60 protein-coding genes, 1 pseudogene and 1 riboswitch (1 of these 62 running past the window's edge) are annotated in these 53903 nt (G+C 62.6%); of the genes and pseudogenes, 32 read left to right on the plus strand and 29 right to left on the minus strand.

Annotated elements, in window-relative coordinates; all coding sequences use genetic code 11:
• Positions 1-124: pseudogene (locus WBQ96_RS26700) on the plus strand (IS1595 family transposase); the annotation flags it as partial.
• Positions 125-212: 88 nt separating this feature from the next.
• Here WBQ96_RS26700 and WBQ96_RS26705 read toward each other — a convergent pair.
• The 4 genes from WBQ96_RS26705 to ugpB all read right to left on the minus strand — a co-directional run bounded on the left by WBQ96_RS26705 (position 213) and on the right by ugpB (position 4480).
• Positions 213-1277, minus strand: a complete 1065-nt coding sequence (locus tag WBQ96_RS26705) for a sn-glycerol-3-phosphate import ATP-binding protein UgpC (RefSeq protein WP_336555877.1) — start codon at positions 1275-1277, stop codon at positions 213-215.
• Positions 1277-2125: a sn-glycerol-3-phosphate ABC transporter permease UgpE gene (gene ugpE, locus WBQ96_RS26710; protein WP_336555887.1), complete on the minus strand. Its 849-nt coding sequence runs from the start codon at positions 2123-2125 to the stop codon at positions 1277-1279. Before ugpE ends, WBQ96_RS26705 begins: the two co-directional genes overlap by 1 nt.
• A gap of 52 nt (positions 2126-2177) precedes the next feature.
• Positions 2178-3062, minus strand: coding sequence for a sn-glycerol-3-phosphate ABC transporter permease UgpA (gene ugpA, locus WBQ96_RS26715; RefSeq protein ID WP_165118880.1), 885 nt, complete (start codon positions 3060-3062; stop codon positions 2178-2180).
• 107 nt (positions 3063-3169) lie between these two features.
• Entirely contained in the window at positions 3170-4480 is a 1311-nt protein-coding gene (gene ugpB, locus WBQ96_RS26720; protein WP_336555875.1) for a sn-glycerol-3-phosphate ABC transporter substrate-binding protein UgpB, read from the minus strand.
• 319 nt (positions 4481-4799) lie between these two features.
• On the opposite strand from ugpB, the gene WBQ96_RS26725 reads away from it, so the two are divergent.
• Entirely contained in the window at positions 4800-7241 is a 2442-nt protein-coding gene (locus WBQ96_RS26725; RefSeq protein WP_336555873.1) for an EAL domain-containing protein, read from the plus strand.
• On the opposite strand, the gene tlpA is transcribed toward WBQ96_RS26725, so the two are convergent.
• Positions 7233-7946, minus strand: coding sequence for a thiol:disulfide interchange protein TlpA (gene tlpA / locus WBQ96_RS26730; RefSeq protein ID WP_336555871.1), 714 nt, complete (start codon positions 7944-7946; stop codon positions 7233-7235). The two genes, WBQ96_RS26725 and tlpA, sit on opposite strands and share 9 nt — an antisense overlap.
• 31 nt (positions 7947-7977) lie before the next feature.
• On the opposite strand from tlpA, the gene argH reads away from it, so the two are divergent.
• The 5 genes from argH to WBQ96_RS26755 all read left to right on the plus strand — a co-directional run bounded on the left by argH (position 7978) and on the right by WBQ96_RS26755 (position 14666).
• On the plus strand, positions 7978-9378 hold the full coding sequence (gene argH / locus WBQ96_RS26735; RefSeq protein ID WP_336555869.1) for an argininosuccinate lyase: 1401 nt from the start codon (positions 7978-7980) through the stop codon (positions 9376-9378).
• A 130-nt stretch (positions 9379-9508) separates the two neighbouring features.
• Positions 9509-10321, plus strand: coding sequence for a class I SAM-dependent methyltransferase (locus WBQ96_RS26740; protein ID WP_336555867.1), 813 nt, complete (start codon positions 9509-9511; stop codon positions 10319-10321).
• 107 nt (positions 10322-10428) lie between these two features.
• Positions 10429-10638, plus strand: a complete 210-nt coding sequence (locus tag WBQ96_RS26745; protein WP_336555865.1) for a lipoprotein — start codon at positions 10429-10431, stop codon at positions 10636-10638.
• Positions 10639-10651: 13 nt separating this feature from the next.
• Entirely contained in the window at positions 10652-11917 is a 1266-nt protein-coding gene (gene lysA / locus WBQ96_RS26750) for a diaminopimelate decarboxylase (protein WP_336555863.1), read from the plus strand.
• Positions 11918-12050: 133 nt separating this feature from the next.
• The gene (locus WBQ96_RS26755) at positions 12051-14666 is read left to right on the plus strand and encodes a TIGR02302 family protein (RefSeq protein ID WP_336555862.1); all 2616 of its coding nucleotides are present in this window, start codon (positions 12051-12053) and stop codon (positions 14664-14666) included.
• A 24-nt stretch (positions 14667-14690) separates the two neighbouring features.
• On the opposite strand, the gene WBQ96_RS26760 is transcribed toward WBQ96_RS26755, so the two are convergent.
• Positions 14691-15308 (minus strand): glutathione S-transferase family protein, encoded by a 618-nt coding sequence (locus tag WBQ96_RS26760; RefSeq protein WP_336555860.1) that lies wholly within the window; start codon positions 15306-15308, stop codon positions 14691-14693.
• Positions 15309-15402: 94 nt separating this feature from the next.
• Positions 15403-16290 carry a LysR substrate-binding domain-containing protein gene (locus tag WBQ96_RS26765; RefSeq protein WP_165118828.1) on the minus strand — a complete coding sequence of 296 codons (888 nt, stop codon included), beginning with the start codon at positions 16288-16290 and terminating at the stop codon, positions 15403-15405.
• A 233-nt stretch (positions 16291-16523) separates the two neighbouring features.
• Here WBQ96_RS26765 and WBQ96_RS26770 point away from each other — a divergent pair, with 233 nt between their 5' ends.
• Together WBQ96_RS26770 and WBQ96_RS26775 are read left to right on the plus strand one after the other, a co-directional pair.
• Entirely contained in the window at positions 16524-17447 is a 924-nt protein-coding gene (locus WBQ96_RS26770) for a DMT family transporter (RefSeq protein ID WP_336555858.1), read from the plus strand.
• A 100-nt stretch (positions 17448-17547) separates the two neighbouring features.
• Positions 17548-18459 (plus strand): lipid kinase, encoded by a 912-nt coding sequence (locus WBQ96_RS26775; protein ID WP_442920906.1) that lies wholly within the window; start codon positions 17548-17550, stop codon positions 18457-18459.
• Positions 18460-18472: 13 nt separating this feature from the next.
• On the opposite strand, the gene WBQ96_RS26780 is transcribed toward WBQ96_RS26775, so the two are convergent.
• From WBQ96_RS26780 to WBQ96_RS26790, 3 genes are read right to left on the minus strand one after another with little or no spacing between them, the layout of a single operon-like run.
• Positions 18473-19117, minus strand: a complete 645-nt coding sequence (locus WBQ96_RS26780; protein WP_336555855.1) for a glutathione S-transferase family protein — start codon at positions 19115-19117, stop codon at positions 18473-18475.
• A gap of 4 nt (positions 19118-19121) precedes the next feature.
• Entirely contained in the window at positions 19122-19664 is a 543-nt protein-coding gene (gene hpt / locus WBQ96_RS26785; RefSeq protein ID WP_336555853.1) for a hypoxanthine phosphoribosyltransferase, read from the minus strand.
• A 3-nt stretch (positions 19665-19667) separates the two neighbouring features.
• A complete protein-coding gene (locus tag WBQ96_RS26790) occupies positions 19668-20318 on the minus strand; it encodes a hypothetical protein (RefSeq protein WP_336555851.1) in 651 nt (216 codons plus the stop codon).
• A gap of 57 nt (positions 20319-20375) precedes the next feature.
• On the opposite strand from WBQ96_RS26790, the gene WBQ96_RS26795 reads away from it, so the two are divergent.
• From WBQ96_RS26795 to WBQ96_RS26815, 5 genes are all read left to right on the plus strand, one after another.
• Complete coding sequence (locus tag WBQ96_RS26795; RefSeq protein ID WP_280141809.1) at positions 20376-20510, plus strand: hypothetical protein; 135 nt, start codon at positions 20376-20378, stop codon at positions 20508-20510.
• The gene (gene ftsE / locus WBQ96_RS26800) at positions 20507-21166 is read left to right on the plus strand and encodes a cell division ATP-binding protein FtsE (protein ID WP_336555848.1); all 660 of its coding nucleotides are present in this window, start codon (positions 20507-20509) and stop codon (positions 21164-21166) included. The genes WBQ96_RS26795 and ftsE overlap by 4 nt, the downstream gene beginning before the upstream one ends.
• Complete coding sequence (locus WBQ96_RS26805; RefSeq protein ID WP_336555846.1) at positions 21159-22148, plus strand: cell division protein FtsX; 990 nt, start codon at positions 21159-21161, stop codon at positions 22146-22148. Before ftsE ends, WBQ96_RS26805 begins: the two co-directional genes overlap by 8 nt.
• A gap of 121 nt (positions 22149-22269) precedes the next feature.
• Complete coding sequence (locus tag WBQ96_RS26810) at positions 22270-22998, plus strand: YdcF family protein (RefSeq protein ID WP_442920905.1); 729 nt, start codon at positions 22270-22272, stop codon at positions 22996-22998.
• A 79-nt stretch (positions 22999-23077) separates the two neighbouring features.
• Entirely contained in the window at positions 23078-23866 is a 789-nt protein-coding gene (locus WBQ96_RS26815) for a lysophospholipid acyltransferase family protein (RefSeq protein ID WP_336555844.1), read from the plus strand.
• Here the strand turns inward: WBQ96_RS26815 and WBQ96_RS26820 are convergent.
• Positions 23863-24810 (minus strand): aldo/keto reductase, encoded by a 948-nt coding sequence (locus WBQ96_RS26820; protein ID WP_336555842.1) that lies wholly within the window; start codon positions 24808-24810, stop codon positions 23863-23865. The genes WBQ96_RS26815 and WBQ96_RS26820 overlap by 4 nt on opposite strands.
• A 128-nt stretch (positions 24811-24938) precedes the next feature.
• Positions 24939-25457, minus strand: coding sequence for a gamma-glutamylcyclotransferase (locus WBQ96_RS26825; protein WP_336555840.1), 519 nt, complete (start codon positions 25455-25457; stop codon positions 24939-24941).
• A 117-nt stretch (positions 25458-25574) separates the two neighbouring features.
• Here WBQ96_RS26825 and WBQ96_RS26830 point away from each other — a divergent pair, with 117 nt between their 5' ends.
• Positions 25575-26561: a DUF2125 domain-containing protein gene (locus tag WBQ96_RS26830; RefSeq protein WP_336555838.1), complete on the plus strand. Its 987-nt coding sequence runs from the start codon at positions 25575-25577 to the stop codon at positions 26559-26561.
• A gap of 12 nt (positions 26562-26573) precedes the next feature.
• On the opposite strand, the gene WBQ96_RS26835 is transcribed toward WBQ96_RS26830, so the two are convergent.
• Both WBQ96_RS26835 and hisC read right to left on the minus strand, forming a co-directional pair.
• Positions 26574-27509 (minus strand): prephenate/arogenate dehydrogenase family protein, encoded by a 936-nt coding sequence (locus WBQ96_RS26835; protein WP_336555837.1) that lies wholly within the window; start codon positions 27507-27509, stop codon positions 26574-26576.
• A 4-nt stretch (positions 27510-27513) separates the two neighbouring features.
• Complete coding sequence (gene hisC / locus WBQ96_RS26840; RefSeq protein ID WP_336555835.1) at positions 27514-28626, minus strand: histidinol-phosphate transaminase; 1113 nt, start codon at positions 28624-28626, stop codon at positions 27514-27516.
• Between the two features lie 119 nt (positions 28627-28745).
• Positions 28746-28824, plus strand: a riboswitch (SAM riboswitch).
• 55 nt (positions 28825-28879) lie between these two features.
• On the opposite strand from hisC, the gene metA reads away from it, so the two are divergent.
• From metA to WBQ96_RS26860, 4 genes are all read left to right on the plus strand, one after another.
• A complete protein-coding gene (metA, locus tag WBQ96_RS26845; protein ID WP_336555833.1) occupies positions 28880-29818 on the plus strand; it encodes a homoserine O-acetyltransferase MetA in 939 nt (312 codons plus the stop codon).
• 88 nt (positions 29819-29906) lie between these two features.
• Positions 29907-30233, plus strand: coding sequence for a type II toxin-antitoxin system PrlF family antitoxin (locus tag WBQ96_RS26850; RefSeq protein WP_336555831.1), 327 nt, complete (start codon positions 29907-29909; stop codon positions 30231-30233).
• A 3-nt stretch (positions 30234-30236) separates the two neighbouring features.
• Complete coding sequence (locus WBQ96_RS26855; protein ID WP_336555883.1) at positions 30237-30728, plus strand: type II toxin-antitoxin system YhaV family toxin; 492 nt, start codon at positions 30237-30239, stop codon at positions 30726-30728.
• 221 nt (positions 30729-30949) lie between these two features.
• On the plus strand, positions 30950-32155 hold the full coding sequence (locus WBQ96_RS26860) for an AI-2E family transporter (RefSeq protein WP_442920907.1): 1206 nt from the start codon (positions 30950-30952) through the stop codon (positions 32153-32155).
• 10 nt (positions 32156-32165) lie between these two features.
• On the opposite strand, the gene WBQ96_RS26865 is transcribed toward WBQ96_RS26860, so the two are convergent.
• Positions 32166-32792, minus strand: a complete 627-nt coding sequence (locus tag WBQ96_RS26865) for a TetR/AcrR family transcriptional regulator (protein ID WP_336555829.1) — start codon at positions 32790-32792, stop codon at positions 32166-32168.
• Positions 32793-32864: 72 nt separating this feature from the next.
• Here WBQ96_RS26865 and WBQ96_RS26870 point away from each other — a divergent pair, with 72 nt between their 5' ends.
• Entirely contained in the window at positions 32865-34148 is a 1284-nt protein-coding gene (locus tag WBQ96_RS26870) for an MFS transporter (RefSeq protein ID WP_336555827.1), read from the plus strand.
• Here the strand turns inward: WBQ96_RS26870 and WBQ96_RS26875 are convergent.
• Positions 34132-34902: a class I SAM-dependent methyltransferase gene (locus WBQ96_RS26875; RefSeq protein ID WP_336555825.1), complete on the minus strand. Its 771-nt coding sequence runs from the start codon at positions 34900-34902 to the stop codon at positions 34132-34134. The genes WBQ96_RS26870 and WBQ96_RS26875 overlap by 17 nt on opposite strands.
• Before the next feature lie 105 nt (positions 34903-35007).
• Between WBQ96_RS26875 and gloB the strand changes: the two genes are divergently transcribed.
• Positions 35008-35775: a hydroxyacylglutathione hydrolase gene (gloB, locus tag WBQ96_RS26880; protein ID WP_336555823.1), complete on the plus strand. Its 768-nt coding sequence runs from the start codon at positions 35008-35010 to the stop codon at positions 35773-35775.
• 2 nt (positions 35776-35777) lie between these two features.
• Positions 35778-36212: a cupin domain-containing protein gene (locus WBQ96_RS26885; protein WP_165118784.1), complete on the plus strand. Its 435-nt coding sequence runs from the start codon at positions 35778-35780 to the stop codon at positions 36210-36212.
• A 164-nt stretch (positions 36213-36376) separates the two neighbouring features.
• Here the strand turns inward: WBQ96_RS26885 and WBQ96_RS26890 are convergent, their stop codons facing one another.
• The 3 genes from WBQ96_RS26890 to WBQ96_RS26900 are packed head-to-tail and all read right to left on the minus strand — an operon-like array spanning position 36377 to position 38742.
• Positions 36377-37051 (minus strand): lysoplasmalogenase, encoded by a 675-nt coding sequence (locus WBQ96_RS26890; RefSeq protein ID WP_336555819.1) that lies wholly within the window; start codon positions 37049-37051, stop codon positions 36377-36379.
• Positions 37048-37935 carry an aromatic amino acid exporter YddG gene (gene yddG, locus WBQ96_RS26895; RefSeq protein WP_336555817.1) on the minus strand — a complete coding sequence of 296 codons (888 nt, stop codon included), beginning with the start codon at positions 37933-37935 and terminating at the stop codon, positions 37048-37050. Before yddG ends, WBQ96_RS26890 begins: the two co-directional genes overlap by 4 nt.
• 24 nt (positions 37936-37959) lie before the next feature.
• Positions 37960-38742: a DUF3108 domain-containing protein gene (locus WBQ96_RS26900; protein WP_165118778.1), complete on the minus strand. Its 783-nt coding sequence runs from the start codon at positions 38740-38742 to the stop codon at positions 37960-37962.
• 223 nt (positions 38743-38965) lie between these two features.
• On the opposite strand from WBQ96_RS26900, the gene WBQ96_RS26905 reads away from it, so the two are divergent.
• The 5 genes from WBQ96_RS26905 (at position 38966) to WBQ96_RS26925 (ending at position 41861) form a co-directional block, all read left to right on the plus strand.
• Entirely contained in the window at positions 38966-39553 is a 588-nt protein-coding gene (locus WBQ96_RS26905; RefSeq protein ID WP_336555814.1) for a biotin transporter BioY, read from the plus strand.
• A gap of 9 nt (positions 39554-39562) precedes the next feature.
• Positions 39563-40006, plus strand: coding sequence for a DUF1284 domain-containing protein (locus WBQ96_RS26910; protein WP_336555813.1), 444 nt, complete (start codon positions 39563-39565; stop codon positions 40004-40006).
• A 124-nt stretch (positions 40007-40130) separates the two neighbouring features.
• Positions 40131-40424 (plus strand): 50S ribosomal protein L28, encoded by a 294-nt coding sequence (gene rpmB / locus WBQ96_RS26915; RefSeq protein ID WP_091909895.1) that lies wholly within the window; start codon positions 40131-40133, stop codon positions 40422-40424.
• Positions 40425-40508: 84 nt separating this feature from the next.
• Complete coding sequence (locus tag WBQ96_RS26920; protein WP_336555809.1) at positions 40509-41189, plus strand: queuosine precursor transporter; 681 nt, start codon at positions 40509-40511, stop codon at positions 41187-41189.
• Positions 41190-41861 (plus strand): hypothetical protein, encoded by a 672-nt coding sequence (locus WBQ96_RS26925; RefSeq protein ID WP_336555807.1) that lies wholly within the window; start codon positions 41190-41192, stop codon positions 41859-41861.
• A 5-nt stretch (positions 41862-41866) separates the two neighbouring features.
• Here WBQ96_RS26925 and WBQ96_RS26930 read toward each other — a convergent pair whose 3' ends face one another.
• A complete protein-coding gene (locus WBQ96_RS26930) occupies positions 41867-42295 on the minus strand; it encodes an Lrp/AsnC family transcriptional regulator (RefSeq protein WP_336555806.1) in 429 nt (142 codons plus the stop codon).
• A 121-nt stretch (positions 42296-42416) separates the two neighbouring features.
• Here WBQ96_RS26930 and WBQ96_RS26935 point away from each other — a divergent pair, with 121 nt between their 5' ends.
• The gene (locus tag WBQ96_RS26935; protein ID WP_336555804.1) at positions 42417-43517 is read left to right on the plus strand and encodes a saccharopine dehydrogenase family protein; all 1101 of its coding nucleotides are present in this window, start codon (positions 42417-42419) and stop codon (positions 43515-43517) included.
• 173 nt (positions 43518-43690) lie between these two features.
• On the opposite strand, the gene WBQ96_RS26940 is transcribed toward WBQ96_RS26935, so the two are convergent.
• From WBQ96_RS26940 to WBQ96_RS26960, 5 genes are all read right to left on the minus strand, one after another.
• Positions 43691-44713, minus strand: coding sequence for an esterase-like activity of phytase family protein (locus tag WBQ96_RS26940; protein WP_336555803.1), 1023 nt, complete (start codon positions 44711-44713; stop codon positions 43691-43693).
• Positions 44710-46611, minus strand: coding sequence for a cobaltochelatase subunit CobT (cobT, locus tag WBQ96_RS26945; protein WP_336555801.1), 1902 nt, complete (start codon positions 46609-46611; stop codon positions 44710-44712). Before cobT ends, WBQ96_RS26940 begins: the two co-directional genes overlap by 4 nt.
• 2 nt (positions 46612-46613) lie before the next feature.
• Positions 46614-47063 (minus strand): hypothetical protein, encoded by a 450-nt coding sequence (locus WBQ96_RS26950; protein ID WP_336555800.1) that lies wholly within the window; start codon positions 47061-47063, stop codon positions 46614-46616.
• An 8-nt stretch (positions 47064-47071) separates the two neighbouring features.
• On the minus strand, positions 47072-48058 hold the full coding sequence (cobS, locus tag WBQ96_RS26955; protein WP_165118758.1) for a cobaltochelatase subunit CobS: 987 nt from the start codon (positions 48056-48058) through the stop codon (positions 47072-47074).
• A gap of 117 nt (positions 48059-48175) precedes the next feature.
• A complete protein-coding gene (locus WBQ96_RS26960; RefSeq protein WP_336555797.1) occupies positions 48176-48787 on the minus strand; it encodes a J domain-containing protein in 612 nt (203 codons plus the stop codon).
• A 143-nt stretch (positions 48788-48930) separates the two neighbouring features.
• On the opposite strand from WBQ96_RS26960, the gene WBQ96_RS26965 reads away from it, so the two are divergent.
• Complete coding sequence (locus WBQ96_RS26965) at positions 48931-49233, plus strand: BolA family protein (RefSeq protein WP_336555795.1); 303 nt, start codon at positions 48931-48933, stop codon at positions 49231-49233.
• Positions 49234-49321: 88 nt separating this feature from the next.
• Here the strand turns inward: WBQ96_RS26965 and WBQ96_RS26970 are convergent, their stop codons facing one another.
• The 4 genes from WBQ96_RS26970 to WBQ96_RS26985 all read right to left on the minus strand — a co-directional run bounded on the left by WBQ96_RS26970 (position 49322) and on the right by WBQ96_RS26985 (position 52300).
• A complete protein-coding gene (locus tag WBQ96_RS26970) occupies positions 49322-49558 on the minus strand; it encodes a type II toxin-antitoxin system Phd/YefM family antitoxin (RefSeq protein ID WP_336555793.1) in 237 nt (78 codons plus the stop codon).
• A 74-nt stretch (positions 49559-49632) separates the two neighbouring features.
• A complete protein-coding gene (locus tag WBQ96_RS26975) occupies positions 49633-50553 on the minus strand; it encodes an HlyC/CorC family transporter (protein WP_336555792.1) in 921 nt (306 codons plus the stop codon).
• Positions 50550-51680 carry a 3-dehydroquinate synthase gene (aroB, locus tag WBQ96_RS26980; RefSeq protein ID WP_336555790.1) on the minus strand — a complete coding sequence of 377 codons (1131 nt, stop codon included), beginning with the start codon at positions 51678-51680 and terminating at the stop codon, positions 50550-50552. Before aroB ends, WBQ96_RS26975 begins: the two co-directional genes overlap by 4 nt.
• Complete coding sequence (locus tag WBQ96_RS26985; protein WP_336555789.1) at positions 51677-52300, minus strand: shikimate kinase; 624 nt, start codon at positions 52298-52300, stop codon at positions 51677-51679. The genes aroB and WBQ96_RS26985 overlap by 4 nt, the downstream gene beginning before the upstream one ends.
• 95 nt (positions 52301-52395) lie before the next feature.
• Here WBQ96_RS26985 and WBQ96_RS26990 point away from each other — a divergent pair, with 95 nt between their 5' ends.
• The 3 genes from WBQ96_RS26990 to WBQ96_RS27000 form a co-directional block, all read left to right on the plus strand.
• The gene (locus tag WBQ96_RS26990; protein ID WP_336555787.1) at positions 52396-52545 is read left to right on the plus strand and encodes a histidine kinase; all 150 of its coding nucleotides are present in this window, start codon (positions 52396-52398) and stop codon (positions 52543-52545) included.
• A 5-nt stretch (positions 52546-52550) separates the two neighbouring features.
• Positions 52551-53474 (plus strand): site-specific tyrosine recombinase XerD, encoded by a 924-nt coding sequence (locus WBQ96_RS26995; RefSeq protein ID WP_336555785.1) that lies wholly within the window; start codon positions 52551-52553, stop codon positions 53472-53474.
• 89 nt (positions 53475-53563) lie between these two features.
• On the plus strand, positions 53564-53903 hold the 5' portion of the coding sequence (locus WBQ96_RS27000) for an acetyl-CoA carboxylase carboxyltransferase subunit alpha (protein WP_336555784.1). 611 nt of this gene lie beyond the right edge of the window; 340 of the gene's 951 nt are visible here — the first part of the coding sequence; its start codon is at positions 53564-53566; its stop codon lies off the right edge, out of view.

The following is a 53903-nucleotide window of genomic DNA, read 5'->3' on the forward strand; positions in this document are numbered from 1 at the left end:
CAATGGAATTCCACGACACAACTTCCATCTCTTCCTCAAGGAATGCGAATGGCGCTTTAATTACGGACCACCAGCAAACCTCTTGAAGACACTTAAAACTTGGATCAAACAACAAATCTCCTAGGACAGCCCCTTACTTTTTGCCCCTTGATCCAGCTTTTCAGCGGCAGTGTCTTTCCGGGGCAAGAAAGTAAACTGTCCCCGGCGCTCTTTCACTCCACCCGCTTGCCTGCCTGATCGAACCAATGCAGCTTTTCGGCCTTCGCGACGACACGCAATTCGTCGCCGGGTTTGGCTGTGGCGCGGCCCGCGACGCGCACCACGATCTTCTGACCGCCAGCGGCGCAGTATAGAAAACTTTCCGAACCGACCGGCTCGACGGCTTCCACCTGTGCCGACAGCACGACCGCGCCTTTCGGCACATCCGGCCCGAAGGCGACATCGGCATCTTCCGGGCGAACGCCGAGCGTGACGGCTGCCGCCGGGCCGGCGATGCCGACAGGCGAACCGTCGCTGAACGTCGAGCCGTTCGATCCTGCCTGTACCGCAAGAAGGTTCATCGGCGGCGCGCCGATGAAGCTTGCGACGAAGGTCGAGGCAGGCTTTTCGTAGATGTCGAGCGGATTGCCGGACTGTTCGACCAGACCGCCATTCATGACGACCAGCACATCAGCCAGCGTCATCGCCTCGAGCTGGTCATGCGTGACATAGACCGAGGTGACACCGAGCGACCGCTGCAGGTTCTTGATCTCGACCCGCATCTGGCCGCGCAGCTTGGCATCGAGGTTCGACAACGGCTCGTCGAACAGGAACACCTTCGGGCTGCGCACGATGGCGCGGCCCATGGCGACGCGCTGGCGCTGGCCGCCGGAAAGCTCGCGCGGACGGCGGTCGAGAAGATGCGACAGTTCAAGCGTCGTGGCGGCGGCTTTCACGCGCTTGTCGATCTCGTCTTTCGGCATGCCGCGATTTCGCAGGCCGTATGCCATGTTGTCGTAGACCTTCATATGCGGGTAGAGCGCATAGTTCTGGAACACCATGGCGATGTCGCGTTCGGCCGGGCCGACCGTGTTGACGGTTTTCGTATCGATTGCGACGGTGCCCGAGGAGATGGTTTCCAGCCCGGCTATCATGCGCAGCAGCGTGGACTTGCCGCAGCCGGACGGGCCGACCAGCACACACAGCGCCTTGTCGGGAATGGCGATGGAAACGCCCTTAACCGCCTCTATGCCGCCGGCATAGACCTTCTTCACATCGTTCAGATCGACGGTAGCCATTATTTCTCCGTATCGACGAGGCCGCGCACGAACCAGCGCTGCATCAGGACAACGACGAGGATTGGCGGGATGATGGCCAGCATGCAGGTGACCATGACGAGATGCCATTCCGTGTCGGCGTCGGCAAAGGAAATCATCTTGCGAAGCGCGATGACGATGGTGTTCATGTCGTTGCGGTTGGTGACCAGCAGCGGCCAGAGATACTGCGTCCAGCCATAGATGAACTGGATGACGAACAGCGCGGCTATATTCGTCTTCGACAGCGGCAGCAGGATATCCTTGAAGAACCGGAACGGTCCGGCTCCGTCGACGCGCGCCGCCTCGACCAGTTCGCCGGGGATGGTCATGAAGAACTGGCGAAACAGCAGCGTTGCCGTCGCAGACGCCATCAGCGGCAGGGTGAGACCGGCATAGGTGTCGATCAGGCCGAGATCGACCATCACCTTGTAGGTCGGCAGGATGCGGACCTCGACCGGCAGCATCAAGGTGATGAAGATCAGCCAGAAGAAGGTCATGCGGAAGGGAAAGCGGAAAAACACGATCGCATAGGCCGACACGATCGAAATCACGATCTTGCCGATTGCGATCGCCAGCGCCACGACCGTCGTGTTGTAGAGCAGCGTGCCGACCGACACGCCGCCGATACGTCCGATGCCGCCAAACAGCGCCGTCGAATAATTCTCCCAGAAGCGGTCGCCCGGCAGCAGCGGCAGCGGCGGACGCAGGATCGTCTGCAGCGAATGGGTCGACGCCACGAAGGTGTAATAGATCGGGAATGCGACGATCACGATGCCGATGATCAGCACGGCATGGGCGATGTAGCGCGACCAGCGGCTGACGCCGAGCATCGCGCCCTCTTCACGCCGGCCCAAAACGGCAGCGGTGGAAGCGTTGCGTGTCTCAGCCATAGTGCACCTTCTTCTCCACGAAGCGGAACTGGAAGGCGGTTAGCCCTATCACGATGACCATCAGGATCACCGATTGCGCAGCCGAGTCGCCGAGGATCAGGTTGACGAAGCCGTCATTGTAAACCTTGTAGACCAGCGTCTCGGTAGCCTTGCCGGGCCCGCCACCGGTGACGGCGTGGATGATGCCGAAGGTATCGAAGAAGGCGTAGACCGTGTTGACGACGAGGAGAAAAAAGGTCGTCGGCGCCAGCAGCGGAAAGACGATCGTCCAGAAGCGTTTCGTCTCGCCGGCGCCGTCGATTGCCGCCGCCTCGATCAGCGTCTTGGGAATGGCCTGAAGCCCAGCGACGAAGAACAGGAAATTGTAGCTGATCTGCTTCCACGAAGCGGCTGTCACGACCAGAACCATGGCGTCCGTGCCGTCGAGCAGCGGGTTCCAGTCGAAACCCAGCCAGCGCAACCCATAGGCGAGCGTGCCGATCGACGGGTTGAACAGGAACAGCCACAGCATGCCGGCAATGGCCGGGGCCACCGCATAGGGCCATATCATCAGCGTGCGATAGATGCCGCGTCCGCGAATGACCTTGTCGGCCATCACCGCCAGCAGCAGGGCCACCGCCATGGAAACGAAGGCCGTGGCTATGGAGAAGACCACCGTGACCTTGAGCGAATTCACATAGTTTGGATCGGAAAGGACCCGCGCGAAATTGTCGAACCAGACGAATTTCGAATTCAACCCGAACGGGTCTTCGCGCAGCATCGACTGGTAGAGCGCCTGCCCTGCCGGCCAATAGAAGAACACCGCCGTAATGGCGAGTTGTGGCGCGACCAGGAGATAGGGCAGGACCTTGTTGGGGAAAGTAACGCGTGGGGACAGAGCTTCCTCCTTGCCGGAATGCCCCTCATCCGCCTAAGGGGCTCCAGCGTTTATGCCCCCTCCCCCCGTTCTTCACGGGGAGAGGGTAAGGGTGAGGGGCAGACTTCTTAGTTGCCGATGGCCTGCTTGATTGCGGCATTGCCGCGTTCGACGGCCTTGTCGAGCGCCTGCTGGGCGGTCTGGTCGCCGGCCAGCATCTTCTCGAACTCCTCGTTCTCGATGTCGCGAACCTGCGGCAGGTTGGCCAGGCGCACGCCCTTCGAATTCTCGGTCGGCGCCTTGCCCATCATCTGCTTGATCGGGATTTCACGGGCCGGGTTCTTTTCATAGAAACCGTCAGCCTTGGTCTTCTCGTAGGCTTCGAGCGTTACCGGCAGATAGCCGGACACCTGATGCAGGCGGGCCTGGATTTCGGTCGTGGACAGGAAGTTGAAGAAGGCGGCAACCCCCTTGTATTCCTCGTCCGACTTGCCGGCGAAGACCCAGAGGCTGGCGCCGCCGGGAATGGTGTTCTGCGGCGCTCCCTGCGCTTCCGGCTCGTAGGGCAGCGAACCGGTGCCGAAGTTCATGCCCGACTTGACGACGTCGCCGAGACCGCCCGAGGATTCGGTGAAGATGCCGCACTCGCCGGCGAGGAAGATCTGCTTGGCTTCGGAAGTGCGCCCGCCATATTTGAACGTGCCGTCCTTGGCGAGGTCGGCCAGTTCCTGGAAGTGTTTCACGAAGATCGGCGAATTGATCTTGAGCTCGACATCGAGACCGGCGAGGCCGTTCTCGTTGGTGCCGAAGGAAACATTGTTCCAGGCCGCAAAGTTTTCGGTGTGAATCCAGGTCAGCCAGGTCGTGGTGAAGCCGCAAGGTGCCGCACCGCTGGTCTTGATCTTCTTGGCCGCGTCCCACACTTCCGGCCACGTCTTGGGCGGGTTGTCGACGTCGAGACCGGCCTTCTGGAAGATGTCCTTGTTGTAATAGAGGATGGGCGAAGACGAATTATACGGGAAGGACAGCATGGTGCCGTCCGGCTTCGAATAATAAGCGACGATGCCCGGAAGATACTGGCTCTTGTCGAAAGGCTTGCCGCCCATGGAGAGAATGTCGGCTACCGGCTTGATCGCGCCTTCAGCGGCCATCATGACGCCCGTGCCGGCATCGAACACCTGCATGATCGCCGGCGGCTGCTTGGCGCGGTAGGCGGCAATGCCGGCGTTCAGCGTCTCCGGGTAGGTTCCCTTGAAAACGGGAGTGACCTTGTACTCGCTCTGGCTCTCGTTGAATTCCTTGGACAGCGTTTCGACGACCTCATTGTTGGCGCCGGTCATGGCATGCCACCAGGAAATCTCGGTCACGGCGAATGCGGACGATGTCGAAAGCAGGGTGAATGACGCGGCTATACCGGCCGCAACGCCTTGAAATTTCATGTTTCTCTCCCGTTTTTACTTGGCGAAGGTTTAGGTTCGCAACCGGGAGTATCGGTCGATTGTGACAGTGCGACAACCGTTTTGTTACGCTTCGATGAATTTCGTCTCAGTTTCGTGTGGATTTCGTTTCCCTGCGTTGTTCGCTCCGGGCGTTTTCGTAAGCCGGCTTTCGAATGGGCAGCGCCTTGCCGGGAAACGCTCCGCGTTCGGCAAAAGCAACGCCCACAGGTTGAAAGCAAATTTAACCGATCCTTCAATCATATGCAGCTAATATTCAACATTACCTTGTTTATTTCCAATAGATTGGGTTAATTGAGAAATGCTGACAGTCTACAACTGTATCGTGAATGAGCATGATCTGAGGCTTGTCGCGCTCGCCGCGCTTATTTGCGCAATATCGTCGTTTTCAGCAGTCAAGTTGCTCCATCATGTCGGCCAGTCCAGAAATGGAAACCGGCTTGCCTGGCTGATGATTTCAGCAACGGCGACAGGCTTCGGCATCTGGGCCACTCATTTCATCGCAATGCTTGCATTTTCGCCCGGCATCCCGAATGCCTACAATGTCGAGCTTTCCGCCCTTTCGCTCGCTGCCGCCGTGTTTCTGACGGCTGCCGGCATGTGGGTGGCCACGTTGCGCGGCGGCATCGATTACTATCTCGTGGGCGGCGCCTTGCTTGGCGCCGGCATCGCGTCGATGCACTTTGTCGGCATGGCCGCTTTCGAAGTGCAGGGCCGGATCGTCTGGGACCAGCTTCTTGTCGCCATTTCCCTGCTGGCTGGAATAACGCTGGCAGCGCTGTCGCTCCTTGTCGTACTCCGCCGCCCGTCGACGCTGGCGACACTCGGCGGCGCCGTGCTTCTGACGCTCGCCATCTGCACCCTGCATTTCATCGCGATGGCCGCAGTCTCGATCATTCCGGATTCTTCGGTCGAGATTTCCGAATCCACGATCGAGCCCGTGTCGCATGCCTTCGCCGTTGCCGCCGCAAGCCTGGTGATCCTCATTCTGTCTGGCATTGCGCTTTCGATCGATCTGCGTTTCCGCCGCCAGAAGATTGAAGCGGAGCGCATGCACGGCTTGGCCAATGCCGCAGTCGAGGGGTTGATCGTCTGTGACGGCGCGCGCATCGTCAGCGCCAACAACAGCATTGCCACGTTGACCGGTCAGCCGGTCGAGACGCTCAACGCCATGCAACTTGCCAACCTCTTTGGCGAGCGCACCGCCTCCAACCTGCCGGAATTCGGCGAGCAGGCGCAGGAAGCCGAACTGAAGGGCCGCGATGGAGAAAGCATCCCGGTCGAACTCATCGCCCGGCGCATCGACTATTGTGGCAAGCCGCATACCGTGGTCGCCGTTCGCGACATCCGCGAACGCAAGACGGCAGAGCAGGAAATCCTTCGCCTCGCCCATTTCGATCCGCTCACCGGGCTTGCCAACCGCAGGAATTTTTCCGGCCGGCTCGACGCCGAGATCGCCGCCATGAAACTGAGCGGGAAAGGCGACCATCTGGCGCTCTTGCTGCTCGATCTCGACCGGTTCAAGGAAGTGAACGACCTGTTCGGGCATGGCGCGGGTGACGCCATGCTGCAGACCGTCGCGCGCTGTGTCTCAGGCGTTCTGCGCAGCGGGCAGTTGCTCGCGCGCCTCGGCGGCGACGAGTTCGCCATTATCGCCCCTAATCTTTCGGACCCCCTGGCCGCCGGCCGCATTGCCGACGACGTGCTGGCGGCGATGCGCGAGGAAAACCGGCGCTCGATAGGCGGCGGGCTGGTTTCGACCAGCATCGGCATTGCGCTCTATCCTCGGGATGCCGACGACCAGACCGCCCTTATCAGCCATGCCGACACCGCGCTCTATCGCGCCAAGGCGGAAGGCAAGGACACATACCGCTATTTCGAGGCGTCCATGGGCGCCGAAGCGCGCGACAAGCGCGTGATGGAACACGAACTGCGCCAGGCGATCGCGCGCGACGAATTCTATCTGGTCTACCAACCGCAGAAGGAAATCAGCAGCGGAAAGATGCTCGGCTTCGAAGCTCTCATCCGCTGGCAGCACCCAGAACACGGCGAAGTTTCGCCGGCCATGTTCATCCCGGTTGCGGAAGACAGCGGCGTCATCGTCCAGATCGGCGAATGGGTGCTGGCAACGGCTTGCCAGGAGGCTGCCGGCTGGAAAAACCCGCTTTCGGTGGCGGTCAATGTCTCGGCGGTGCAGCTTCACAATCCGCATTTCAGCCGCAAGGTTCACGAAGTCCTCGTTCACACTGGCCTCGCACCCGGCAGGCTCGAACTGGAAATCACCGAAACGGCCCTCGTGAAGGACATGCCGCGCGCGCTCGCAACCCTTAGAAAGATCAAGGCGCTGGGCGTGCGGGTGGCCATGGACGATTTCGGAACCGGCTATTCCTCGCTCTCGAACCTGCGCGCCTTCCCTTTCGACAAGATCAAGATCGATGGTTCCTTCATCAAGTCAGTGGACACCAACGGCCAGGTCGCGGCGATCGTGCGAGCCGTTCTCGGCCTTGGGCGCGGCCTCGGCCTGCCGGTGCTGGCGGAAGGCGTCGAAACGCTCGGCGAACTGAAATTCCTGGATGCCGAAGACTGCCAGATCGGACAGGGCTTCTATCTCGGCAAGCCGGGTCCGATCGAAATGTTCAGGGAACTGACCGGCGTACCGGTCACGGCGCCAGTCCAAACCGCCACGGCCGGACGTAAGGCCCGTGTCGCCGTACTTCAGCCGATCGTGTTGCGGTCAGTCTGACCCGCCTGCGGCCGCTTCGATCAGCGCTGCCGCGTCCGGGCTCGACCATTCGGCCGGGCCGTTCATATTGGCAAGCAGGCAGCCTTCGCCGTCGACCAGCAGCGTCACCGGCAGGCCGAGCGCCAGGCCGCGCTTCTTGAGATCGTTGAACAGGTCGAGCGTGTTGTCACGGTAGAGCGAGAGCGTATCGACGCCGATCTCGGAGAGGAACTTCTTAGGCTTTTCGTCATCGCCGGTATCGACATTGATCGCGACGACCTCGAATTTGTCGCTGCCCTTTTCCTTTTGCAGCGCATTGAGCGCCGGCATTTCGGCTCGGCATGGCGCACACCATGTCGCCCACAGATTGATGAGCAGCGTCTTGCCGGCATGGTCGGCCAGGGTCATCGGCTTGCCGTCGGGAGACTTGAAAGCGAGGCCCTTCAGCGATTGCGGCGGGTCGGCCGGCAGCATGGCTGCGACTTCGCCTTTTGCTGCCGCACCCACCACCTTGGCCTTGTCGGTCTTTGCCGCGCAGACGGCATTGTCGGCAGTGTTTTCGGGAACGGCAGGGGCAACGGTCACCTGCTGCGGCACTGAAGCCGGAGCCTTGTTGCCAGACAAGGTAACGCTGGCATATACCACCACCGCGCCGGCAAATGCGCCTGCAATCGCTGCCATGACTAGCAGGCGCGCGGTCGGTATGAGTTTCTTTCCGTCAGCCATTCACTTTTTTCTCCGGAGCCCGGTTATCACGATGAGCGACAAGAAGGCCAGCAACGCGATGTGGGGCGGACGATTTGCCTCGGGCCCTGCGGCGATCATGGAGGCGATCAACGCCTCGATCGGCTTCGACAAAAAGCTCTACGCGCAGGACATCCGAGGCTCGATCGCTCACTCCGAAATGCTCGCGGAAACGGGCATCATTGAGGAGAAAGATCAAGAAAAAATCGCTCACGGCCTGAACACGATTTTGAAAGAGATCGAGAGCGGCAAGTTCGAGTTCTCGACCCGGCTGGAAGACATCCACATGAATGTCGAAGCGCGTCTTGCCGAACTGATCGGCCCCGCCGCCGGCCGCTTGCACACCGCACGTTCGCGCAACGATCAGGTCGCGGTCGATTTCCGGCTCTGGGTCAAGGACGAGTTCCATCGCGTCGCCGAAGCGCTGAAGGGACTGATCGAAGCGTTCCTCAAGCGCGCCGAGGAACATGCCGCCACCGTAATGCCCGGCTTCACCCATCTGCAGACGGCCCAGCCGGTAACCTTCGGCCACCACTGCATGGCCTATGTCGAGATGTTTGCCCGCGACCTTTCCCGCGTCCGCGACGCCATCGAGCGCATGGACGAGAGCCCGCTGGGTGCTGCGGCCCTTGCCGGCACCGGCTTCCCGATCGACCGCTTCCGCACCGCCAAGGCGCTCGGCTTCCGTGAGCCGACCCGCAATTCGCTCGACAGCGTTTCAGACCGCGACTACGCGCTGGAATTTTTGGCCATCGCCGCGATTTCGGCGACCCATCTGTCGCGGCTGGCCGAAGAGATCGTCATCTGGTCGACGCCGCAGTTCGGCTTCGTGCGGCTGTCCGACAGCTTTTCGACCGGCTCGTCCATCATGCCCCAGAAAAAGAACCCCGATGCCGCCGAACTGGTGCGGGCCAAGACCGGCCGCGTCAACGGCCACCTGATCGGCCTTCTGACGGTGATGAAGGGCCTGCCGCTGACCTATTCCAAGGACATGCAGGAAGACAAGGAAGCCGTGTTCGACGCCGCCGAGACGCTCGACCTGATGCTCGCCGCCATGACCGGCATGGTTGGCGACATGCAGGTGAATGAAGCCGCGATGAAGAAGGCCGCCGGCTCCGGCTATTCGACTGCGACCGACCTTGCCGACTGGCTGGTGCGCACGCTCGGCCTGCCCTTCCGCGAGGCCCATCACGTCACCGGCCGCGCCGTGGCGCTGGCGGAAAGCAAGAAGGTCGGGCTGGAAAAGCTGACGCTGGAAGATTTGCGGTCGATCCACGACGGCATCACCGACGATATCTTCTCGGTGCTTTCGGTGCAGAACTCGGTGAAGAGCCGCACCTCCTTCGGCGGCACTGCGCCCGCCGAGGTGCGCCGCCAGATCCGCTACTGGAAAAAGCGCATCGCCAAGGCTTGAGTGCGTAGCGCGTGGTTCGAGGCTCCCGTTTGGGCGCTTCAATCATGCGCCCGGGCGCTATTATCGACCCGCCGCGACTGGTATGATGGTTTCATATGCTGGTCCATCAAACGGACGGCGGGTGATAGCGATGTTGGAAACCGACAAGGTATTCGCCGGCTCGATCCCGGAAAACTACGACCGCTATATGGTGCCGTTGATTTTCGAGCCATTCGCCGCAGATCTTGCGCTGCGGGCAGCGTCCTTGTCGCCGCGCATGGTTCTGGAAACCGCCGCGGGTACCGGCGTCGTCACCCGCGCACTGGCGCCAAAGCTGCCCCCCGACGCAAGCTATGTCGTTACCGACCTCAACCAGCCGATGCTCGACCATGCCGCGTCGCGACAAGGCCCCGACAGTCGCATCCAATGGCGCCAGGCGGATGCTCTGGCGCTGCCGTTTGAAAACGAGGCCTTCGATCTCGTTTGTTGTCAGTTCGGCGCGATGTTCTTTCCCGACCGCCCATCTGCCTACCGCGAAGCCAGGCGCATCCTGAAGCCCGGAGGACATTTCCTGTTCAACGTATGGGATCGCATCGAGGAGAATGTATTTGCCGATGAGGTGACCAATGCTCTTGCGGAGATTTTTCCGAACGATCCGCCGCGCTTCCTGGCCCGCACGCCGCATGGCTACCACGATATCGCACTGATCCGCAGCGAACTGGAAGGCGCAGGTTTCTCCAACGTGGTAATCGAAACGCGAGCCGAACAAAGCCGTGCATCCTCAGCGCGCATTCCGGCCGTTGCCTATTGCCAGGGAACTGTCCTTCGCAGCGAAATCGAGGCCAGGGACGCGGAAAAACTGGAAGCTGCAACCGACCATGCCGCATCGGCGATTGCGGACAGGCATGGCAGCGGCGCGGTTGCCGCCAAAATTCAGGCTCACGTAATCGTGGCTGCGGTCTAGGTCCCATCCAGCCCTGCTGAACTTTTAGCCGCTTGATTTGCCGGGGTGCAAAGGCCAAAGAATTTCGCTAGAAGCAGGCAACGTATTTCTCACGGACGGATGACAGGATGACCGGCAGCAGACTTATCACCACGCTCGTGCTTCTGGCCGCGATCGGCGCAGTTTCGGCCTGCGGGCGCAAGTCGGGGCTCGACACGCCCTATGAAGCTGCCGTGCAGGCCCGCAAGGACGCGCAGAAGGCCAATGAGCAGCCGCTGCCGCCGGAGCCGAAGAAACCGGTCGCGGACAAGCCCTTCCTCCTCGACAAGCTGCTCTGACCGGACCAAACCAGTGAACCATTTCGATTATCGCGACGGCGTGCTCCACGCCGAGGACGTGCCTCTGCCCGCTATCGCGGCTGCCGTCGGCACGCCGTTCTATTGCTATTCCACCGCGACGCTGACCCGCCACTACCGGGTGTTCAGCGAGGCGTTTTCAAGCCTCGATAGCCTCGTCTGCTACGCCCTGAAGGCCAATTCCAACCAGGCCGTGCTGACGACGCTGGCCAAGCTTGGTGCGGGCGCCGACGTGGTTTCCGAAGGCGAGCTGCGCCGCGCCTTGGCGGCGGGCATTCTCGGCAGGAAGATCCTGTTTTCCGGCGTCGGCAAGACGGCGCGCGAAATGGATTTTGCACTCGCTGCCGATATCCTGTGCTTCAACGTCGAATCCGAGCCGGAGCTTGAACTGCTTTCAGCGCGCGCGGTGGCGGCCGGCAAGGTCGCCTCGATCTCGCTGCGCATCAATCCCGACGTCGATGCCAAGACCCACAAGAAGATCTCGACCGGGCTGGCCGAAAACAAGTTCGGCATACCGCGCCAGCGGGCGCGCGAGGTTTATGCCCGCGCCGCCCAATTGCCCGGCTTGAAGATCACCGGCATCGACATGCATATCGGCAGCCAGATCACCGAGTTGCAGCCTTTCGACGATGCCTTCGCGCTGCTGGTCGAACTGGTAGGCATGCTGCAGGCCGACGGCCACGACATCGAACATGTCGATCTCGGCGGCGGGCTCGGCATTCCCTACAAGACCGACAATTCGCCGCCGCCACTGCCTGACGCCTATGCGGCGATCGTCAAGAAGCACGTCACCAAGCTCGGGCTGAAGGTGATGTTCGAGCCGGGACGGCTGATCGTCGGCAATGCCGGCATTCTGGTGTCGGAAGTGATCTATGTGAAGGAAGGCGACGCCAAGAACTTCCTGATCGTCGATGCGGCGATGAACGACCTGATTCGCCCGACGCTCTACGATGCCTTCCACGACATCCGCCCGGTGGTACAGCCGCCAGCCGACACGCCACGCATGAAGGTCGATATCGTCGGCCCGGTCTGCGAAACCGGCGATTTTCTCGGCCTCGACCGCGATCTGCCGCGCCTGAAGGCCGGCGACCTGATCGCCGTCGGCACGGCCGGCGCCTATGGCGCGGTGCAGGCAGGCACTTACAACACCAGGCTTCTGGTGCCTGAAGTGCTGGTCAATGGCGATGCTTTCCATGTCATCCGCCCGCGCCAGACCTATGACGAGCTGATCGGCTTGGATTCGGTGCCCGACTGGCTCTGATGCGCTCGCGCGGTGATCGGCGCGGAAAAGCCCGCCGATCACGATTTCGTACCATGCCTCGTCTTTGCCGTGTTTGCTGCTATTCTTTTCCCGGAGATCGCGCATGCGGTGCGAGTCTCGTTTGGAAAGGTTGATGGCGGAAACACCGGCAACGAACAGCGCACAGAGTTTCGCCCGGCGCCTTGGCCGCGCCCGGTTCACCACGCTGGCCGCGATGATGGTGGAACGCGGCTGGCCGCTGGCATTGCCGCTGCTTGTCGTCGTCAGCCTGTTCCTCAGCCTTTCCTGGCTTGGCGTCTTCCGCCTCCTGCCCGATTTGCCGCGCTTCGGCCTGCTGGCCTTGTTTGCCATTGCAGGCGTGGCTGCGCTCTATCCGCTGCGCTTCTTCCGCCGCCCTTCCGCCGCCGAGATCGACCGTCGCATCGAGGCGGCGAACGAACTGCCGCATACGCCGGTGCTGGTGCAGACCGACCGGCCGAGCGGCAAGGTCAGCGAGTTTTCGCAGGCGCTCTGGCGCGAGCACCAGAAGCGCATGGCCGAAAGCCTTGGCGATGTCGGCAGCGACCTGCCGCGTACCCGCGTGCCGGAGCGCGACCCGTGGGGCCTGCGCGCGGCAGCCGCGCTGCTGTTCGTCACCGCTTTCGCGTTCTCTTATGGCCCGCTCGGCGGACGCCTAGGCGATGCCTTTCAAGCCGGCGCGATAGCCGAAACAATTCCGCCGCGTGTCGACGCCTGGGTGACACCGCCTGCCTATACCGGCAAGGCACCGGTGTTCCTGACCGCTGACGCAAACCGGCAGAACCCGACATTCACCGTGCCGCAGGGCAGCGAGGTTTCGCTGCGCGTCACCGGTGGCGCCGGCGACGAGGCGCTTTCCTACGCCGATGCCGGCGGCACCACCCGCGACATCGAGCCGAAGGCGGGCGCTGCACCCGCGCCGGCCAAGCCGATTGCCGCCGGCGCCCCGGCAGTGGCGCGTCAATTTGCCGGCAAGCTCGACAAGGACGGCGTGCTCAGCCTGAAATCGGGCGAGAAGGAGCTGCAAAGCTGGACCTTCGCCGTCATCCCCGACAAGCCGCCGGTGATCCGCTTCGTCGGCGAGCCCAAGCGCGCGGTCAATGGCGCACTGGAACTCAATTACGAGATCGTCGACGACTATGGCGCGGCTTCCGCCAAGGCCGAGTTCGCGCTGGCCGACGAACAAGCCAAGGATGCGCATCCGCTCTACAAGGCACCCGAAATGCCGCTGACAGCGCCGCGCCGCGGCAGCGGCACGGCTGCCGCCAAGGTCTCGCGCGACCTGACCGACCATGTCTGGGCCGGCAGCACGGTCAAGCTGACGCTGAAGGCGACGGATGACGCCGGACAGGAAGCCACGAGCGAAACCAAGACGCTGGTGCTGCCGGAGCGGCCCTTCTCCAACCCGCTGGCCAAGGCCGTGGTGGAACAGCGCCGCATCTTCTCGCTCGACACGAACAAAAAATCCTATGTGCTGGAACTGATCGACGCGATCACGCTGCGGCCCGAAGACACGATCCAGAACATGGCCAATTTCCTCGGTCTGATGGTCGGCAGCACGCAGTTGAAGCTGGCCGAGAATGACGACCAGCTGCGTGCGGCCGCCGACTATTTCTGGGAAATGGCGCTGGCGATCGAGGACGGCGCGCTTTCGTCCGCTGAAAAGCGCCTGCGCCAGGCGCAGGAGGCGTTGAAGCAGGCGCTTCAGAACGGCGCCAGCGACGAGGAAATCGACAAGCTCATGAAAGAGCTGCGCCAGGCGATGAACGACTTCCTGCGCGAATTCGCCGAGCGGGCCAAGCGCGACCCGAACATGGCCCAGCAGCAGATGCCGCAGAACGGGCAGGAACTGCGCCAGAGCGATCTCGAGCGCATGATGGACCAGATCGAGAATCTGGCCAAATCAGGCAACCGCGATCAGGCGCAGGAGCTTCTGTCCCAGCTTGAGAACATGATGAACAACCTGCAGGCGGGCCGCCAGCAGCAGCCCGGCCAGCAAGGCGACCAGAGCGAGATGCGCCAGCAGATGGACAAGCTGGGCGAGATCATGCGGCGCCAGCAGGAGATGATGAACGAGACCTTCCGCATGGACCAGCAGCAGCGCGGAGAGCAGTCCGGCGAGCAGCAAGGTCAACAGGGACAGGGTCAGCAAGGCCAGCAGGGCGAACCCGGCCAGCAAGGTCAGGGCCAGCAGGGGCAGGGTCAAGGCAATCAGGGCCGGCCGATGACGCCGGAAGAATTTGCCGAAGCGCTGAAGCAGCTTCAGGAAGGCCAGGGCCAGTTGCAGAAGGACCTTCAGGGCCTGACCAAGGGGCTCGAAGGTCTCGGCATCCAGCCGGGCGAAGGTTTCGGCGAGGCAGGCGATGCGATGGGTCAGGCCGAAGGCGCGCTTGGCCAGGGCGAAGGCGAACGCGCCGTTGGCGAACAGGGCCGCGCGCTCGAAGCGTTGCGCAAGGGCGCGCAGGACATGATGCAGCAGATGCAGCAGGCCATGCAGGGTGACGAAGGCGGCAGCGAGGAAGGTGGACGCCAGCAGAACGCAGACCGCGACCCGCTCGGAAGGCCGCGCGCCACCACCGGCCCGGATTTCGGCAATTCGGTCAAGGTGCCGGACGAGATCGACGTGCAGCGCGCCCGCCAGATTCTCGATGCCATCCGCAAGCGGCTGGGCAACGCGCTTAGCCCCGAGCTGGAACGCAACTATCTCGAGCGCCTGCTCGAAATGCGCTGAGACGCATCCCTTAAATGGCGTGCTTCAAGATGAGCCGCCTTGCGTAGCCGCTGCATCCTTCGCGAGGTAGCGCTGATAGGCCGGCCTTTCCTGCAGCCTCGCCAGATAGTCGCGGAAAACCGGCTTGTCGGGAAAAGCCTTGAGAATGTTCGTGACGAAATAGATTCCGCTGCCGATCTGCGTGTCGGCAGACGTGAACCTGTCTCCCGCAATGTAAGGCCGCGACGACAGCGTCTTTTCCAGATTCTGGACCATGTCGTCATAGGCCCCGAAGGAGAAGCTGTTGCTGTGATATGTCCACCCTTGTGCCTTCGCGGCGATTGCCGGGTCGAAAACCGAATCCGAATAGACCAGCCAGGTCAGCCATGCCGCCCGAGCCTTTTCTCCGATCGCAGGAGCAAGCCCGGCCTGTGGAAAGGCATCACTGAGATAGATGCAGATGGCCGCACGCTCTGTCACGATCGTGCCGTCATGATCGATCGCCGGCACCTTCTTGTTGGGCTGTATGGCGCGGTAACTTTCGGGCACGCCGCCGGGAGCGCGGATATCAATGATCTCGGTTTCGTAGGGCACACCGAGTTCCTCCAGAAGCCAATGAACGCCTGAAGAGCGCGACCAGGGCGCGTGGTAGAATTTCAGCATCGTTGCCTCCTCAACTCGTTTGATAAGGCATTCCTAGCATCCTCCTCCTGACAGCTTCTTGTCAGGAGGACTGTCGGGAGGTGGCATGACTGCATCACGAGCCGGGCGGCGGCACGGTGATCGTCAGTTGCGAGAAGAACGCTTCGCGGATGGCGTCGGCCATGCCGTTTATCGCCTCGCTGGTTGCCCCCGGCGCGCGGTGGAGCACTACATTCGACGCGTCGATATCACCAAACCCATCGGCAGCGGTCAGTTCGCGGCAATCGGGCGGAATATTGGAACGCGACACCGGCGCGATCGCCAACCCGGAAGCCACCGCGAGCTTGAGCCCGCTGGTCGTATCGCTGGTATAGGCGACGCGGTAGGGCAGCCCGCGATCCTCCAGTGACCTGAGCGCGAAATCCTTGCACCACCCCGCGCGGCTGTAGAGCGCGACCGGCAGCGGCGTCTCCTCGTGCAGGAGATGCAGGTTCGACGTCACCCAGACGGTCGGGTCGCGCATCAGCACTTCGCCGTCGGAAAAATCCTGCCATTCGAACACGACGGCGAGGTCGAGTTCGCCTGCTTCAAGCGCCACCATCTGCGAGGCGGAATGCGCGTATTTGACCGTGATCTCGACCTTGGGGTGCATCTTGGCGAATGCGCTCAGCGCCCGCGACAGGATCGAATAGCTGTATTCCTCAGGGATGCCGATGCGCACCGGGCCGTCGAGCGCTTCCGCCCGCATCGAGGCTGCCGTCTCGTCGAGCAGCGAGACGATGCGGCGGGCATTGACGATCAGGTCCTGGCCCTTGCGCGTCAGCGACACGCCACGCGAGCCGCGCTCGAACAGCACCTCGCCGATCATCGCTTCAAGCTTCTTGATCTGCATAGACACGGCCGACTGCGTGCGGCTGACGGTATCGGCCGCCTTGGTGAAATTGCCGGTTTCGGCCACCGCGACGAAGGTGCGCAGAAGATCACTGTCAAGATGGATCGTCATGACTGCCAGCCATAAGCGTTTCTCATGGCTGGCATCATTCCAATTCGTTTGAAACATGTCAATCGGACGGCGATAATCGACAACGAAACCGAAATGCATGCGCCGAGTCGGCAACAATCGACGCGGTCGGGCAAAAAGTCCTCACTCACCCGTAGTCCCAAAACAGGGGCCGCGGGTTCTTTTTGTCCATATGCCGGACGGTTTTTAACTGCGCATTGCGAGCCGTGAACACCATGCAGAACCGTATCCTCCTCGGAATCATCTCCCTCTGCCTTGGCGTGATGGTGTTTTCGCTGCAGGACCCGGTCATCAAGGCCGTTTCCGGGCGTTATCCGCTGATGGAAGTGATGGCGATCCGCTCCATCGTCTCACTACCGATCCTGCTCGTCATCGTGCACAAGGATGTCGGGCTGAGGGCGCTGTTCTCGCCGAACTATCGGCTGCTCGGCCTGCGCGCGGCGATCCTGTTCACTTCCTACACCGCCTACTATCTGGCACTGGCCGCGCTGCCGCTGGCCGATGCGATCGCGCTCTATTTCATGGCGCCGCTATTCATCATCATGCTGGCACGCCCCTATCTCGGCGAACATATTTCGTGGCCGAGCGCAGTAACTGCCGTCGTCGGACTGATCGGCGTGCTGGTAATGGTCCGCCCCGGACAGGGCGTGTTCGAATGGGCGGCGATGCTTTCGCTGCTTTCAGCCGGACTTTATGGTTTTTCACAGCTGATGGCGAGAAAGCTCGGCTCGACGGAATCCTCGACCGTCATGGCCTTCTACCAGAACGGCGCCTATCTGATCGGTGCCGCCGTCCTTGGTTTCGCGCTCCAGACCATCGGCATGGAAAACGTCACCCATCCGAGCCTGAAGTTTCTGGTGCGTCCCTGGATATGGCCAACGCTAAGCGACTTCCTGCTGATGGCGTCCTGCGGCTTCATCGCTTCGGCCGGCATGATCCTGCTGTCGCAAGCCTACAGGCTGGCGCCGGCCAACATCGTCGCGACCTTCGAATATACGGGCATCCTGTGGGCGCCACTGTGGGGTTTTGTCTTCTTTGCCGAGGTGCCGCAGGCCGCGACGATAATGGGCGCGGCGTTGATTATCGGCGCCGGGCTTTTCGCGCTCAATGCGCGGCTGGGAACAAGGGCACCGGCCTGATCGCAAAGTGGCTCGGCACGGGAAAAGCGGCCATCGCATGGGGTCGAGACTTTAATTAGCCTTGTCGCCGCCCTATCTGGCGTGAACCGCACTCGACCAGATGAGGCCGAACCCCTTGCCGAAAAAAACAAAAGCGACGAAGCGCGCCCTGCTTGTCGTCAATCCCAAGGCCAGGCGCGGCGGGGAAACCATCGCGCCTGCGCTCGATGTGCTCAGGGCGTCCGGCATCGAAGTCGTCAAGATGGCCGCCGGCAAGGACCAGCCGATAGACGAGCTTATCCGCAAGCAGGCATCGGGATGCGACCTGGTCATCGTCGGTGGCGGCGATGGCACGCTGAATGCCGCAGCCCCCGCCCTGGTCGACCTCAATCTGCCGCTTGGCGTGCTGCCGCTCGGCACCGCAAACGATTTTGCGCGCACCGTCGGCATTCCAGCCGATCCGGTCAAGGCAGCCGAAGTGATCGCGCAGGGCCTGCTCACGCCGATCGATCTCGGCGAGGTCAATGGCCACCTGTTCTTCAATGTCGCCAGCATCGGCTTCAGCGCCGAACTGGCCGCCGACCTGAGCGACAAGGCCAAGAAGCGATGGGGCAAGCTCGGCTACGGCATCGTCGCGGCGCGGCTACTGGCCCGGTCCAGACTGTTCAGCGCCCATCTTGACCATGACGGCACGACCGAGAAGATCAGGACCCTGCAGATTTCCGTCGGCAACGGAAAGCACTATGGCGGCGGCATGACGGTCGAGGAGACCGCGACCGCCGACGACGGCAAGCTCGATTTCTACAGCCTAGAAGTCGACCATTGGTGGCGGTTGCTGAGGCTGCTGCCGAGCCTGAGGCGCGGCACGCAAGGACGCTGGGACGATGTGCGCGCCTTCCAGACGACGGAAGTAACGATCCGCACCAGCCGCCCGCACCCGGTGAATACCGACGGCGAATTGTGCACCACCACGCCGGCGCATTTCCGCATCAGGCCGAAAGCGCTCTCGGTGTTTGTGCCGAAGCGGAAGTAAGCGGGCCGCAACGTCAGAGGCAAGGAAGGCCGGGGGCCGTCTCGGCCATCGAACGCCGGTCCTTCATCACGGCCCACCACGCGCTGAGCCGCGGGAAATCCGCCATGGCAGCACGGCCTTCCGGCGCTGCGGTAAAATAGCCAACCATCGCGCCGAGATGCAGATCGGCAAGGCTCAAGGCGCTGCCGATCAAAAACCGCTCGCCCTCGGCCAGCGGTTCAAGTGCGGCAAGCACCTTGCCCGAAGCGGCAAGCCCATCGGCAATCACCGTCTCGTCCGGCGTTCTTCCAAGCGCTGCATTGAAGATCCGCTGCGAAAAGACCTGCCGCACCATCGGCCAATAGCCATAGGAATCGGCAATCGCGATGATTTGGCTCATCCGCGCCCTGGCCCGGACATCGGCAGGCTGAAGCGGCTTCCCGGCAAAGACCTCATCGACATAACGCGCAATCGCGGTGGTCTCGTAGAGCACGAAATTGCCGTGCTTCAGCGTCGGCACGCGCCCGAAGGGATACAGTGCGAGATAGTCCGGCGGGATCGTCTCAGCGAAGGGGTCGATCTCGACATGCGTCCAGGAAACACCCTTCTCCACAAGCGCCATGCGCACGATGCGCAGATAGACGCTGTAGTGGTAGCCATAGAGCGTGACGGAGGCCACGGCCTCAGGCGTCGCCCTTGACGACGCCGACGAAGGGCAGTTCGCGGAAGGCGTGGGCGACGTCCATGCCGTAGCCGACGACGAAATAGTCGGGACAGTCGAAGCCGACATAATCGGCATCGAGTTCGATCTTGCGGCGCATGCGCTTGTCCAGCAGCACGGCGATGGAGCAGCTTTTCGCGCCGCGCGACAGCATTAGCTCGCGGGTGAAGGACAGCGTCTTGCCCGATTCCAGAATGTCGTCGATGAGAAGAACGTCGCGGCCCTTCACCTCATTGTCGATGTCGCGCAGCACCCGCACTTCGCCGCTGGTGGTGCCGGCGCCATAGCTGGAAATGAAGATGAACTCGACTTCCGGCGACAGGCCGACATCGTGCATGGCGCGGATCAGGTCGGCCGCGAAAATGAACGAGCCCTTCAGCACCGAAATGACGAGCAGATCGGTGTAGTCGTGCGCGGCGATCTCCTTGGCAAGCTCGAGATTGCGTCGGGCGATGGTCGAGGCGCTGAACAGCACTTCGATATCCTTGTCGCGGACAACCGGCATGTTTTAATCTCCGAAGGCGACCGAAACGGTCTTCACCCCGTTCTTAGGCACCTCGAGCCGGCTCGAAAAGGCAAATCTGCCGCCGGGGGCCAATGGCTTGTCCGCTGTCCCCAGCTTGTAGCGCGCCGTCTGGCCGTCGGTGCCGGTGACATGGATCTCCAGCGGCGGCAAGGATGCCGCCATATTGCCGCTGTTCGAGGCCTCGCCATCGACGAACAGAACAGGCCGAGCGCCGATAGTGTCGATCCGCGACGTGACGCCGGAAATGGTGAAGCCGGGTGCCGCTTGCGCCGTGCTCAGGAACGATGCCTGCCGCACCAGCGCATGCCCGCCCGAAACCCAGAAGGCCGCGGCAGCGAGACCGAGGCCGAAAACCCAGAAGATCGGCCCGCCGCGCGATGCCAGGCGGCTCGCTGCGGGCTGCGCGGGATCGCGCAACAGCATGCCCATGCCATCGACAGGTGCTGCCGCAGGCGAGAAGGCTGCGGGCTCGGCTTCGGGCGCGACAGGTGCGCGGCGTGGCGGCGAGACAAGCTCGTAATCGGCATCGACAATGTCGGTAGCGTCATGCACAGGCCATGTAACAGCCGCCTCGACCGAGACGCCCGTCATGATTTCGCCGGAAACCGGGCGTGCGGTGCGACCCTCTGCCATAGCGGATGGGCTATCCTTTCGAACTTCCCCGATTCCGGAGGTAAACGGAATTGGTTAATGCTTCGCAACCGTGGGCGAATCAGGGCCGGATTTGACGTGAAAATTAACCAAGGGTTAACCATACAAGCCGATGGTCTTTTTGATGAACTGGCCGCGATGACGGCCCGCAACACCCAAGGTTTTTACACTTGATCCGCTTCGAGAATGTCGGCCTGCGTTACGGGATGGGTCCGGAGATTCTCCGCGACATCACCTTCCAGCTCCCGGAGCGCTCGTTCCAGTTCCTGAGCGGGCCTTCGGGTGCCGGCAAGACGACGCTGCTTCGCCTGCTGTTCCTGTCGCTGAAACCGACGCGCGGGCTGATCTCGGTCTTCGGCAAGGACCGTTCGCGCATCACGCGCCAGGAACTGCCGCTGCTGCGCCGGCGCATCGGCGTCGTGTTCCAGGATTTTCGCCTGCTCGACCACATGACCACCTACGAGAATGTCGCCCTGCCCCTGCGGGTGCGCGGTCGCGAGGAATCAAGCTATCGCAACGACGTCACCGAGCTGTTGAAATGGGTCGGGCTCGGCGAGCGCATGCATGTGCTGCCGCCGGTGCTGTCGGGCGGCGAAAAGCAGCGCGCCGCGATCGCCCGCGCCCTGATCGAGCAGCCGGAAATCCTGCTGGCCGACGAGCCGACCGGCAATGTCGATCCGCCGTTGGCGCGGCGCCTGCTGCGGCTTTTCATCGAACTGAACCGGCTGGGAACAGCCGTGGTCATCGCAACCCATGATCTCGGCCTGATGGAGCAGGTCGACGCGCGGCGCATGATTCTGGCCAATGGAAGGCTCGATATCTATGACTGAGCTGCATCAGGCCACCGGCGGCGACTACGAAGAGGAAACGATCGCCCGCCCGGTTCGCGCCCAGCGCAAGACAGCACCCATCGTGCCGCCGCAGAACATCGCCGGGCGCGCGCTTGTCTTCGTTATCGCCATCATGACCTTCCTGTCCTGCCTGACGCTTGGCGCGGTTACGCTGGTTCGTGACACGGCATCGATCTGGGAAAACCAGATTGCGCGCGAGGCGACGATCCAGATCAAGCCGGTCGACGGGTTGGACATGGATGCCGCCCTTGCCAATGCCGCCCGCATCGCCGGCGGCTTTGCCGGCGTGCGCAGCACCAAGATCGTCGATCGCGAGGCAACCGCGCGGCTGCTCGAGCCATGGCTCGGCTCCGGCCTGAACATCGACGAGCTGCCGGTGCCGCGGTTGGTGATCGTCACCATCGACGAGAACAATCCGCCCGATTTCGCCGCCATGCGCCAGATGCTGCAGCCGGACGTGCCGAGCGCGACGCTGGACGACCACCGTACCTGGGTCGACCGGCTGGTCGCCATGGCCCGCACCACGGTGACGCTCGGCATGGCGGTGCTGGTGCTGATGCTGTCGGCGACGGTGCTGACCGTGGTCTTCGCCACGCGCGGCGCCATGGCCGGCAACGGGCACATCATCGAGGTGCTGCATTTCGTCGGCGCGGAGGCCGGCTTCATCGCCAGTCAGTTCCGCACGCACTTCTTGCTCACGGGCATGAAGGGGGCTGCTGCCGGCGGCATAGCGGCGATGATCGTCTTCATCTTTTTCTGGTTCTGGTCGTCGCGCAATCTGGCCACGCCGCAGGCCGACCAGGCGACCGCTCTGTTCGGCAATTTTTCCATAGGTGCCGCCGGTTATGGCGGTGTTGCACTGGTCGTCCTGATCATCGGCGCGCTCACCGCCGCCACTTCACATGTGACGGTCGTGGCCTATCTGAACGATATAGACGTCAGCCATCCGGACGGAGGCTAGAATGCTTGGAAACGCTGGAGCGGCGCCCGCCGAAAGAGACGATCACGATTGGCAACCCGCTGTAACGCAATGTGCGGAAACGGCATTTGCACAGACGCTAATGAAAGCCGACCATAGCAGCATGAGCAGATTCGAGACGGATGAGGCGGTCGGCGGTATGTCGTCGGCATTCGTGCCTGCGCCCCAGCGCAAGCCGTCGAATCGTTTTGCCAGATTTCTGCGCGCCGCAGCCGTTGCAACCATTGCCGCAGGCGTTGTCTTTGCCGCCGGCTTCGGCTGGTTCGCCGACTATGTAAGCCGCCTGAGTACGCCTGCGAACCCGCCCAGCGCGGACGCCATTATCGTGCTGACCGGCGGCCAGTCGCGCATCGATGCGGCACTCGACCTGCTCAAATCGGGCAAAGGCCAGCGCCTGCTCATCAGCGGCGTCAATCCCGCGGCAGGCCGCAAGTCGCTCCAGGCGGCAACGGGCGGCGACAAGTCCCTGTTTTCCTGCTGCGTGGACATCGACTACGCGGCCATGGACACGATCGGCAATGCCGAGGAAAGCGCCAAATGGGTCGAAAGCCATGAATATGGCAGCGTCATCCTCGTCACCAACAATTACCACATGCCGCGCAGCCTGCTCGAAATGGGGCGCTTCATCGACAAGGCCAACCTGAAACCCTATCCCGTCGTCAACACGCGGCTGGATGGCGGCACATGGATGACCAAGCCCGAAGCGGTGCGCGTGCTGTTCACCGAGTACACCAAATATCTTGGTGCCCTTGCCCGCACCGTGGTGCCGCTGCGCTCGACGCCGGACGGTGTGGTGCTGGTCGAGGCCTCTACCAAGTCGTCCACGAACTGACCCTCGCGTCGGACAGATGCGGTTTTCCTTTTTCGGGCAGTTGGTGTAACCAGCGCTGACATCCTTCTCAGGTCTCCCCATGGTCCCGATCCGCTCGCTGGCGTTCAACGTCCTCTTCTACGCCAATCTGATCGTCCAGATGATTTTCTGGACGCCCTATTATTTCCTGTCGTCGCGCCACCGCGCCTGGTTCGTGCCGAAATTCTGGAGCCGCACCAGCCTGTGGCTGCAGGACAAGGTCGCCGGCACGAAAAGCGAGATCACCGGGCAGGAAAACCTGCCGCAGGGCTCCTACATACTGGCGCCCAAGCACCAGTCCTTCTGGGACGCCATTGCCTTCCTGCCGGACATTCCCGACGGGCTCTATATCCTCAAGCGTGAGCTGACCTGGATACCGTTTTTCGGCTGGTACATCCTCAAGATGCGGATGATCCCGGTCAATCGCGGCAGCCGCTCCAAGGCGCTGAAGGCCGTCGTTGCCGACACCAAGGCGGAAATGGCACGCAACCCGCGCCAGCTCATCATCTATCCGGAAGGCACGCGCCGCGCGCCAGGCGACGAGCCGGCCTATAAATGGGGCATCGTCGAACTCTACAACCAGCTTGGCGTGCCGGTCGTGCCGGTGGCGCATGTGGCGGGGCTTTACTGGCCGCGCCGCAAGTTCATGCGCTATCCCGGCACGATAAAGGCGCGATACCTGCCGCCGATCCCGCCGGGATTGAGCAAGGAAGAATTCATGCGCCGCCTGATCAGCGAAACGGAAGCGGCCTGCGACCAGTATCTGATCGAGGCCGCGACCTCGCCCAACCCGCCGGCGCTGCCGCCGACGGCAGTGAAGCGGCTGAAGGAGCTGGGCGTCGAGGTTTAGGCGCTGGCGGCTTCCAGTTCCGCAATATCGGCCTGATCAAGCTTCAACGACACCGACTTGATCAGGCTGTCGACCTGGGCCACCGAAGTTGCGCTGGCGATTGGCGCGGTGACGCCCGGACGGGCGATGATCCAGGCCAGGGCCACCTCGGCCGGCGTGGCTGATTGGCGGGCTGAAACCGCATCGAGTACAGCAAGGATGCCTAGCCCTCGCGCGTCGAGATATTTCTTCACGCCTTCGCCACGCGCGCTTTTGGCGAGATCGGCTTCGCTGCGGTACTTGCCGGAGAGAAAGCCGCTGGCGAGGCTGTAATAGGTGATGACGCCGATGTCCTCGGCCATGCAGAGGTCGCGCAACGCGCCATCGTAGCTCGGGCGGTCGTAGAGATTGTATTCCGGCTGGAGCACGTCGTAGCGCGGCAGGTTCTTTTCCTGCGAGACTTTCAGCGCCTCGCCAAGTTGCCTGGCGTCGAGGTTCGAAGCGCCGACATGCCGGACTTTTCCGGCAGCGATCAGCTTCTGGTATGCACCGAGCGTCTCCTCATAGGGCGTCGCATCGTCGGGCCAGTGCGAAAGATAGAGGTCGATGACGTCGGTCTGGAGCCGCTTCAGCGATGCATCCACGGCCTTCTCGATATAGCCAGCCGAGAGATCGCGCTTGCCCTGTCCCATATCCGCGCCGACCTTGGTGATCACGACCACCTTGTCGCGGTTGCCCCGCGCCTTCATCCACTTGCCGATGATCGTTTCGGAGTCGCCTCCCGAATTGCCGGGCACCCAGCGCGAATAGACATCGGCGGTATCGATGGTGTTCAACCCGGCATCCGTGAAACGGTCGAGCAAATCGAAGGAGGTTTTTTCGTCGGCGGTCCAGCCGAAGACGTTGCCGCCGAAGACCAGCGGCGCGATTGAGAGGTCCGTGCGACCAAGGCGACGTTTCTGCAAGATCGGTACTCCGTGATTTTCGGGCCTGCGCGAGAACCGCACCGCCATCTCAGAAAGCTAAACCTTGCAGAAGCCAGGTTCAAACCCCGACGATGCTTTTGGTCCTCACATAAATGCGAGCATGCCGGTCAAACGGCCAGCCGGCGCCCGACATCCTCCAGCCAGTGATCCCGGATGCCGAGGGCTTCCAGATGCTCCAGCGTGCTCAAGACGTAGTCCTCGTTCGCGCCCGACTGGCCGACCGCTCCCAGGACGATCCTCGCCGCCTCGGCTTCATCGAGATTGCCGGCATATTGTTCATGCGCGCGGTCGACGACGTAGCAGACCGCTTCGACCCTTTCGCCACCCTCCAGGCGTACGGTTTGCGTGCGTTCGAGATAGACATTCGTGACCAGCTCGCGCTCGCGCAGATAGGCAATCACTTCGTCGCGTAATTCGCCCGGCACGCGAAACGCCAGCCCGACACAGGAGCCGCCGCGGTCGAGCCCAAGCACCAGTCCGGGACGCTGAGGCGTGCCGCGATGAACGAAAGAAAGCACGCAGAGCGAGCGGCGATAGCCATAGAGATGGGCCCGCCTTGTCTCGGTATGTGCAAAACCCGGTCGCCAGATCAACGAACCATAGCCAAAAACCCAAAAATCGCCCATATCGCCAAGCCAACTCCGCGCAGAACGTCCCGTGTCGCATCAAGGTAGAACATGAATGCGAAGCGCGGCACCTGTTTTGCGTCTATAGACGGGTCCATGAACAGAATTGAGCCGCACATGAGCATGACCGACCGCCCGAAGCCGAACTACAACCGCCGCATCCTCTGGCTGGCGGCCTTCGTCGTGCTCCTGTTCGGCGGCTACAGCGTCGGCTGGTTCTATCTGGCCGGCAAGGTCGAGACCAAGGCCAAGGCCGAGATCGCCTCGCTGAACCGCGACGGCGTGGTCGCCGAATGCACCAACCCGGTCGCGCGCGGCTATCCTTTCCGCCTCGGCCTTTTCTGCGATCGTGTCGCCTTCGAAGATGCCGGCCGTGGCGTCAGCGTTTCGGCGGGCAACTTCCGCTCGGCGGGCCAGATCTACGATCCGACCCACCTGATCGCTGAAATCGACAGCCCTGCCCGCATCGATGTGCCCCAGAGCCAGCCGCTTGCGCTGACCTGGGACAATCTGCGCGCCAGCGTGCGTCTGGCCCAGCCTTTGCCGGAACGCGTGTCGGTGGAAGGCAAGATGCTGAAGGCGGCGACCGATGCCGGCGCGCCCCTGCTCGCCGCCGATACGTTCGAAGGCCATGTGCGCCCGAACGGCCAGGATCTCGACCTTGCCGGCAGCTTCGCCGGATTGGCGCTGGATTCCTCGCTGGTCGAGGGCAGAACGCTGCCTCTGCTCTCAGGCGACACCGATCTGACCGTAAAGAACGGCGTGATGCTTATCGCCCAGAAGACCCAGTCGATGCGCGGCCAGTCCGGCACGATCCGCACGCTCGACCTCTCCACCAGCGAAACGGCGGGCCTGTCGTTGAGCGGACCCTTCTCGGTAGGCCAGGACGGGCTTCTGGACGCGCAGTTCAAGCTCACCGTCCGCGACCCGCAGGGACTGGCGATGGCGCTCAGCGAGGCCATCCCGGAAAAGAGCGAGCAGATTCAGCAGGGTTTTGCCGCTCTTTCCATGCTCGGCAACGCCCCGTCCCTGCCTCTGAAGATCAGCAAGGGCAAGGCATCGCTCGGCTTCATCAAGCTCGGCAATGTCCCGCCGCTGAAGTAGCGCGGCGCGACTTCACGTTTTGGCCGGGTGCTCGATCGCCTGGCGGCCGAAGTCGGGCGCGTCGATTTCCTGTCCGGCATCGATGATCGAACGGCGCACCGCACGCGTGCGGGTGAACATTTCGAACAGCTTTTCGCCGTCGCCCCAGCGTATCGCCCGCTGCAGCGATGCCAGGTCTTCCGAGAACCGCGCCAGCATTTCGAGGATCGCGTCCTTGTTGTGCAGGCACACGTCGCGCCACATGGTCGGGTCCGAGGCGGCAAGGCGGGTGAAATCGCGAAAACCTGACGCCGAATACTTGATGACCTCCGACTTGGTGACCGCCTCGAGATCATCGGCCGTGCCGACGATGTTGTAGGCGATGATGTGCGGCAGGTGCGAGACGATGGCCAGCACCATGTCGTGATGCTCGGGGTCCATCGTGTCGATGTTGGAGCCGCAGCGCCGCCAGAATTCCGACAGCTTTTCGAGCGCTTGCGGGTCGGTGCCCGGCAGCGGCGTGAAGATGCACCAGCGGTTTTCGAACAGGTCGGCAAAGCCGGCATCGGGCCCGGACTTTTCCGTACCCGCCAGCGGATGGCCGGGAATGAAATGCACATTGGCCGGCATATGCGGGGCCATCTGCGCAATCACCGAGCCTTTGGTCGAGCCGACATCGGTGACGATGGCGCCGGCCTTCAGCGCGGGTGCGATCTCGGCAGCGACCGCGCCGGAGGAGCCGACCGGCACCGAGACGATGACGAGATCGGCATCCTTCACTGCCTCGGCAGCGCTGGTGGTGTAGCTGTCGCCGAGCTTCAGTTCCTCGGCACGGGCAAGCGTGGCAGGGCTGCGGGTGGCGATGGAAACGTGACGGGCGAGGCCTTCGCGGCGGATGACGCGCGCCAGCGACGAGCCGATGAGGCCGATGCCGACAAGGGCTATCTTTTCAAACAGGGGTTCGGACATTTCTTCAACTTTTCAGGAACTCGGTGAGTGCGGCGACTACGCCGCGATTGGCGTCTTCGGTTCCGACTGTCATCCGCAGCGCGTTGGGAAAACCGTAGCCGGCAACGCGCCGCAGGATATAGCCCCGCGCACTCAGATAATCGTCCGCCGCCGCTGCCGAATGCTTGGCATCGTCCGGGAAGTGGATCAGGATGAAATTGCCGACGCTAGGCGTGACACGCAGGCCGAGCCCGGAGAGCTCTTCGCTCAGCCAGCCGAGCCACTTCTCGTTGTGCGCCACCGTGCGCTCGACATGGGCGCGGTCGCCCATCGCCGCTACGCCGGCGGCGATGGCTACGGCGTTGACGTTGAAAGGTCCGCGCATGCGTTCCATGGCCTCGATGACATGCGTGGGCGCATAAACCCAGCCAATGCGCGCGCCGCCGAGGCCGTGGATTTTGGAGAAGGTGCGCGTCATGACAACGTTCTGCGCGCCGGCCACCAGTTCGACGCCCGCCTCGTAGTCGTTGCGGCGGACATATTCGGCATAGGCTGCATCGAGCACCAGAAGCACGTTCTTCGGCAGGGCCGCATGCAGGCGGCGTACCTCATCGAACGGGACGTATGTGCCGGTCGGGTTGTTCGGGTTGGCGAGAAACACGACCTTCGTCTTCGGCGTCACGGCGGCGAGGATAGCGTCGACATCGGCGCGCTCATCCGTCTCCTTCGCGATCACCGGCACGCCACCGGCGGCCTTGATGTAGTTCTGGTAGACGAGAAAACCGTGCTCGGTGTAGACGCCCTCGTCGCCCGGCTGGAGATAGGTCTGGGCAAGCAGGCCGATGATCTCGTCGGAACCGTTGGAGCAGACGATGTTGGCCGGGTTCAGTCCGTGCGCCTCGGCAATGGCCTGGCGCAGCTTCGTCGACGAGCCATCAGGGTAGAATTCGAGCTTGCCGGCAACCTCGCGCACCGCCTCGATCGCTGCCGGCGAGGCGCCGAGCGGGTTCTCGTTGGACGACAGCTTGTAGACCGTGGTGACGCCCGCCGGAGCAGCGCTCTTGCCGGGCACATAGGCCGCAATGTCCATGACGCCGGGCTTCGGCTGGGGGCGGCTGGTATCGTCGGCTTGCGTCATGGCGGGAAGTGTCCGGTTTTTCGGGGAATTTCAAGACGCAAGCGAAATACAAGCCGCCCGCGCGCTTGTCGAGAAAAAGCTTGCCCGTTGACGCGGCCCTAGCGCAGTCGTAAAAGACTGCCACGTTCCGTGGTGATTTGGCCGGTCGGCTTGCAGCCACGTTAAATAAGTCGCTAAAGGGACCGATAACGACAAATTCGTTCGGACCGGTAGCGATTTCGCCGCCGGTCTTTTTTGTTTTGGAGTTAGTGCGATGCCGATCAAGATTCCCGATCAGCTCCCCGCCCACGAGGTACTTGTACGCGAAGGCGTGTCCGTAATGGACGAGCGCACAGCGCTGCGCCAGGACATCCGCCCGCTGCAGATCGCCCTTCTGAACCTCATGCCCAACAAGATCCGCACGGAAACGCAGTTCGCGCGGCTGATCGGCGCCACTCCCCTTCAGGTGGAGCTGACGCTGGTGCGCATCGGCAATCACAAGGCGAAGAACACGTCCGAAGACCATCTCATTTCCTTCTACCAGACCTGGGAGGAAGTCCGGCACCGCAAGTTCGACGGGTTCATCATCACCGGCGCGCCGATCGAGCTGCTGGACTTCGAGGATGTCACTTATTGGAACGAACTGGAGCGCATCCTCGACTGGACGGCGACCAACGTCCATTCCTCCTTCTTCATCTGCTGGGGAGCGATGGCTGCCGCCTGGCATTTCCATAAGGTTCCAAAGTATACGCTCGACAAGAAGGCCTTCGGCGTCTTCCGCCATCGCAACCATGCGCCCGCCTCGCCCTATCTTGCAGGCTTTTCGGATGATTTCGCCATTCCCGTTTCACGTTGGACGGAAGTTCGCAGCGCCGACATAAAAGCGGATTCAGGCCTCGACCTGCTGATGGAATCGGACGTGACCGGCCCCTGCCTGCTGGCGGAAGCGACAGGCAACCGGCTCTATATGTTCAATCACATTGAGTACGATTCCACCTCGCTCAAGGACGAATACGACCGCGACGTGGCTTCCGGCACGCCGATCGAGGTGCCGCACGGCTATTACCCCGACAACGACCCAGCCCGCCCGCCGCTCAATCGCTGGCGCTCTCACGCCCACCTGCTCTTCGGCAACTGGATCAACCAGGTCTATCAGACGACGGCGTTCAGCCTGGACGATGTGGGAGAGGCCTCGCACAACGACATGTCATGATCGCAGCACCTCACCGCCGGGGGCGCTATAACAATCGCCCTTGATAGAGTAAGGATTTTTCATTACATTGCGAGCATCGGAGGTATCCATGACCGCTCTGTTCAAGGAAGTCAGTACAATCACGGCAAAAGGCCAGACCACGGTGCCGAAATCCGTTCGTCAGGTGCTTGGCGTCGACTATGGCGGCCAGATCGTTTTCAGTGTCGACGAGCGGGGCGTATCGGTACAGCGCGCGGATACGGAGGAATCCGATCCGGCAATCGACAGCTTCCTTGCCTTTCTCGCCAGAGACATAGAGAGAAATCCGCAGGCGATCGTGGGCCTTGCGCCCGCCTTGGCTGACCGGGTCGCCGGCTTGACCAAGGGCATGACGGTTGACCTCGAGTCCCCGATCGATGGCGAAGTCGACCTCTAGATGATGCTGACAGTCAATGGCTGGAGCATTCTTGCGCATCCTCTGTTCCTCGATCAGCTTGAGAAGCTCGTTTCCGCCGTGGAACGAGCAAAAGCCAAGGACCCAAAAAACTACCAGAAGACCGCTAACGCCAAGCTGCTTGCGGCTTTAGCGGATCTCGTATTCAAGACGATTCCAGCCGATCCAACGCGCGCGATTTATCGGCAAGGCGGGACGCTGGGTGACAATCGCAAGCATTGGTTTCGGGCGAAGTTCGGTGGCCAGCGATTTCGCCTCTTCTTCCGTTACAACAGTGAAGCGAAGGTCATCATCTTTGCTTGGGTCAACGACGAAACCACGCTTAGAACCTACGGTTCAAAGACGGACGCGTATGCGGTGTTCAAAGATATGCTTGACGACGGCAATCCACCCGATAACTGGGCTGGCCTGCTGAAAGCGGCAACCGCTGAGAAGGCACAGGAACGCTTTGTTGCAGCCCAGAGCAAGGCCGAATAATCTGAAATACGGCTTTGCCAGCCGTTCGCGATCTTTGCCCCGCATCGCAAAACAGCGTTTGTCACAACGCCGTACGATTCTCTGGCTACAGTCTCACTGACATCAGCGAATCGCGAAGGCGCAATTGGCAAATGCCGACGCCCGCGCGAAAACGCTTGGTGCTCTCCACCCAAAAGGGTTACGAAGATGAAGATGCGCCATTGCCGCAGGAGAAGAAGCTTTTGAGCGACCCGGAATACGGAACGTCCAGACGGGAACCACGCCTGCTTGGCCTTTCCACGCCCTCGCGCATTCCGTTGATCCCGCCGCTGACGGCGGCGCGCTGGCTGCTGGTGCTGATCGTCGCCGCCGGCATCTATTTCTTCAACGGTTTCCTGGTGCCGGTTCTGGCGGCCCTGGTGATCGCCTTTGCGAGCTGGCCGCTCTACCGCAGGCTTCTCGACGCCGTTTCTGGCAACAGGACGGTCGCCGCCACGTTGGCGATCCTGTTCATCATCACCTTCCTTGTCGTGCCGATCGTGCTGGCCGGAACCTACACCGTCAACGAGGTGCGGGAATGGTTCGGCTGGGCCGTCGAGACCAACAAGCACGGCGCCCCGACACCGGCCTGGATAGTCGCCCTGCCCATCGCCGGCGAATGGTTCGACCAGCAATGGACCCGCTATATCGGCCATCCCGGCGCCATCGGCGAACTCATCCAGATCATCAGCGGCGCCAATATCGGCAGCATCTATCGCGGCGTTCTGGCTGCCGGCGGCGGCGCGTTCAACCTGCTTTTGACGCTGCTTTTCATGCTGATCGCCTTGTTCTTCGTCTATCGCGACGGCGAGAGTTTCGCCGCCCAGATCGGCCGCCTCGGCGAGCGCATATTGCCGACACGCTGGGAGCGGATTTCCGGCGTGGTGCCGGCAACCATCAGCTCGACCGTGACCGGCATGACCCTGATCGCCATTGGCGAAGGCATCGTATTGGGCGTCGCCTACTGGATCGCCGGCGTACCGTCTCCGGTGACGCTCGGCGTATTGACCGGCGTCATGGCTCTGATACCGGGCGGGGCGCCGCTGTCGTTCACTTTGGTCTCGGCCTATCTGGTGGCGAGCGGCTCGCCCATCGCCGGCGTCAGCCTGTTTGCCTGGGGCTCCATCGAACTCTTCATCGTCGACAAGACGCTGCGGCCGAAACTCGTCGGCGGGCCGATCAAGCTGCCCTTCCTGCCGACCTTCTTCGGCCTGATCGGCGGCGTGAAGACCATGGGTTTCCTCGGCCTGTTCATCGGCCCGGTGCTGATGGCGCTGCTGGTTGCGATCTGGCGCGAATGGCTGCGCGAGGTTGAGCAGGCGGATACGCGCCCCGCGGAAAATATAGCGCAGATATCCGGCGAGCTTCTGCCCGAACGTGAACCGCGACGGCTGGTCGGTTCGGAATAGAGCCTGAAGCCTATCCCTTTATACTCGCCGAAATCAGCCTATCGGCGTTAACTGCAACGGACGCTGCCGGACCGCCGGGCCCGAAAAGCTGGCCCGAAACGTAAGCGCCTTCGAGCAACAGCAACAGGCCGTCGCCCAGCGTATCGGCGTCCTCGGCACCCATTTCGGCAGCCATGGCGCGCAGGCGGCGGCGCAGTTCGCGCTTGTTGTTTTCGCCCACCTGGCGGGCCGGATTGTCATGCTCGGGATATTCGACCGCCGCATTGGTCATGCCGCAGCCGCGATAATCCTGCGTCACCGCCCGCTTGCCGACGCGGGTGAGAAACGCCTTGATCTGTGCGCGCGGATCGCTCGGGTGAGCCGCCACCGCCTCGTCGAAGCGCTCCCAGAACTCGGCCTCATAGGCGCGCAGATAGGACGCGGCGAGCTCGTCCTTCGACGGAAAGCTGCGGTAAAGGCTCGGTTTAGTGACGCCGGCCTGACGCACGATCTCGTCTACGCCGATGGCGCGGATGCCCTCGCGATAGAACAGGTTTCGGGCCACACCCAATATGCGATCGGCAGCGCGCAGCGGTGGCGTCGCCTCATCTGATTTGGCAGCTTCTGGCAGTTGCGTGGCGGCTTTTTTGGTGGGCATAAAAGAACTCTCTTGACTTTGTTACTGACCGGTACGTACTTATGCACTCCATAACACGTACCGGTCAGTAACATGAACATAATACAGAACCGTCCGTTTGGCCAGCGCTACGCCTTCGTCGTCGTCGCGGTCATCTTCCTTTCCCTGCTGATCGCAGCCGGCATGCGCTCGGCACCCAGCGTGCTGATGCTGCCGCTGGAGAACGCCTTCGGCTGGCGGCGCGACGCGATTTCGCTGGCCGCGGCGATCGGCATCTTCCTCTACGGTCTCGCCGGCCCTTTTGCGGCCGCCCTGATGGACCGGGTCGGCCTGCGCCGCACCGTGATGGCATCGATCGCGCTGATGTCGGCCTCCACCGCGCTCAGCCTGTTCATGACCGAGCCCTGGCACCTGATCGCCACCTGGGGCATCTTTTCCGGTATCGGCTCCGGCGCGGTCGCTTCGGTTCTCGGCGCCACCATCGTCAACCGCTGGTTCAAGACCAATCGCGGCCTGATGATGGGCCTGATGTCGGCTTCGAGCGCCACCGGCATGCTGGTGTTCCTGCCGGCATTGGCAGCCCTTGCCCAGTATGGCGGCTGGCGACCGGTGGTGATTACGGTCTCGATCGCGACCGCCGCCCTCCTGCCGCTGGTTTATTTCCTGGTGCCCGAGCGGCCCTCCTCGATCGGCCTGACGCGCTACGGCGCGGAAGGCGACAACGAGCAGGACGCGCCCGCCGCCCAAGGCAATTTCCTGCTTTCGACGCTGGATACGTTGCGGCGCGCGGCCCGCACCCGCGTGTTCTGGTATCTCTTCGCCACCTTCTTCATCTGCGGCTTCACCACCAACGGCCTCGTCGGCACGCATCTCATCGCGTTTTGCGGCGACATGGGCATTCCCGAGGTTCGTGCGGCCGGCCTGCTGGCGCTGATGGGCGTGTTCGACCTGATCGGCACGACGCTGTCGGGCTGGCTCACCGACCGCTTCGACCCGCGCAAACTGCTCGGCGTCTATTACGGTATTCGCGGACTATCGCTGATCTACCTGCCCTACTCCGGCTTCTCGGGCCTCAGCCTAACGATCTTCGCCATCCTCTACGGCCTCGACTGGATCGCCACCGTGCCGCCGACGCTGCGCCTCGCCAATGAATCCTTCGGCGACCGTTCCGGCCCGCTGGTGTTCGGCTGGATCGTCGCCGGCCACCAGGTCGGCGCGGCAACGGCTGCCTTCTTCGGCGGCGCACTGCGCGAGATGCAGGGCGACTACGTGCTCGCCTTCCAGATCGCCGGCATGACAGCAATCGGAGCCGCCGCGCTCTCGCTGCTCATCGACCCGGCGGAAACGCGGGGCAGAGAAGTCATGCAGCCGGCTTAGGGTCAGAACCAATGCCTTCCCGCGCATGACGCCCTGCACCCTGTGGCGTCAGCACCGGCATGAAAACGCGGCGCGAGGCGCGCTGGGCGACAGGCACGCCCTGGTAGAGGCGCTTCTGTGCCTCCACCACGATGACGCCGGAAAAGATCGGCCAGAAGCGCCGGCCCGAGCGCTCGAGTATGTTATGGAAGCGCAGCATGAAGCGGCGGCGCGAGGGCGGAAACATGAGCGCCTCCGACCAGGCCGAGGGCGTGAAATTGGCATCGCGCAAGAGCTCGTTGAGCTGGCCCCGCGAGAACGGACGGCCCGTGCCGAAGGGCGTGTGCTCGAAGCGCGCCCACACGCCGCGCCGGTTGGGCACGACGATGACCACGCGGCCGGCGGGCGACAGCACGCGCCAGACCTCCTTTAGCGTTTCGCGCGGATTTTCCGCATGCTCCAGCGAATGAACCAGCAGCATGCGATCGATCGACGAATCGACCAGCGGCAGTTCCTCATCGAACACCAGTGCGGTGGAAGACGGTCGCGACGGCGGCCAGTTCACCGCCCCCTGTGTCGCCGGCATGAAGGCAAAGACCCGCTCGGCATCGCTGCCGAACCGGTCGAGCCATGGCAGCGCATAGCCGAGCCCGACCAGCCGCTCATTGGGAATGCCCGCCCAGACCGAGGCCAGCGCCATGCCGATCGCCTGCTCGGCAATGCGGCCGAGCGTGGTGCTGTAGAAGGAACGAAGGTCGACGATGTCCGAATTCATGGCGGAACGGTAACGGCCTAACCGCGCAAGCACAACAAAGGCATTTGCCGGGTGACAGCGACAAGGCCGCGCCCTATCGTCGCCGCGAAACCAAGGAGACTGCCGATGACGCTGAGGATCGAACAATTCATGTGCCGGAGCGACAATTTCGGCGTCTTGGTGCATGACGGCGAAACCGGGCAGACCGCGCTCATCGACGCACCGGAAGAGGCGCCTATCCTGGCTGCGGTGCGGCGCACCGGCTGGACGCCGAATGTAATCCTGACCACGCATCATCATGGCGACCATGTCGAGGCCAATCTGGTGCTGAAGGAACGATTCGGACTGCGCATTATCGGGCCGGAGGCGGAAGCGGCGAAAATTCCCGGCATCGACGAGACGGTGGAAGACGGCTCTGTCTTCACTTTTGGCAGCCAGCAGGTCCATGTCATCGAGACGCCCGGGCATACGGCGGGACATGTCTGCTATTATTTTCCGGACGCCAAGGTGGTGTTCACCGCCGACACGCTGTTTGCGCTGGGCTGCGGACGGCTCTTCGAGAAGCCGGCAGCGGCAATGTTCGAATCGCTGAAGAAGCTTGCTGCCCTGCCGCCGGAAACCAAGGTCTATTGCGGCCACGAATACACGCTGGCTAATGCCCGCTTCGCGCTCTCGGTCGACCCGACCAACTCCGCCTTGAAGGAGCGTGCAGCCAAGATCGAAAAGCTGCGCGCGGCAGACAAGCCGACGCTGCCGACGACGATCGGCGAGGAACTGGCGACCAATCCCTTCCTGCGCTGGCACGACCCGGCGATCCGCAAGAACCTCGGCATGGAAAAGGCTTCCGACGTCGAAGTCTTCGCCGAGATCCGCAAGCGCAAGGACGTGTTCTGACGATGGATGCTGCGTCGATCATCGCGACGCTCGGCATGAAGCGTCACCCGGAAGGCGGCTGGTATGCCGAGACCTTTCGCGACGCGACAGCGCACAATCCGCGCGGCCATTCGACCGCGATCTATTTCCTGCTCGAAAAGGGCGACGTTTCGGCCTGGCACCGGGTCCGGGATGCGGTCGAGGTCTGGCACTATCATGCCGGGGCACCGTTGACGCTGCGCATGCATCAGGAAGGTGCCGGCGTGAGCGAGCATCGACTCGGGCCGGATCTGCTTGTCGGCGAACGTCCGCAGCATGTCGTGCCCGCTGGCTGGTGGCAGACGGCGCAAAGCCTCGGCGACTGGACGCTTGTCAGCTGCACCGTGGCGCCGGGGTTCGAATTCGCACAGTTCGAGCTGGCGGATAAGGGCTGGGAGCCTAGCGCTGCGGAAATATAAGCGTTTCAGATAGTTAACTATCACTGACGCTGCCCCTCATCCCCCTGCCGGGACCTTCTCCCCGTATAGTGACGGGGAGAAGGAGGAAGCTCCAACGCTGACGCCCCCCTCTCCCCGTCCCTGTAAGGGTGAGGGGCAGCGCCAACCAAAAAAGGATAAAGCGCCTACCGCCCTAGCAGAAACCCGAGCGTAATCAGCGCCTGCCCTGCATAGTAAAGCACCCAGACGGCATAGCGCATCCAGACGCCGCGCGGCGAGCCTGCGGGCAGCAGGAATTTTTCCGTGGCCAGCAGCGCATCGGAGGCCATGAACAGCACGGCACCCGCAATCGCCCAGGAATAGTCCAGCGTCAGCGACGTGACGCCCATTGCGAGGATCGCCAGGACATAGACCGCGATCGGCAGCCGCAGGCCCGCATCGACGCGTGGCCATAGCGTCTTGAGCATGCCGAAGGCGAAGACGGCCATTGCCAGAGCGCCTGCGATGCGCAACGGCGACGACAGAAACGCTGCGATCGTACTGCCGGAAACGACGAACAGGACGATGTAAAGCAGATGCCCGGCAAGAAAGGCGCAGAGCCCGCCGAGAAATGCCTTGTCGCCATCGCGCGACAGAAAGGCGTCGCCGACAGCACTCAGCGCCAGGGCGCCGACGAGCAGGAACGGCCCACCTTGCTGGAAAGCGAGCAGCGCCAGAAGCGCGACCGCTGCCGTCTTGACGCCCGTGCGCCGGATCGCCGGCGGGGCGTCGAGCATCATGCAATAGACGAGCGCCGACATGGCCGAGAAGAACAGCGTGCCGTTGGCCGTCGCTTCGATACCGCCGGGAAAGGGCATCATGCCTGCGCCCTCGCCGCTTGAGACTTGCCGAACAGCAGCGACTTGGCCGCCAGCACCGCGCCGCCGGTGATCAGCGCGCAGGCTGCGATGATGTTGAGCGACGGCTGCGCGAAACCGGCAACGATCAGCACCAGTGTGGAAAGCAGCGGCGCTGCATAGCTTGCCGCGCCCAGAACCTGGATGTTGCCGCGCTTGACGCCGTGATCCCAGGCGTAGAAGGCCGCACCCACCGGCATCAGGCCGAGACCGACGACCGCCAGCCACTGACCCGTGGTGGCCGGCAGCACGGTTTCCTCAAGCACCAGATGGCAGGCGAAGGAGAGAATGGCGGTGGCCGCGCAGAACCATGTCACGATGCTGGTCGGCACCGCCGGAAAGCGCCGCGACAACAGCGAATAGCCCGACCACAGGAAGGCGCAGACGGCTGCCATGGCGTAACCGAAGGCATAGCGGCTGTCGAAATCCAGCGCACCGCCCTTGGTGACGATGAGGACCGTGCCGGCAAGGCCGAGCAGCGCGCCGGCAATGTGATTCCAGCGCAGTTTCTCGCCCGGCATCAGCGCCGAGCCGAGCACGATCAGCAGCGGCCAGAGATAGGCGATCAGGCTCGCCTCGACTGCCGGCGCGTTGCGCAGGGCGGTGAAATAGAAGAAATGGTAGCCGAACAGGCCGGCAATGCCGATGACCCATACCTGCGGCGGGATTTTGACCGGCTGGGCGGGCGCTGTCATGAACAGGCGCGCCACAAGGCCGACAGCCGTGCCGATGGAAAAAGTTATCGCCGAAAGCAGGAACGGCGGCACCTGCCCCGAGGCGTCGGTGAGAAGTGCCAGCAGCGCCCACATGGCAACCGCCGAAAAGCCGATAAGTGTTGCGCGCCCCATTTATCCCCCAGGGGCCGTCACCCCTTAATCGACTGCCTCGAACTTCTTCGCCCGGATGGTGATCGTGCCGATCTGCGTGCCGACCGTGGCGTAGACGGGTGCATATATCCCGGTTGTGCCGACCGGTGCAAACATCACCGCGATCTTGCTGCTGTTCCTGAGATAGGCGATCGACTTGTGGTCCTTCTTGTAGCCGGCAACAGGCACGAAACGCGCGCTGCATGTCACGGCGTCGCCGCTGTAGCCCGGCAGCGTCACCGGATCGGTCGATACGTAGTCGAGCACCAGATTGACGCGCATTTCGCCGTCGAACATCTTCACCGTGCGGCGGCACACATCCTTGATGCGATCGGCGCGCACCAGGGTCGCCGAGATCGGGTCGGTGACATCGCGAAGGTCAGCAGGGCCGACGGGAACCCATTCCTTGCCGCGCTTCTTGAGCGGCGGAACGTTGACCGTCTTGGCGACATCGCCGCCGGCAAAGCTGATCTGGGTCTTCTGTTTCTTGCGGCCGGACGTGTAGTTCGTGACATAGGCCGCAGGCCGGGGGTCGTTGCCGGCGAAGCGGCCCGAGGACGATATCGTGCCCTTGGTGCTGTCGAATATCTGGGCAAGGCCGGCACTCGCAACGGAACCGCGCACGGAAAACTTGTCGCCCTGAAAACTGCTGTCGAAGCTGGAGCGCGCAATGGTGAAGCCGAGCAGGGAAACCGTGTATTCGCTGCGGAAGGCTTGCGCGGCGGCATCGCCGATCGACAGGCCAGCAAGCGCGAGAACGATCGGAATTGCGTAAAAAATGCCTGCCATCAGTGGCCCTTTGCCCTTTCGGATCGGATTCGATGCGACGTCCCCGAAAGGACTTCAAGCCGGAAAATCCGGCGATTGTGTGAACCACATGGTCGAGTACCCCGAGGCCGGACGCCAGATTTGGTACGGCTCCATGTTGCACGGCACCATAGGCTTGTGGAATACCTGCCGCGCCAAATGAAGCCGCCGGCGCCACAAGGCCGCCAGAACCGGAGAAACATTCATGACCAATCCCTCTTCCGCCGCGACCATCCACGGCGCTTTCGTGCCGCTGCGGCTGACCGATCGCCCGCTCGCCTTGCAGGCCGCCGCCGTGTTTTTGGGTACGCTGTTCCTTGCCGCATCGTCGTGGATCGAAGTGCCGATGTTGCCGGTGCCGATGACCATGCAGACCTTTGCAGTGACGCTCATCGGCGCGCTCTATGGCTGGCGTCTCGGTGCAATCACCGTGGTTGCATGGCTTGGCGAGGGCATGCTCGGCCTGCCCGTGCTGGCCGGCGGTGGCGGCGGCCTCGTTCACTTCGCCGGCCCGACGGCGGGTTATCTCTTTGCCTTCCCGATCGCCGCAGCCCTTGTCGGCTACCTGGCCGAACGCGGCTGGACCAACGGCAATCTCGTTACCAGCGTGATCGCCATGCTCATCGGCAATGCGCTGATCCTCGCCATCGGCGGAGCAGTTCTCGCAGCGATGATCGGCGTCAGCGATGCCATCACCTATGGCGTGACGCCCTTTATCATCGGCGCGATCGTCAAGTCCGCGCTCGCCACAGCAAGCGTCGAGGCAACGCGCCGCGCCAAGCAGAAAGCCTGATCCACGGCCATGACTGTCCGCATCCGCGCGCACCATCTCCTTTGCATGCTTACCTATGCCGGCAAGGGCTATAGCGCGGCGTTTACGGCCAATTACAACCGGATCGTCGAAAGGCTCGGCAAGGGCGAGGACATGCTCCTCGTCGCCGGGCCTGACGACATCTGCCAGCCGCTGCTGGGCGACAAGGACGCGCATTGCCGGCGCGACAGCGTGATCGAGCGCGATGGACGCGCAGCAGCAGCGGTCGAAGCGCTTACCGGCAATACGGTTCGCCCTGGAGAGGTCTTTACCCTCGACGCCGACCGGCTGTCGCAGATGCGCAGCGCCTTTCGGGCCGGAACGGTGCGGCAGGCCTGCGGCGGCTGCGAATGGTTCGACCTGTGCACGGGAATAGCCGGCAAAGGCTACGCGAACACACGCCTTGCGCTCGATCCAGGCGCGCACCACTCTTGACGCCTCCGTCAAATGCCACTATGGAACGCCAACTTTTCCATGCGGCCGCTTGATAAGACTGCGCCCATCCGCTTTTTGGTGCGTCGCGATCATATGGCCCGTTCTAGAATCGAAGGTAAGTAAAATGTCCCGCGCATGTGAACTGACCGGCAAGGCCGTTATGTCCGGCAACAATGTGAGCCACGCCAACAACAAGACCCGGCGCAAGTTCCTGCCGAATCTCGTCAAGGTGACGCTGATCTCGGAAGCCCTGAGCCAGAACGTGCGTCTGCGCATTTCGGCCAACGCGCTTCGTTCGGTCGAACATCGCGGCGGCCTCGACGCTTTCCTTGCCAAGGCTGACGTTGCCGAGCTGTCGCAGCGCGCTCGTCTCCTGAAGAAGCAGATCGCCAAGAAGACGGCTGAAGTAGCCGCCTGAATCCGGAATTAAGGCGGGGGACAACCGCCTTCCCGAGAGCATGGCCTGCCATGCTCTACTGGTTCCATAACCCAGGCTAAAAAAATGAATTTTTCATACCGTTTCCTGCCCTTCGTGGCCGCCATGGCGCTTGTCGTCGTGGCATCGAACATCCTCGTGCAGTTCCCCATGCAGGGACAGCTCGGATCGTTGGCGCTCGCCGACATCCTGACATGGGGCGCGTTCACCTATCCCTTCGCCTTCCTCGTCACCGACCTGGCAAACCGCCGCTACGGCCCGAAAATGGCCCGCCGCGTGGTCTTCGTCGGCTTCATGATCGCCGTCGTTTGCTCGATCGTCGTGCCGCCGCTGCTGTTCCAATATGGCCTGATCGAGTTCGAGACTGCCGCCGACCGGCTGGTGCGAATCGCCATGGCTTCGGGTGCCGCCTTCCTTTGCGCGCAGTTGCTCGACGTGACCGTGTTCAACTGGCTGCGCCGCCAGAGCTGGTGGCGCGCGCCGATCCTCGGCACACTGGTCGGCTCTGTAGTGGATACGCTGATCTTCTTCTCCGTCGCCTTCTCGGCTGCCTTCGCCTTCGCCGGCCCGAGCGACGCGTTTGCGCTTGAGCCCGCCCCGCTTCTCGGCGTGCTGCCGGTCGAGACCGCGCGCTGGATTTCCTGGGCGCTGGGCGACCTGACCGTCAAGCTCCTCATCGCCGTCTTCGCGCTGATCCCCTACCGGCTGATCGCCATGCGCTGGAGCCAGCAGGCCGTGGCGGCGTAGTTGATTCCCTGGGTCCATCTCGATTCGGCAGCAACCCCGGGCGGCGGCGAGCTTCGCCTTAAAAGGCGCGGCGCCGAATTCTCGATCATGCTCGGCACCAACGAACTGATGAACAGCCGCCTCAGCGGCTCCGAGGAAGCGCTGGCAAAACTATCCTGCCAGAAGATCGGCACCCGCAAATCCCCGCATATCCTGATCGGTGGCCTGGGCATGGGCTTTACGCTGCGCGCAGCACTCACTGAGCTCGGCAGCGCCGCGCAGGTAACCGTCGCAGAGCTTGTGCCGTCCGTCGTGACATGGGCACGCGGTCCGATGGCCGAGGTGTTCGGTGATTGCCTCGACGATCCGCGCGTGACGATCCGGGAAACCGACGTCGGCCACCTTATAAGGGACGCCAAGGCCGCCTACGACGCCATTCTGCTCGATGTGGACAACGGCCCTGAAGGCCTGACACGGCAGGCCAACGATGCCCTCTACGACCTCTCCGGCCTGCAGAAGGCGCGCACGGCCCTGCGGCACGGCGGTGTGCTCGCCGTGTGGTCGTCGGGACCGGACAGGGCTTTCACGAAACGGCTCAAGCAGGCCGGTTTCCTGGCCGAGGAAGTGAACGTACGCGCCACCGGCAAGCGCGGTGCTCGCCATGTCATCTGGCTCGCCGTCAGGCCGAGCTAATCTCTCTAGCGATCGATCCGCGTCGACAGAATGATCGACGACAACGTGCGCTCGACGCCGTCGAGTGCGCCGATATGGTCGATGAGCAGGTCAAGATCGCGCACCGACGGCGCTTCGACGACGATGATCATGTCGAAATTGCCGCTGACCGAATGCAGCGTGCGCACCTCCGAAATGCGGCGAAGTTCGGCCCCGACAGCCGCCGATAGTTTGGGCGGAACGGTCACCAGAATATGCGCGCGTACGAGGTTCTTCTCGTAGTCCGCCGCCAACCTGACACCATAACCCTCGATGATGCCCTGCTTCTCCAGCCGCTCGATGCGGCTTTGCACCGTCGTGCGCGAGACGCCGAGCTTTCGCGCCAGCTCGGCGGTCGAGGCGCGGGCATTCTCGCGCAGCAGCGCAATCAGGGCACGGTCGGCATCCGTCGTCATTATGATATATTCCTTCGGCGAATTGAGAATTTCTATCGCCGTTTCGTCTAAAATGAAACTGCCTTTCGACAGAGGGTGACGATACGATTCTGCCATTGAAAGCATTTCGAGGGGCAACACCATGAAAGAGATCGTAGTCGTCGGCGCTGGCAAGATCGGCGCGACCATAGCAAGCATGCTGGCGGAAACCGGCGACTATGCCGTTACCGTCGTAGACCGCGCGCAGGCGCAGCTCGATGCGATGGACCTCGGCCATGGCATTTCCGCACGACAGATCGACATCGGCCAGGATGGTGCGCTGGAGGCTGTGCTCGCCGGAAAATTCGCCGTGCTGAGCGCCGCTCCCTTCCACCTCACCACCAAGATTGCCGAGGCAGCCGCCAAGACCGGCGTGCACTATCTCGACCTTACCGAGGATGTCGCCAGCACGCGCCGCGTGAAGGAATTGGCCGCGACGGCCACCAGCGCCTTCATCCCGCAATGCGGGCTGGCGCCGGGCTTCATCTCCATCGTCGCCAACGATCTGGCGCAGCGCTTCGACACGCTGGAAAGCGTGCGCATGCGCGTCGGCGCGCTGCCGCAATACCCGTCCAACGCGCTGAACTACAACCTGACCTGGAGCACCGACGGCGTCATCAACGAATATTGCGAGCCATGCGAGGCGATCGTCGAGGGCGAACTGGTCGACGTGCCGCCGCTGGAAGAGCGCGAGGAGTTTTCGCTGGACGGCATCACCTACGAGGCCTTCAACACCTCCGGCGGGCTCGGCACGCTGTGCGAGACCTATGCCGGCAAGGTGCGCACGCTGAACTACCGCACCATCCGCTATCCCGGCCACGCCGCGATCATGAAGGCGCTGCTCAACGATCTCGGCCTGCGCCACCGCCGCGAGGTGCTGAAGGACATTCTGGAGAACGCCTTGCCGGCGACGATGCAGGACGTGGTGGTGATCTTCGTCACCGTCAGCGGCCGCAAGCATGGCCGCCTGCTGCAGGAAAGCTACGCCAACAAGATCTACAGCCGCGGCGCCGGCGATGCGGCGCGCAGCGCCATCCAGATCACCACAGCCTCCGGCATCTGCGCCGTGCTCGACATGCTGGCTTCCGGCACGCTGCCGACCAAGGGTTTCATCCGGCAGGAGGACATCGCGCTGGACGCGTTTCTCGCCAATCGCTTCGGGCATAATTACGCGCAGGCTGGCGCGGCGCATCTGGCGGCTTGAGACTTTCTCCTTCTCCCCTTGTGGGAGAAGGTGCCTGAGCTGAAGGCGAAGGCGGATGAGGGGTGTTGGACGGATTGCAGACGCTGGAGTTTTTTCCAACACCCCTCATCCGTCTTGGCGCTGCGCGCCAATCCACCTTCTCCCACAAGGGGAGAAGGAAGAGCGCAGCCGCTTCAATCTTCCCTTAGAATAAATTCCAGATAGAGATTGCGCTGCAGGATCGAGTGGTTGTCGTCGGAAAACATTGACACCATCACCGCGCCATCGGCGCGCCGCCAGACATCCATCGCTTCCATATTGTCGATCTGGTAGCTCATGTCGGTTTCGAGAAGGATCGGGCCGTCGACGACATTGCCCTTGGCGATCGTTGCCGCGTCGATGCGCCTCAGACGCATCCGCACCCCGCGCGCCATGGAATAGCTGCGCTCCAGCATAAGCAGGTCGCCATCGGGCAGGAACGACCCGTCGGTGATGTCGAAATCACCGCTGCGCTGGACGGTGAAGACGCCCTTGCGCGGACCCGAGAGCACCGCGGCGAAGATGTTGCCCTGTTTGTCCAGGCTCTTTTCCGAGACCACGACCAGCGCGCCCTTGAGCGGGCTGTCCTCCGGCGCATAGGCGACCGTCTCGAAGCCACGATTCTGCCGCAGCTCCTGCGCCGGCACGAGGAAATCGAGCTGGCCGAACGCCGCACGCATATCGTCAGGGTTTATGTGGAACTGGGCAATGCGGTGGTTGCGCTCAAAACCGACGGTGGCGACATCGTCCTTGACGGCGAGGCCCTCGGCATCGACCTGCCATTTTTCATTGGCCGGATTTCCGGCCTCATCGACCATCTGCACCATGCGGAAATCGGAAATGCCGGTGGGGCGCTGGTCGGCATCGCGTGTCACCGTGCCGAAGAACCAGAAGCCGGTGTCGGCCACGCCGATGAAATCGCTGCCCGGTTTGCGAAAGCGCATGGACGACAGCGCGCCGAAATTGCGCGACCGCGAGGTCATCTCCAGCCCGCCGACAAATTCCAGCGGGCCGAACTGCTTTTCGTCACGACCGATGTGGAATCGGGTGATGGGGCGGGATTTGACTTCGACCTGCTCGACGGGAGCGGGTTCGGCTTGGGAGGTGAATGACGCGGCTAAGAGAAGGCTGAGAGCCAGCGTCGCTACATAAGAAAGCGATCGAGCAACCAACCTCATCCCGCCCGCCGGCGGCCGCCGCTGCGGCGGGTGTCGCGGACGGTCTCCTCGCCGAACAGCGAGGCAAGCTGCTCGGTCATGGCGCCGGCAAGTTCCTCGGCATCGACGATGGTGACGGCGCGGCGATAATAGCGCGTGACGTCGTGGCCGATGCCGATGGCCAGAAGCTCGACCGGAGAACGCGTTTCGATCAGGTCGATGACGGCGCGCAAGTGCCGCTCGAGATAATTGCCCGGATTGACCGACAGCGTCGAATCGTCGACCGGCGCGCCGTCCGAGATCATCATCAGGATCTTGCGCTGCTCGGGCCGGGCGATCAGCCGCTGATGCGCCCACAAAAGCGCCTCGCCGTCGATGTTTTCCTTGAGCAGGCCTTCGCGCATCATCAGGCCGAGATTGCGCCGCGCGCGACGCCACGGCATGTCGGCGCTCTTGTAGATGATGTGGCGCAGGTCGTTGAGGCGGCCGGGATTGGCCGGCTTGCCGTCCTTCAGCCACTTCTCGCGCGCCTGCCCGCCCTTCCAGGCGCGGGTGGTGAAGCCGAGGATCTCGACCGAAACGCCGCAGCGCTCCAGCGTGCGCGCCAGAATGTCGGCGCAAGTGGCCGCAACCGTGATCGGACGGCCGCGCATCGAGCCGGAATTGTCGAGCACCAGCGTTACCACCGTGTCGCGGAACTTCGTGTCGCGCTCCTGCTTGAAGGACAGCGGCTGCATCGGGTCGATGACCACGCGCACGAGGCGGGCCGGATCGAGATAGCCCTCTTCCAGGTCGAAATCCCACGAACGGTTCTGCTGCGCCATCAGGCGGCGCTGCAAGCGGTTGGCGAGACGCCCGACGACGCCCTGCAGGTTGGCGAGCTGCTTGTCGAGGAAGGCGCGGAGCCGGTCGAGCTCCTCTTCCTCGCACAGTTCTTCGGCCCCCACCGTCTCGTCAAAGGTGGTGGTGAAAACCTTGTAGTCGATATCGCGCGGCAGATTTGCGAAAGGATCGTCCTTGCGGCGCGCCTCGCCCGGCGTCTCGGCGTCGGCATCGTCGTCATCGGCCATGTCGTCGGAGGTGGCGTCAGACGCCTCCATCTCGCCGGACTGGTCTTCCTCGGCAGAAGCTTCCGAGTCCTCCGGCTGCGAGTCATCGGCGCCGGTGTCGTCCTCGCCGCCTTCCTCGCTCTTTTCGCCGCCCTGCGGCTGGTCTTCGTCGTTATTCTCGGTGTCCTCGCTCTGCTCCTCATCGCCGAGTTCCTCGGCCATGTTCATCGAAGCGAGCATGTCGCGCACGACGCGGGCGAAGGCCTGCTGGTCGTCGAGTTTACCGGCCAGACCCTCAAGATTAGGACCGGCCTTTTGCTCGACCCAGTTGCGCCACAGCGAAACGAGCTTCTCGCCGCTCTTCGGCGCGGGCCGTCCGGTCAGCTTCTCGCGCACCATCAGCGCCAGAGCTTCCTCCAGAGGGGCGTCGGCCTGGTCGCGCACGTCGGCGAGATTGGCCTTGGCGTATTTGTCTTCGAGCATCGAGCCGATATTGTCGGCGACGCCGGCCATGGCGCGGGAGCCGATCGCCTCGACGCGGGCCTGCTCCACGGCGTCATAGACGGCGCGGGCCTGCTTGCCTTCCGGCGCGAGCTTGGTGTGGATGCGCGTATCATGGCAGGCGCGCTTGAGCGCCATGGAATCGCCGAGACCGCGCGTGACCGCGATGTCGGTCTTCGAAGCCTTCTTCGGCAGTTCCGGCAGGCGCGCCCGGTTGCCGGCAAGCGCCGGCTTGTCCTTGGCGAAGGCGACTTCCATCTCGTTGTCGCCGGAAATAGCCCGCATGCAGACGGTCACGGCACGCTTGAAAGCGTCCGCCTCACCGCCCGTCCTGGGCTTTCCGCGTGTGTTGTCGCCGGGTCCAGCCATTGTCAGTTCTTCATCTGCGCCAGCTTGTTGATCTCAACCTGCTTCACCGGCTTGCCTGTTGCTTGAAAATCCGCCTTGCTTACAGGAATTAGGCCGATCATTTGAGCATCCTCGCGCTCCACCCGATAAAAGCCGTTGACGTAGAATTTGTGCGAGGAAATGTTAAACCCCGCAGGGAAGCCCAATGCCCGCCGAACCTTGCCCTGTATGGAAACAATCCCAAGAGTCCCATGTGTCGCCATCGCGAAGAAGTATTCGCTCTCCTGTTCGCGGCACGAAATCTTTAACTCCACAACTTGATTATTCGAGCGTGCCGCTAAGTCCCATAGCGCATCAAAATTCGTGGGCACAACTTCGCCGACTACCCGATATGTTACGCTATCGTCGGCGTGTGCTGTTCTGATGGCCAACGGCGAGATAGCGGTAATAGTAAGGAACGCTCGCCGATCCATCAGCCCTGTCAACCCAGCACGACGTTGGCCGAGGATTCCGGCAGCTCTTCGCCAAAGGCGCGCTGATAGAATTCGGCAACGATTGAGCGTTCCAGCTCATCGCACTTGTTGAGGAAGGTCAGGCGGAACGCCAGGCCGACATTGTTGAAGATCTCGGCATTTTCCGACCAGGTGATGACCGTACGCGGGCTCATGACGGTCGAGAGATCGCCATTGATGAAGGCCGAACGAGTCATGTCGGCAACGCGCACCATCTTGTTGACGATGTCGCGGCCCTTGTCGTTGCGGTAGTGCTTGGACTTGGCCAGCACGATCGCGACTTCATTGTCATGCGGCAGATAGTTCAGCGTGGTGACGATCGACCAGCGGTCCATCTGCGCCTGGTTGATCTGCTGGGTGCCGTGATAGAGGCCGGTCGTATCGCCGAGGCCGACCGTGTTGGCGGTGGCGAACAGGCGGAAGGCTGGATGCGGGCGGATGACGCGGCTCTGGTCGAGAAGCGTCAGGCGACCCGACGATTCCAGCACGCGCTGGATCACGAACATCACGTCCGGGCGGCCGGCATCATATTCGTCGAAGCAGAGCGCGACATTGTGCTGATAGGCCCAGGGCAGGATGCCATCGCGGAACTCGGTGACCTGCATGCCTTCCTTGACGACGATCGCGTCCTTGCCGACGAGATCGATACGGCTGACATGGCTGTCGAGATTGACGCGAACGCAGGGCCAGTTGAGGCGGGCGGCGACCTGCTCGATATGGGTCGACTTGCCGGTGCCGTGATAGCCCGACACCATGACGCGGCGGTTGTAGGCAAAACCGGCCAGGATCGCCATCGTCGTCTGCTGGTCGAACAGATAGTCGGGATCGATGTCCGGCACATGTTCGGAGGCAGCGGAATAGGCCGGCACGACCATCTTGGAATCGAAGCCGAATTTCTCTTTCACCGACGCCGTCGTGTCGGGCAGGTTTGCGATATCGCGATCGACCTTGTTCATCATATCTCCACGCGCGAAGCCTCGTGCTTCGCCGGCAATCCAATTTTGTTCGGGAGCGGTCTTAGAGCTTTTTCCGGCTGGGCGAAAGCCATTCCGGAAAGGCCTAAGACCTGATGCTCAACACAAGCCTGCCTGCTTGAGCACGCGATAGGCCTGCAGCACATCGCGGAACCGGTCTTCCGAACCCCTGTCTCCACCATTCGCATCGGGATGGTGGCGTTTCACAAGCTCCTTATAGCGCGCCTTGATGTCGGCGCCAGTCGCCTTTGTGGTAAGGCCAAGCGTTTCCAGCGCCTTGGCCTCAAGCGGCTTGGCCTTGCGCTCGCGCGGTGCCGCCTTCTCGCCGAACATGCCGAAGGGATCGCGCACATTCTTGTAATAGCCCGCGCGGCCCGAACGTTGCTGGGCAAAATCGGGCGAGGACGTGCGCGCTGCGCCATTGGTGCCCATGGTCCAGGTCGGGCGATGGCCGGTCATCGCTTCCTTCTGGAAGCGCGCGACTTCGCTGTCCGGCACGCCGGAGAAATAATTGAAGCCCTTGTTGTACTCGCGCACATGATCGAAGCAGAAGCGGAAATACTCGCCTTCCTTCAGGCGGCCGACCGGCGCCCGGTGCGTGCCCGCTTCCTTGCACCCATCCCACTGGCAGATCGGCGCGCGCGCTTTCACCTCGGCCTGCGGGTCGGGGCGCACGCGAATCTTGTCGAAATATTTTGGATAGGGTTTCATCTATTCCCATTTAGGGGATGTTGGGGTCGCAGAACAAGAATTGACATTTCGGCAATCATCGCCCTAACCCGCTGAATCGCGGATTAAACTGCAAAATTGGCGCTTTGTGATTAACAACGTCTATGTGGGTGAAGGAGACGGCAATGTCCATACAGGTAACGATGGAATCCAAGCTGAAACAGGCATACTCGCCGGAGCGGCTTGTCGTCCTCAACGAAAGCCATCTCCATGCCGGCCACCATCACGAGGATTCGGGCCATCATGTGACCTATGACGGCACCGGCGAAACGCATTTTCGCGTGCGCATCGTCTCCGATGTTTTTTCCGGCATGAGCCGCATCGACCGCCACCGCTCGGTCAACGCGCTTCTGGCCGACGAATTGAATGGCGGCGTGCACGCGCTGGCGATCGAACCGGCTGCACCTGGTGAAGCGACGCGCTGGTAGCCCGTCGAACTACCAGATCGTCGCGACGTGCGGATACTGCGTGATCTTGGCATCGGCAGTGACGAGAAGCACGTGCGTGTCGATGACATCACTTGAGGACTTCCCACTCGTCCTCATCGACAGCAGGATCGAATGGGCCCTCGTAACGAAGCACCGATCCCTTCAGGGCTTCCAGGGGATTGCGTTGCAGAGAAGTGAGCCGGCGAATCTCCAAAGTCGGCTTGCCGTGATCGGTTATGATCACAGGCTCGCCGCTACCCTCGACCTGGCGAAAATACTCAAGCGCCTTCGCCTTGAATTTCGATTTCGAGACATGCTCCGGCATGGTCCGGCTCCTATCCAACCGAAAGATAGGTCGCAAAATTACCATGGGCAATGACCATGGTAATAATCGGAATCTCAGGCTTGGCGCGGCGCCGTCTCCGTCACATCGAGCGCCGGCCTGATCCTGATTCGCGTGATGCGGTTCTTGTCGCGCTTCATGACGATGAAGCGCTTGCCGTGGAACGTAAAAGCCTGCTTCTCTTCCGGGATCGACTGGGTCTCGTGGATGACGAGGCCGGCGATGGTGACTGCCTCGTCGTCGGGCAGTTCCCAGTCGAGCGCGCGGTTGAGGTCGCGGATCGGGACGGAGCCGTCGACCACGATCGAGCCGTCCGATTCCTGGCGCACGCCCTGCACGTCGACATCGTGCTCGTCGGCGATCTCGCCGACGATCTCCTCGATGATGTCCTCCAGCGTAACCAGCCCTTCCAGCTCGCCATATTCGTCGACGACGAGGGCAAAATGGGCCTTGCGGCGCAGGAACGCGTTGAGCTGCTCCTGAAGAGTCGTCGTGTCCGGTACGAACCAGGGCTTCGAGGCGATCTTCATCACGTCGATCTGCGAAAAATCGTTGCCGACATCGTTGAGCGAGCGCAGCAGGTCCTTGGCGTGCAGCACGCCGACGATGTTGTCGGTGGAGCCGCGCCACAGCGGCATGCGCGTATGCGGGCTTTGCAGGATTTCGCGCACCACAGCCTCGGAAGCGTTGTCGGCATTGACCGAACGCATGTTCAGCCGATGGACCATGACGTCGGAAACTTCGAGCTCGTGCAGGTCGAGCAGCGCGCCCATGCGGTCGCGGTCCTGCTTGACGACGCCTCCCTCGCGGTGGAGATCGGCGACAGTGCCGCGCAGCTCGTCATGAGCCGATTGCTGCGGCTCGATCTCCTGCAGTTCGAGACCGAAAGCTGCGAGCAGGCGGTGCCGGAATATCAGCGCAAGCGCGATCAGCGCCAGAAGGACGCAGATGACGGCGACTAGCGCTTCAACTTTCATCCCGGGTGATTCTCCCGCAGGAAGGCCAAGACTTCGGATGACGGAACGTCCCTGGCAATGAAGGACTGGCCGATGCCGTGGGTCAGGATGAAGGTCAGCGCACCGCGCGACACTTTCTTGTCCTGAGCGATATAGCCAAGCAGACGCTCGGCATCCGGCAGGGTGCCCGGAATATCGGCCATGCGCCACGGCAGGCCGACTCCGCGCAGATGCGTCTCGACGCGGGCTGCATCGTCGGGGCTGGCAAGGTTCATGCGCGCCGAAAAGCGATAGGCCAGCGCCATGCCGATGGCGACGCCCTCGCCGTGGACGAGCCGCGCACTTTCATAGCCGGTCGCCGCCTCCAGCGCGTGGCCGAATGTGTGGCCGAGATTGAGCAGCGCGCGGTCGCCGGTCTCGAATTCGTCGCGGGCGACGACATCGGCCTTGGCGCGGCAGGACTGCGCAATCGCTTCAGTGCGAGCCGGGCCGCCAGAAAACACCTCGCGCCAGTTCTCTTCCAGCCAGGCGAAGAAGTCGGGTCGGTCGATCAGGCCATATTTGGCGACCTCGGCATAGCCGGCGCGGAATTCGCGGACAGGCAGCGTGTCGAGCACATCGGTATCGGCCAGCACGACGCGTGGCTGGTGAAAGACGCCGATGAGGTTTTTGCCATGGGCGCTGTTGATGCCGGTCTTGCCGCCGACGGACGAATCGACCTGCGCCAGCAGCGAGGTCGGCAATTGCACGAAATTCATGCCGCGCCGCACGATGCCGGCGGCAAAGCCGGTGAGATCGCCGATGACGCCGCCGCCGAGCGCGAGAACCGCATCGCCGCGCTCCAGACGAGCGGCAAGCACGCCGTCGACCACATCCTGCAGATGGGCAAAGCTCTTCGTCTTCTCGCCGGCCGGCAGCGTGATCGCCGTCGAGGCAATGCCAGCGCTTTCGAGGCTGGCGGTGAGCGCATCGAGATGGGCGGCGGCGACATTCTCGTCGGTGACGATTGCTGCACGGATGCCCGGCAGGCGTGCAGCGATTTCAGCACCGGCCCGCGCGATCAGGCCGGAGCCGATCAAAATGTCATAGGCACGCTCGCCGAGCCCGACTGTAACCTTGACCGTGCCGTTCGTCCCGCCGTCATTCATTGTGCATTCTCCGTGGCGGCATGGCCCTGCCCGCAAAGATAGGTCACGAGTTCCTCGATGACCTCGGCAGCGATGATTTCCTTGCGCTCGTCGCGGGTGGGCACGGTGACGTCGGCCTTGGCGTAGACGGGATAGCGCTCGGCCATCAGCCGCTCCATGACCGCGCGCGGATCGGGGTTTTGCAGCAGCGGCCGCGTCGGCTTCTTGCCGACCCTCTCCATCAGCGTGTCGATATCGGCCTTCAGCCACACCGAGACTGCGTGCTCGGCGATGATTCCTTGCGTCTGCGCATTCATGAAGGCGCCGCCGCCGGTGGACAGCACCTGCGGGCCGCTTTCCAGAACGCGGTGGATGACGCGCTGCTCCAGCGCGCGGAATTCCGGCTCGCCATAGCGTTCGAACAGCTCGGGGATCGTCATGCGCGAGACGCTTTCGATCTCGTGGTCGCTGTCGGTGAAGGGCAGATGCAGAACGCTCGCCACCCGCCGGCCGATCGCCGTCTTGCCGGCGCCCATCAGCCCGACGAACACGATAGAGCGCGAACCGAGCTGCTTCAGCAGTTCGGCCTGTCTTGGAACCGTGTTTTCGGGCACCTCGCTCATCATGCGGCGTTTCGACATCAAAACCCTTTGCGCGTCAAGGGTTAGGACCCGCCCTTGAAATGACATGAAGGGCGTCCCATAACGGCACGGCACAGGGAGGGCACGACCAAACAATGCCGACCTTATTCCGGTTTCTGGTGACGCTGGGCATTCTGGCGGGCATTGCCTACGGCGCAATGTTCGCGCTGGTCACCTATGTCGAGCCGAAGAAGGGCGAGATCACCATTCGCATTCCCGCCGACAAGATCAATCAGAAGAAATAGCAGCCATGCGAAGCGGGGCGCGGATAGAGGCTTTTCTCGAGATGATGAGCGCCGAGCGGGGTGCCGCCGACAACACGCTCGCCTCTTATCGCCGCGACCTCGAAGATGCCGCCGAAAACATCGGCGACCTGGTAGGTGCTGCGACCGAAAGCATCCGCTCCTATCTCGGCGACATCGCCGGGCGCGGTTTTGCCGCGACCTCGCAGGCCCGCAAACTTTCGGTGCTGCGGCAATTCTACAAATTTCTCTACGCCGAGGGGCTGCGCACGGACGACCCGACCGGCACGCTCGACAGCCCGAAGAAGGACCGGCCGCTGCCCAAGATCATGAGCGAGGCCGAGACCGGCCGCCTGCTCGACCGCGCCGCGACTGAAGCCAATGACGCATCGACCGGCTACAGCGCCCATATCGCGGCAAGGCGCATGCATGCGCTGGTCGAGGTGCTTTACGCGACGGGCCTGCGCGTTTCCGAGCTGGTCAGCCTGCCACTAACGGTGGCGCTGCGCGACGAGCGCTTCTTCATCGTGCGCGGCAAGGGCGACAAGGATCGCATGGTGCCGCTCTCGGCCAAGGCGCGCGAAGCGATGCGCAGCTGGCTCACGGAACGTGAGAAAGTGCCGGCCTTTGCCGAGAGCCCATTCCTGTTTCCCGCAGCCTCCGAAAGCGGCCATCTGCCGCGGCAGGTGTTTGCGCGCGACCTGAAGGGGCTCGCCGCTAGAACCGGAATAACAGCCGCGAAAATCTCGCCGCATGTGCTGCGTCACGCCTTCGCCAGCCATCTCCTGCAGAATGGCGCGGACCTCCGCGCCGTGCAGCAACTGCTCGGCCACGCCGACATATCGACGACACAAATCTACACCCATGTGCTCGAGGAACGGTTGATGCGACTGGTCAATGACCATCATCCGCTTGCCGACAAGACAAGCTGACGCTATGTGGAGGCGAGTTTCGCGGCGCCGAACCTGTCTTTTGAAGGTTCTGGCTGTGTTTTAATTCAGGCGTATTGGTCCGCTCACGCATGTACAACTACCTCGATTTCGAAAAACCGGTGCAGGATCTCGATGGCAAGATCATCGAGCTGAAGAAGCTTGCGGAAAGCGGCGAGGCTGTCGATGTCGCCGACGAGATCGCCCGGCTGGAGAAGCGCTCCAAGGATGCACTGCGCGACGCCTACAAGGCGCTGACGCCGTGGCAGAAGGTGCAGGTGGCCCGCCATCCCGACCGGCCGCACTGCCTCGACTATGTCGATGCGCTGTTCACCGATTTCACGACGCTGGCCGGCGACCGCGCCTTTGGCGAGGACGAGGCCATCATCGGCGGCTTCGCCCGCTTCCGCGGCCAGCCCGTTGCTGTCATCG

The sequence above is a fragment of the Mesorhizobium sp. CCNWLY176 genome (assembly GCF_037153935.1).
Classification (GTDB): Bacteria; Pseudomonadota; Alphaproteobacteria; order Rhizobiales; family Rhizobiaceae; genus Mesorhizobium_M; species Mesorhizobium_M zhangyense.

Coding starts and splice junctions, on each gene's coding strand:
- WBQ96_RS26950 (WP_336555800.1), bottom strand. CDS start 47,063: ATGGATCGGCGAGCGTTCCTTACTATTACCGCTATCTCGCCGTTGGCC.
- WBQ96_RS26995 (WP_336555785.1), top strand. CDS start 52,551: ATGCGAAGCGGGGCGCGGATAGAGGCTTTTCTCGAGATGATGAGCGCC.
- WBQ96_RS26790 (WP_336555851.1), bottom strand. CDS start 20,318: ATGGCAGAGGGTCGCACCGCACGCCCGGTTTCCGGCGAAATCATGACG.
- WBQ96_RS26970 (WP_336555793.1), bottom strand. CDS start 49,558: ATGCCGGAGCATGTCTCGAAATCGAAATTCAAGGCGAAGGCGCTTGAG.
- WBQ96_RS26885 (WP_165118784.1), top strand. CDS start 35,778: ATGGATGCTGCGTCGATCATCGCGACGCTCGGCATGAAGCGTCACCCG.
- WBQ96_RS26855 (WP_336555883.1), top strand. CDS start 30,237: ATGCTGACAGTCAATGGCTGGAGCATTCTTGCGCATCCTCTGTTCCTC.
- WBQ96_RS26870 (WP_336555827.1), top strand. CDS start 32,865: ATGAACATAATACAGAACCGTCCGTTTGGCCAGCGCTACGCCTTCGTC.
- ugpB (WP_336555875.1), bottom strand. CDS start 4,480: ATGAAATTTCAAGGCGTTGCGGCCGGTATAGCCGCGTCATTCACCCTG.
- WBQ96_RS26745 (WP_336555865.1), top strand. CDS start 10,429: ATGACCGGCAGCAGACTTATCACCACGCTCGTGCTTCTGGCCGCGATC.
- WBQ96_RS26965 (WP_336555795.1), top strand. CDS start 48,931: ATGTCCATACAGGTAACGATGGAATCCAAGCTGAAACAGGCATACTCG.
- WBQ96_RS26765 (WP_165118828.1), bottom strand. CDS start 16,290: ATGACGATCCATCTTGACAGTGATCTTCTGCGCACCTTCGTCGCGGTG.
- WBQ96_RS26975 (WP_336555792.1), bottom strand. CDS start 50,553: ATGAAAGTTGAAGCGCTAGTCGCCGTCATCTGCGTCCTTCTGGCGCTG.
- WBQ96_RS26890 (WP_336555819.1), bottom strand. CDS start 37,051: ATGATGCCCTTTCCCGGCGGTATCGAAGCGACGGCCAACGGCACGCTG.
- WBQ96_RS26795 (WP_280141809.1), top strand. CDS start 20,376: ATGCTTCGCAACCGTGGGCGAATCAGGGCCGGATTTGACGTGAAAATT.
- WBQ96_RS26920 (WP_336555809.1), top strand. CDS start 40,509: ATGAATTTTTCATACCGTTTCCTGCCCTTCGTGGCCGCCATGGCGCTT.
- cobS (WP_165118758.1), bottom strand. CDS start 48,058: ATGAACAAGGTCGATCGCGATATCGCAAACCTGCCCGACACGACGGCG.
- WBQ96_RS26935 (WP_336555804.1), top strand. CDS start 42,417: ATGAAAGAGATCGTAGTCGTCGGCGCTGGCAAGATCGGCGCGACCATA.
- aroB (WP_336555790.1), bottom strand. CDS start 51,680: ATGAATGACGGCGGGACGAACGGCACGGTCAAGGTTACAGTCGGGCTC.
- WBQ96_RS26850 (WP_336555831.1), top strand. CDS start 29,907: ATGACCGCTCTGTTCAAGGAAGTCAGTACAATCACGGCAAAAGGCCAG.
- WBQ96_RS26940 (WP_336555803.1), bottom strand. CDS start 44,713: ATGAGGTTGGTTGCTCGATCGCTTTCTTATGTAGCGACGCTGGCTCTC.
- WBQ96_RS26770 (WP_336555858.1), top strand. CDS start 16,524: ATGCAGAACCGTATCCTCCTCGGAATCATCTCCCTCTGCCTTGGCGTG.
- WBQ96_RS26705 (WP_336555877.1), bottom strand. CDS start 1,277: ATGGCTACCGTCGATCTGAACGATGTGAAGAAGGTCTATGCCGGCGGC.
- WBQ96_RS26825 (WP_336555840.1), bottom strand. CDS start 25,457: ATGGGCGATTTTTGGGTTTTTGGCTATGGTTCGTTGATCTGGCGACCG.
- WBQ96_RS26755 (WP_336555862.1), top strand. CDS start 12,051: ATGGCGGAAACACCGGCAACGAACAGCGCACAGAGTTTCGCCCGGCGC.
- WBQ96_RS26835 (WP_336555837.1), bottom strand. CDS start 27,509: ATGTCCGAACCCCTGTTTGAAAAGATAGCCCTTGTCGGCATCGGCCTC.
- WBQ96_RS26725 (WP_336555873.1), top strand. CDS start 4,800: ATGCTGACAGTCTACAACTGTATCGTGAATGAGCATGATCTGAGGCTT.
- WBQ96_RS26985 (WP_336555789.1), bottom strand. CDS start 52,300: ATGTCGAAACGCCGCATGATGAGCGAGGTGCCCGAAAACACGGTTCCA.
- WBQ96_RS26760 (WP_336555860.1), bottom strand. CDS start 15,308: ATGCTGAAATTCTACCACGCGCCCTGGTCGCGCTCTTCAGGCGTTCAT.
- cobT (WP_336555801.1), bottom strand. CDS start 46,611: ATGGCTGGACCCGGCGACAACACACGCGGAAAGCCCAGGACGGGCGGT.
- WBQ96_RS26810 (WP_442920905.1), top strand. CDS start 22,270: ATGAGCAGATTCGAGACGGATGAGGCGGTCGGCGGTATGTCGTCGGCA.
- WBQ96_RS26910 (WP_336555813.1), top strand. CDS start 39,563: ATGACTGTCCGCATCCGCGCGCACCATCTCCTTTGCATGCTTACCTAT.
- WBQ96_RS26875 (WP_336555825.1), bottom strand. CDS start 34,902: ATGAATTCGGACATCGTCGACCTTCGTTCCTTCTACAGCACCACGCTC.
- hpt (WP_336555853.1), bottom strand. CDS start 19,664: ATGCCGGTTGTCCGCGACAAGGATATCGAAGTGCTGTTCAGCGCCTCG.
- WBQ96_RS26905 (WP_336555814.1), top strand. CDS start 38,966: ATGACCAATCCCTCTTCCGCCGCGACCATCCACGGCGCTTTCGTGCCG.
- WBQ96_RS26775 (WP_442920906.1), top strand. CDS start 17,548: ATGAGGCCGAACCCCTTGCCGAAAAAAACAAAAGCGACGAAGCGCGCC.
- tlpA (WP_336555871.1), bottom strand. CDS start 7,946: ATGGCTGACGGAAAGAAACTCATACCGACCGCGCGCCTGCTAGTCATG.
- gloB (WP_336555823.1), top strand. CDS start 35,008: ATGACGCTGAGGATCGAACAATTCATGTGCCGGAGCGACAATTTCGGC.
- WBQ96_RS26865 (WP_336555829.1), bottom strand. CDS start 32,792: ATGCCCACCAAAAAAGCCGCCACGCAACTGCCAGAAGCTGCCAAATCA.
- metA (WP_336555833.1), top strand. CDS start 28,880: ATGCCGATCAAGATTCCCGATCAGCTCCCCGCCCACGAGGTACTTGTA.
- WBQ96_RS26830 (WP_336555838.1), top strand. CDS start 25,575: ATGAGCATGACCGACCGCCCGAAGCCGAACTACAACCGCCGCATCCTC.
- yddG (WP_336555817.1), bottom strand. CDS start 37,935: ATGGGGCGCGCAACACTTATCGGCTTTTCGGCGGTTGCCATGTGGGCG.
- WBQ96_RS26930 (WP_336555806.1), bottom strand. CDS start 42,295: ATGACGACGGATGCCGACCGTGCCCTGATTGCGCTGCTGCGCGAGAAT.
- ugpE (WP_336555887.1), bottom strand. CDS start 2,125: ATGCTCGGCGTCAGCCGCTGGTCGCGCTACATCGCCCATGCCGTGCTG.
- WBQ96_RS26740 (WP_336555867.1), top strand. CDS start 9,509: ATGTTGGAAACCGACAAGGTATTCGCCGGCTCGATCCCGGAAAACTAC.
- WBQ96_RS26960 (WP_336555797.1), bottom strand. CDS start 48,787: ATGAAACCCTATCCAAAATATTTCGACAAGATTCGCGTGCGCCCCGAC.
- WBQ96_RS26815 (WP_336555844.1), top strand. CDS start 23,078: ATGGTCCCGATCCGCTCGCTGGCGTTCAACGTCCTCTTCTACGCCAAT.
- hisC (WP_336555835.1), bottom strand. CDS start 28,626: ATGACGCAAGCCGACGATACCAGCCGCCCCCAGCCGAAGCCCGGCGTC.
- rpmB (WP_091909895.1), top strand. CDS start 40,131: ATGTCCCGCGCATGTGAACTGACCGGCAAGGCCGTTATGTCCGGCAAC.
- WBQ96_RS26900 (WP_165118778.1), bottom strand. CDS start 38,742: ATGGCAGGCATTTTTTACGCAATTCCGATCGTTCTCGCGCTTGCTGGC.
- WBQ96_RS26990 (WP_336555787.1), top strand. CDS start 52,396: ATGCCGACCTTATTCCGGTTTCTGGTGACGCTGGGCATTCTGGCGGGC.
- argH (WP_336555869.1), top strand. CDS start 7,978: ATGAGCGACAAGAAGGCCAGCAACGCGATGTGGGGCGGACGATTTGCC.
- WBQ96_RS26805 (WP_336555846.1), top strand. CDS start 21,159: ATGACTGAGCTGCATCAGGCCACCGGCGGCGACTACGAAGAGGAAACG.